The organism is Nostocoides veronense, assembly GCF_039531185.1.
Lineage (GTDB): Bacteria > Actinomycetota > Actinomycetes > Actinomycetales > Dermatophilaceae > Nostocoides_A > Nostocoides_A veronense.
Map to the genome: position 1 here is coordinate 1 of NZ_BAAAPO010000008.1, position 57671 is coordinate 57671.

The window sequence follows — 57671 nt, forward strand, 5'->3', positions numbered from 1 at the left end:
CCCCTGCTCGCCTCCTCAGCCCGAGACGACGATCAACCCCACGCCATCAGCCCATCGGTGGATCGAGGATTAGCCCGGACTATGTCGTGCGGGTCAATCGCCGTCTTCTTAGAGAAGTCGACGGTCCCATGCTGAAGCATGGCCTGCAAGAAATGGACGGCCGGACTCTGCACGTGCCGGTCAAAGGCAGCGACCAGCCCGACCGCGACCGACTCGATCAACGCTTCCAGGGCTTCCTCAGCGCCTGAGCGGGCCTGACTGCTACTCCGAGGCCGCGGCCGAGCGCGCACCTCTCCGCGGAGCGCTCATATCGCAGCGGAGCGCTGCTATACCTATGCTCCGCCACGAATTCAGCGCTCCACCGCTAACTCAGCGCTTCCTCGGTGCTCGACGAGCCGCTTCCCACCAACGGGCAACCGCACGAAAAGGGACCGGTCGTCGTCGACGACCGGCCCCATTCGTTGCCTACCTGATTCGGCTACTCAGCTGCAGCCGGAGGTGGAGCCACAGCCTTCGCAGACGTAGCAGGAGCCGGCGGGACGCATCTTGGTGCCGCAGGTCATGCACATCGGGGCGTCGGCGGCCTTGCTGTTGCCGAACTTCGCGAGCAGGTCGGCCGAGCTGTGGACGTCCGCGCTGACCTCGCGGGCCGAGGCGGCGCCGGCGCCGGAGTGGACCTGGGAGGCGTCGAGGCGGTGCACGCCCGCCTGCTCCGGGGTCTGCTTGGCCTCGGCGGTCTTCTTCGGGGCGGAGCTGCCGATGCCCTGGGCCATCGACTCCAACTCCTCCTCGAGTTCCTCGTTCGACTCCTCGGCCGGGGCATACGAGCCGGTCTCGAGCTGACGGGCGCGCTCGTCGGCGGTGTGGATGCCGTAGTAGGAGCGGGTCTCGAAGTCGAGGTGGTCGAGCGCGAGGCGGCGGAAGACGTAGTCCATGAGGGACTGCGCCATGCGCACATCCGGGTCGTCCGTCATACCGGCCGGCTCGAAGCGCATGTTCGTGAACTTCTCGACGAAGGTCTCCAGCGGCACGCCATACTGCAGCGCGACGGAGGTGACGATCGAGAAGGCGTCCATGACGCCCGCGAGCGTCGAGCCCTGCTTGCCGAACTTGAGGAAGACCTCGCCGAGGCGACCATCTTCATACGTCCCGGCCGTGAGGTAGCCCTCAGCGCCACCGACCGCGAACGACGTGGTCTGCGAGGTCCGGCGCTTCGGCAGGCGCTCGCGGGTGGGGCGGTAGACGACCTTCTCGACGACGGGGGCAGCAGCGGGCGCGGCCGCGGCGGCTTCCTTGTCCTTGGCGGTCGACCCGGCGTCGGACAGCGGCTGGCCGACCTTGCAGTTGTCGCGGTAGACGGCCAGCGCCTTCAGACCGAGCTTCCAGCCCTGGACATAGACGTCCTCGATCTCCTCGACCGTGGCGGTCTCGGGCAGGTTGACGGTCTTGGAGATGGCGCCGGACAGGAACGGCTGCGTGGCCGCCATCATCCGCACGTGCCCCATCGGGGAGATGGCGCGCTCGCCCATCGCGGTGTCGAAGACTTCGTAGTGATCGGTCTTCAGGCCGGGGGCGCCGACGACGTGCCCCTTGTCCGCGATGTACTCGACGATCGCCTCGATGGTCTCGCCGGTGTAGCCGAGCTTCTTCAGCGCGCGCGGGATGGTCAGGTTGACGATCTGCATCGAGCCACCGCCGACGAGCTTCTTGAACTTCACCAAGGAGAAGTCCGGCTCAATGCCCGTGGTGTCGCAATCCATCATGAAGCCGATGGTCCCGGTCGGGGCCAGCACCGAGGCCTGCGCGTTGCGGTAGCCATTCTTCTCGCCGAGCTTGATGACGTCATCCCACGCCTTCGTCGCGAGCTTGTGAATGTCGGCGTCCATCGTGTGGCGCGTGCGCACGACATCATTGGCCGCCTGGTGCTTGCGCATGACGCGCTTGTGCGCGTCCGCATTGCGGGCGTACCCGGCATACGGGCCAACGACGCCGGCGAGCTCCGCGGAGCGCTTGTATGCCGCCCCGGTCAGCAGCGAGGTGATGCTCGCCGCGAGCGCGCGGCCGCCCTCGCTGTCATACCCATGACCGGTCGCCATCAGGAGGGCGCCGAGGTTGGCGTAGCCGATGCCGAGCTGGCGGTAGTCGACGGTGGTCTTGCCGATGGACTCGGTCGGGAAGTCGGCGAAGCAGATGGAGATGTCCATCGCCGTGATGACCAGCTCGACGACCTTCTGGAAGGTCGCGGCATCGAAGGTGTCGTCGTCCTTGAGGAACTTCAGCAGGTTCAGCGACGCCAGGTTGCAGGAGGAGTTGTCGAGCGACATGTACTCGCTGCACGGGTTGGACGCGGTGATCCGGCCGGTCTCGGGGTTGGTGTGCCAGTCGTTGATCGTGTCGTCGTACTGGATGCCCGGGTCGGCGCACTCCCACGCAGCCTCGGAGATCTTGCGCATCAAGTCGCGCGCGTCGACCTCCTCGATGACCGAGCCATCCTTGCGCGAGGTCAGACCGAAGGAGGTGCCCTCCTCGACCGCGCGCATGAAGGTGTCGGTGACGCGGACCGAGTTGTTGGCGTTTTGGTACTGGACCGAGACGATGTCTCGCCCGCCGAGGTCCATGTCGAAGCCGGCATCGCGCAGCGCGCGGATCTTGTCCTCTTCGCGGGCCTTGGTCTCCACGAACTCATAGATGTCCGGGTGGTCGACATCGAGGACGACCATCTTGGCGGCGCGGCGGGTGGCGCCACCGGACTTGATGGTGCCAGCGGAGGCGTCGGCGCCACGCATGAAGGAGACCGGGCCGGAGGCGGTGCCCCCGGAGGAGAGCAGTTCCTTGCTAGAGCGGATGCGCGAGAGGTTCAGGCCAGCGCCGGAGCCGCCCTTGAAGATGAAGCCCTCTTCCTTGTACCAGTTGAGGATGCTGTCCATCGAGTCGTCGACGGAGAGGATGAAGCAGGCGCTGACCTGCTGCGGGCTCGGGGTGCCGACGTTGAACCACACCGGGGAGTTGAACGAGAAGACCTGGTGCAGCAGGGCGTGCGTGAGTTCGTGCTCGAAGATCTCGGCGTCTTCGTCGCTCGCGAAATATCCGTGCTCCTTGCCGGCCTTGGTGTAGGTCAGCACGACGCGGTCGATGAGCTGGCGCAGGCTGTGCTCGCGCGCCTCGGTGCCGACGGCGCCACGGAAGTACTTGGTCGTGACGATCGTCGAAGCGTTGACCGACCAGAACTCGGGGAACTCCACGCCCTTCTGGTCGAAGATGACCTCGCCGGTCTTCCAGTTGGTCTGGTTGATGTCGCGCTTCTCCCAGGTGACCGCGTCATAGGGGTGGACGCCGGCGGTGGTGTAGATGCGTTGCATCGTCAGGCCCTTGGCCTTTCCGGAACGGGCGGCACTGGGACGGGCGGTCTCCGTCATGGATCTCTCTCCTGGGTGGTGTGGTGATGCGTATGTCGTGTGGTCACCGGGCACCGGCCGCGCGTCGCGACCGGCGCCCGGGAGTCCTATGGGGCGCCGATCAGCGGATCGTCGACCGGGCTGCGTTCGGCCCGCAGCAGCGTGATCGCCGCCTCGAAGTCCTCCAAGGAGTCAAAAGCCTGGTAGACGCTCGCGAAGCGAAGGTAGGCGACCTCGTCGAGGTCGCGCAGCGGCCCGAGGATGGCCATCCCCACGTCGTGGGCATCGACCTCGGCATTGCCGGCGGAGCGCACGCTCTCTTCGACCCGTTGGGCCAGCAGCGCCAGGTCGTCTTCGGAGACCGGGCGGCCTTGGCAGGCCTTCCGGACGCCGGCGAGGACCTTGGCTCGGCTGAACGGTTCGGAGACGCCGGAACGCTTGACGACTGTCAGCCCGGCCGTCTCGATCGTGGTGAACCGGCGATTGCAGTCCGGGCACTGGCGGCGCCGACGGATCTGCGCCCCGTCGTCACTGGTGCGCGAATCCACCACGCGCGAGTCGGTGTGGCGGCAGAAAGGACAGTGCACGACCACTCCGATCTACGCGACTTTGGGGATGACACCGGGGACAAGATGGGGACAACCTGTGGGTAACAACGCTGCGGATGTGCACTAGATGTGGACGAACTACATGCGTGTAACCACTAGATGTAGGACTCTACGGAGAAAGTAGCCACTACGTCAACCCTTTGGGTCCACCGGCGTGGCGGCGTCCCACCAGCCATCAACGAGGTCTCAGCGCGCCGGAATGACGAGCCGCTGACCAGCAAGAAGGCGGTCGCTGGAGAGCCCATTGGCCACCTGGATCGCCGAGATGGCGTTGACGATCCCGCGCTCGGGCAGATAGGCCTGTGCCAGGCCGGAGAGGGTCTGCCCGGACTGGACGACGACGACCCGCTCCCCGCTTCCCGCGGGGGCCGCCGCACCGGGCCCCGCGGCATACGCAAGGGCCAGGCCCGCACAGAGCGCGACCGCAGCAAAGAGGGTGATCGACAGTCGACCGAGGCGGGTCAAGCGGAAACCAGTAGCCTCTGGACGCATCGGCCGTGACGGGGCCACCCGCGCTGGCGCAGCGGTCGGCACCAGGCGAAGGTGGCCACGGGAGCGCCCACCACGAGTTCCCACGAGGCGCCCTGCCTCGACACCATCCCAAGCGATTGCTGCGCTCATATCCCTATCTCCCTTCGGCGTGTCTATCGAATGTTCGTTCGATAGAACGGTTGTACGATGTCTAGCACGATCCGAGCCCGAGGAGCAAGACACGCTCGTACAGATGTTTGATCTGAACGCGTCGACCCCCTAGGCTCAAGGTCATGGCAGAAAGCCTGACAGGGGGCACTGACAGCCCCTCTGAGCAGGGAAAATGCGATCTACGAAAGGGACGGAAGGCAGCGATGAGCACAGAGGATGGCAGCGGCCAGGTCCATTCACTGCCCGAACGCGACGGCGGCGAGGCCCTGACGGTGCGGCAGCGACGCGTCCTTGAGGTGATCCGCAACAGCATCGACCGGCGCGGCTACCCCCCGAGCATCCGTGAGATCGGCGAAGCCGTCGGCCTGGTTTCTCCTAGTTCTGTTGCTCATCAGTTGCACGCCCTGGAACGCAAGGGCTACCTCCGGCGCGACCCGCACCGCCCGCGCGCGATTGAGGTCGTCTCGCCGGACGCCCCCAAAGCCCGGGGCTACCGGCCCGGGGACCACGTGGAGGAGCAATTCATCGACGAAACCGGTTCGGGCGACGCTCGGCCCGAGGCGTCATATGTCCCGGTGCTCGGCCGGATTGCGGCCGGCGTGCCGATCACCGCAGAGGAGGTCGTCGAGGACGTCTTCCCGTTGCCGCGGCAGATCGTCGGCGAGGGATCGCTCTTCCTGCTCAAGGTCGTCGGTGACTCGATGATCGACGCCGCGATCTGCGATGGGGACTGGGTCGTCGTGCGGCAGCAGCCCACCGCCGACAATGGCGATATCGTCGCCGCGCTCTTGGACAACGAGGCGACGGTGAAGACGTTCAAGCGCAAGGACGGCAAGGTGTGGCTGATGCCGCACAACACCGCCTTCTCCCCCATTGACGGTGACCACGCGACGATCCTGGGCAAGGTCACTGCCGTCCTGCGGCGCGTCTGATTCAGACACGCGGGCGCACCCCGCGGGGTGCGCCCGCGTGCCGTCGGTGCCTTAGGCCAGGGCCGTAACCTCGGACGCCACGGCGTGCAGCAGCGGCGAGATGTCGGCGTCGATCCGCAGGGTGGCGAGGTCATCGCCGCGGGTCGGTCCCTTGGTGACGATAGCGATTGGTTTGCCTTGTGCCGCAGCCCTTTTGACGAAACGCAAGCCGCTCATCACCATCAGCGAAGAACCAATCACGAGCAAGCCGGACGCCGCATCCGTCAACTCGAAGCAGTGCGCGACGCGCTCCGGCGGCACGCTGGCTCCGAAGAAGACGACATCGGGCTTGAGCCGGTCGCCGCGGCATACCAGACAGCGGGGACTGCGGAATCCCTCGATGAGTTCGGGGGCGAGCACGACATCGCCGTCCGGGCGGATCTGCGCCGAGACCCGCGATCCACCGCCGGGATCGCGGTCGATGCCGTCGGCCGCCTGCGGGTTGGCCTCGGCGAGCCAGGCCTGGATCTGCTCGCGCGGATAGCGGGCCGAGCAATCCAGACAGATGACGTCGGCCAGCCGGCCGTGCAGGTCCACGACATCGCGCGCGCCGGCCACCTGATGGAGCAGGTCGACATTCTGGGTGATGACCGTGCCGACCCGGCCGTCGGACTGCAGGGCGGCAACGGCCCGGTGCCCCGGATTGGGGCGAGCGGCGGCGAAACGTAACCACCCGGCATACGACCGGGCCCAATAGCGTTGCCGCGCAGCCGCACTGGAGACGAACTCCTGATGCGACATCGGGGTCACCCGGCGCGTTCCATCCGGGCCGCGGTAGTCCGGGATACCGGAATCAGTGCTGATGCCCGCGCCGGTCAAGACCAGCGGCGGCCCGGAGCCGAGGTATGCCGCGAGTTGCGCGACATGGGTGGGCGACGCGGACACCCCGTCAGTATGCCGTGCCTCACGTCGTCCTCGGGCTGGCCTATAACGCTGCGTTATGGTGGCCCGGTGATCGATGCTGCCGGGCTCCGCGTGATGCGGGCCATCGCCGACGAGGGCAGCTTCACCTCCGCTGCGGCGTCGCTGGGCTATTCGCAGCCCGCGATCTCGCAGATGGTTCGGCGCCTGGAACAGCGGGTTGGCACGCCCTTGGTCGATCGCGTTGGACGCACCGTCCGGCTGACCGAAGCCGGGCACGCCCTCGCCCGGCACGCCGGGACCGTGCTTGCGGCGCTGGACGCCGCCGAGGAGGAGGTAGCGGCGCTCGCGGGTCTGCGGGCCGGACGCGTGCGCCTGTCGGCTTTCCCGTCGGCCTCCGCGACCTTGGTGCCGAAGGCCTTGGCCCTGGTGCGGGATCGCTTTCCCGGGGTGTCAATGACCTTCACGGAGGCCGAGCCGCCCGAGTCGCTCGCGGCGCTGCGCGCCGGCGAGTGTGATCTGGCCGTGGCCTTCACCTATGCCGGCACCGATGTGGCCCGCGGCGAGGAAGATCTCGACATCTTCGTGACTCGGCATCTGCTCGACGACGAAGTGCTTGTCGCGCTGCCCACCGACCATGCGCTGGCCAGCTTGGACGAGCCGGTGCCCCTGCGCGCCCTGGCCGACGCCGCCTGGATCGCCGGCTGCCCGCGGTGCCGCGGGCATCTGCTCGATCTCGCCGGGCGGGCCGGGTTCACACCTGCGGTGAGCTTCGAGACCGAGGACTATGTCGCCGTTCAGGGCTTGGTGGCCGCGGGGTTGGGCGTTGCCCTGATTCCCGACTTGATCGCGCGCACCGCTTTCAATCCGGATGTCGTGATCCGTCCGGTTATCCCCGCGTCGCGGCGCGAGATTGTGGCGGTGACAACCGCCGACCTGCAGCATGTTCCGGCCGTAGCGGCCGCCCTTGAGGCCTTGACCGATGTCGCCGGTTCGCCGGATCTGCTGCCGACCTTCCCCGCCGTCGCCGCCGATCGTGTCGACTCCGAAGCAGTCCTCGACTATCACCTGTGAGTGGTGCGGGTGAGCACGTGCTCGCCCTCGACCCAGACGGCGATATCTCCCGAGAGATCGGTGCGCAGGACGGTGCTTCCCAGATTTGCCTCAAGCTCGAGTAGTCGCGGTGACGGGTGACCGTAATCGTTGTCGGCACCGACGCTGATCAGCGTCAGCGGCGCCGCCGCCATGGCAATGAGCGCCGGGTCGATATTGGCCGAGCCGTGGTGCGCCGCCTTGACGACATCAAAATGCGGGTGTGCTGCAGGGCTTTTCGCCAGCGAGGCTCGCAACGCGGCGCCGGCTTCCTTCTCGATATCGCCCGTGAGCAGGGCGTCGAGATCCCCGCTGTGGGCACTCACCACGATGCTTGCATTGTTCGGGATGGAGCCCGCGATGATCCGCCGAACCGGCGCGAGCACCCGCAGCCGTAGCGGTCCCATCGCGAACTCCTGCCCCAACACTGCTTCCCGGATGGGTATGCCGCGCGCGCCCGCGAGCCGGTGCACAGCGGCAACCCGATCGGCGGGTTCGGCGACCGGCGAGACAACGATGGCTGCGGTAGATCGACCCCGCAACGCCCCAGCGAGACCGTCGACATGGTCGGCGTGGAAGTGGGTCAGCACAACGAGATCGAGCACGCGCACGCCAAGGCGTCGCAGGCAGCGGTCGACCGCGCGCGGCTCAGGTCCGGCATCGACAAGCACCGCATGGCCGGGCGTGGTCGCCAGGACGAGCGCATCCCCTTGGCCGACATCGCAGGCCACCAGTTGCCACGGACCGGGCGGCCACGCCATGGAACCCACCGGGAGGGTCACTCCGAGCACGAGCGTCAAAGCCACCACTGCGGGCCCAGGGTGGGCGTGAGCTTCATACGCGATGCGCCGGCTGCCGAGCAGCCCCGCGATGGTGAGTGCAGCCAATAGCGCTGCGCCCCAGGCTCCTTCGGGCCATCCCACACTGGCCCACGGCACAGCGGCGGCGCGATGCGCGACCTCCGCAATGGCGAGGGCAGGGGCGCCCGGGAGCCACGCCAGCGGCCCGGTGGGCAGCCCGACGCTGGACAGCACCGCCAGCACCAGCCCTGCGATGGTCACGGGTGCGACCAGCGGTGCGGCCAGGATGTTCGCGGGCACCCCGACGACGCTGACTTTGCCTTGGAGGATGACCACGATCGGCGCCGTCGCCAACTGCGCCACCATCGGCACCACCAGAGCAGCAGCGACGACCGGCGAACGGCCGGGAAGCCGTTTCGCTAGGGCGGCGGCCCACGGCGCCGCGAAGAGCACAAGCCCGAGGGTGGCGAGCACCGAGAGCGCGAAGCCCGCATTGCGCGCCAGCCAGGGGTCGACCATCAGCAGCAGGGCGATCGCGGCGGCCAGGGCGGGCGCCCCGGCCGCCCGTGTGGACCGCAAGACGGCGAGGACGCCGATCGATCCCATCACCGCAGCGCGGATGACGCTGGGCTCGGGGCGCGTCACGATGACGAAGGCGATGACCACGGCGAGCAGGCACGCCGGCCGGCCGCGACGCGGCACGCCCACCAGGGCAAGCATTGGCAGCACCGCGACAAGCAGCAAACTCACGTTTGCGCCACTCACGGCTGAAAGATGAGCCAATCCGGCATCACGCATGTCGTCCGTGAGTTCGGGCGGTGAGCGCGAGGTGTCGCCGAAGACCATCGCCGGCACTAGTCCGGCGGCATCCGCAGGCAAGTCGGCGACTGCGTGCCCGAGCCGCTCCCGAACGTATGCGGACCACCCAACCACGCGCGGCGGCCCACCTCGCAGGCTCGGCGCCGCGAGCGGTTTCCCGACTGCCAGGATGGGCTCCGCGCGGTCCGCTGGGCGCAACCGCATCAGCACCGAGATCGGTTGCTGCCAGGTCAGGCCGGCGAACCGTTGATCGCCGACGACGAGGATCTGGGCAGCTTCGCGAGTTGTGACACCACGTGCCGTCATGGATTCAACTTTGAGCCGCAAGACATTTCGGCCGTTCCCGATGTCAATCGGCTCGCCAACAACCCGACCCTCGATGCGCCCGACCGCCTGAACACGCGCAAGATCGTCGACCTGGCCGGCCCGGCGCTGAGCGTCGGCGGCCCCGGCGGCGAGCAACGTCATACCCATGACGCAGAGGCACAAAGCCGCCCACAGAGCGGGGCGGTGTCCGCGCCGATGGCGTGGCCGACCCCACCAAGCCAATGCACTACCCAACGCGAGCAGACCGAGCGCGGCCACGCATCTCTCGCGTGCCCCGGTGCCCAGCGTCGCCGCGGCCAACGCCCAGGCCGACAGTGCGGGAGCCAGCAGTCGCAGATCCACCCGACGCTTGGGCGAGGTGCGCTTGGGCGCCGGACGGACTCGCCACACGTGCCCGTTGTCGTCGACGACGACGCGGCGATCGCGGGTCCGGGAGAGCACGTTCAGAGCACAACCAAGGGGGTGAGTTGGGCCAGGAGCTTCTCGCCGATGCCGCTGACTTCACCGAGTTGGTCGATGCTGGCGAACTTCCCATTCTGCGCTCGCCAGTCCAGAATCCGTTGCGCCAGAACAGGTCCGACGCCGGGCAAACTGTCGAGGGCGGACAGGTCGGCCGTGTTGAGCGACACTTTGGCGCTCGCGCCGGGCGACGATGCACCCCCTGTCGGGCCAACCGCGCCAGGCACGTCCTCACCCGGTTTCGGGACCCGCACCTGCTCACCGTCCACGACGGGTCTCGCGAGATTGACGGCGGCGAGATCGGCTTTCGACCCAGCCCCACCGGCCGCCTCGATGGCGTCGAGCACCCGGGCTCCGGCCGGAACGCGCACCACTCCCGGTGAGCGAACCTGGCCAACGACATGCACCAGGACCGTCGCCAACGAGCCGCTATCCGTTGCGGATGGCCGCGCAGATCCTCCCCCATCCCCCGTCGCAACAGCACCAGGAGCCCCCGTCGAGGACGTCGACGCCAGCGGCGCGATCGGCTGCGCCCCGGCCTCGGCCCGAGCTACCCGTAGCCCGAGGATCGCGCCCGCAATCAGCGAGGCAACGAGGAAGGCCAGGACCACCGGGTGGGGCACCGCCGTGAAGCGCTCGCGCAGCCCCAAGGGCATCGACACGACCGGCGGCCGCGAGTGCCGACCAGCTGGCACCCCCACGAGGTCGTCAGCCCCCGGATCGTCCTCGGGTAGCGCCTCGCGCAGGATCGCCCGCAGGCGCTGCGCCGGATCTTCGCGGTGGCCAAATGTCATGTCCCCCAACGTAAGAATGACATCGGCCAGCCACCAGGGGTCGCCAAAATCCGTGGATAACCCCGATCAGCCGCCCGAGCCTGTGGACAAACATGCCCACACTCAGTTGCCCAGCGAGCCACGCCGAGAGTCAGGACGAACAAGAGGCCGCCGTCGAGTCGGCGACTTAGCCGACGGCCAACCGGGGACGACCTACAACGGCACGACGTTGACCAGCTTCGGCGCGCGCACGATGACCGTCCGCACGCCACCGGCAATCGCCTCGGCGATCCGCGGCCGCGCGAGCGCCAGCTCGCGCAGCTCGTCTTCGGAGATCGACGGCGAGACCTCGATCCGGTCGCGCACTTTGCCCTTGATCTGCAGGACGCAGGTGACCGTCTCGTCGACGAGTAAGGCCGGGTCGGCCACCGGGAAGGTCTCTCGCACAAGGGATTCCGGGTGCCCCAGCCGCGCCCACAACTCCTCGGCGATATGCGGAGCCATCGGCGCCACCATCAGCACCAGCTTCTCAGCCGCCTCGCGCGGCACCGTCTCTAGCCGCGTCAACGCGTTGTTGAACTCCGTCAACCGCGCGATCGCGGTGTTGAAGGACAAGCCCGCATAGTCACCGCCCACCGCATCGATCGCCTTGTGCAGCGCTCGCTCCGTGGCCGCATCCATGGGCGCGTCAACCACGCGCAAAGCACCCGTCTCTTCGTCAATCACGTTGCGCCACACGCGTTGCAGGAAGCGCTGGCTGCCGACGATCGCCCGGGTCTCCCACGGCTTCGACTGATCCAGCGGCCCCATGCCCATCTCGTAGAGGCGGAAGGTGTCGGCGCCATACTGTGCATACATGTCATCGGGCGTGACGATGTTCTTCAGAGACTTGCCCATCTTGCCGTACTCCCGGAAGACGGGCTCGCCCTGCCACGACCAGGTCAGTTCGCCATCGGCGCCCGCGTGCTCCTGCACCTCAGCGGCCGGGACCGTCTGCCCGCGACCGTCGCGGAAGGCATAGGCCTGGATATAGCCCTGGTTGTAGAGCCGCCGGAAAGGCTCCTCCGACGAGACGTGGCCCAGGTCGAAGAGCACCTTGTGCCAGAAACGGGCATACAACAAGTGCAGCACCGCGTGCTCGACCCCACCGACATACAACCCGACCCCACCGACATCGCGCGAACCTGCCGGCGCACCGGCAACGGCGCTCTCGCGCGGCCCCATCCAGTAGTCCTCGTTCCCCGGCGCCACGAAAGCCTCTTCGTTGCGCGGATCGAGATAACGCAGCTCATACCAACAGGACCCGGCCCACTGCGGCATGACATTGAGCTCGCGACGATAGGTCTTCACACCGTCGCCGAGGTCGAGCTCAACGCTCGTCCACTCGGTCGCCCGCGCGAGCGGCGGCACCGGCTCGGAGATGTCGTCATCGGGATCCAGCGCCTGCGGCCGGTAGTCGTCGACCTCCGGCAACTGCACGGGCAGCATCGACTCCGGCAGCCCGATGGCGTGACCGGACTCGTCATACACGATTGGGAACGGCTCGCCCCAGTAGCGCTGGCGAGAGAAGAGCCAATCGCGCAGCTTGTAGGTCGTCGTGCCCTCGCCGATCCCCTTGGCCTCAAGCCAGGCGATCATCTCGGCTTTCGCCTCGGCAATTCCCTTGCCGTTCAAGGAGATTTCGTCGTTGGCGCTGTTGATCGCCGGGCCTTCGCCGGTGAAGGCGGTCGACTCGTCGTGGCCCTCGCCCGGCTGCACGGTCCGCACAATCGGCAGGTCATAGGTGATCGCGAAGTCCCAGTCGCGCTGGTCCTGCGCGGGCACGGCCATGATCGCGCCGGTGCCATAACCCATCAGCACGTAGTCCGCGACGAAGACCGGAATCCGCTCCCCATTGGTCGGGTTGATCGCGAAGCCGCCGGTGAAGACGCCGGTCTTGCCCTTGCCTTCCGCCTGCCGCTCCAGATCCGTCTTGCCCGCTGCCGCGGAGGCGTATGCCGTGACTGCCGCCCTCGGAGAGGCCGCACCTCCCGTCCAGGCCGGCTTCGTGCCCTCCGGCCAATCCCCCTCGGGGACAAGTGTTTCCAGCAACGGATGCTCGGGCGCCAGCACCATGAAGGTCGCACCGAAGAGCGTGTCTGGGCGGGTTGTGAAGACATCGATGCCCTCGTCGGAGCCCGCGATCGGGAAGCGAACCTGCGCCCCCCGGCTGCGACCGATCCAGTTGCGCTGCATCAGCTTGACCTTCTCCGGCCAGTCCAGCCGGTCCAGGTCGTCCAGCAGCCGGTCGGAATAGGTCGTGATCCGCATCATCCACTGGCGCATATTGCGGCGGAAGACCGGGAAGTTGCCGATATCGCTGCGGCCGTCGGCGGTGACCTCCTCATTGGCCAGCACCGTGCCCAGCCCGGGGCACCAGTTGACAGGGGCCTGCGAGACATACGCCAGTCGGTGATCGTCGATGACGGTCGCGCGCTCGGCGTCGCTCAACTCGGCCCAGTCCCGTCCGCCGGGCACCTCCCGCTCGCCCGCCGCGAAGGCCGAGATCAGCTCGGCGATCGGACGTGCCTTCCCGCGCCCGGCATCGGCGTCGGCGTCGAACCAGGAGTTGAAGATCTGCAAGAAGATCCACTGCGTCCAGCGATAGAACTCCGGGTCCGTCGTGGCGACCGAACGACGGTCGTCGTGGCCCAGGCCCAGGCGCCGCAACTGCCGGCGCATCGTGGCGATATTGTCCTCTGTCGTCTTGCGCGGGTGCTGGCCGGTCTGCACGGCATACTGCTCCGCCGGCAGGCCGAAGGCGTCATAACCCAGCGCGTGCAGGACGTTCTTGCCGAGCATCCGCTGGTAGCGGGCATAAACATCGGTGGCGATATAGCCCAGCGGGTGGCCGACGTGCAGGCCAGCGCCACTGGGATACGGGAACATGTCGAGCACGAAGAGCGGTCCGCCGCTCAGCTCGGCCACGGCCTGCGGGTCGGCGAGCGAACCGGTCGGGTTGGGGGCGTGATAGGTGCCCTCCTCCTCCCAGCGGTCCTGCCAGGCGACCTCGATCTCCTGGGCCAGCTCGGGCGTATAGCGGTGCGGCGTCTCGCTCATCGACTCTCTCGTCATCATTCGGTGGTGCTGCTCAGGCATCAAAAAACCCCTCCGGACACGAAGGGGTATGCCGCGGTGACGTCCTCTCGGTCGCGTCAGCGCGGCTGACTAAGCAGCAACGACCCTGCCATGCCCTCAAGGCTACCTCAGGCTGGCAGGGTCGCTGGGGCCGCTCAGGCCCAGGAGGGCGGGGGTGGCGGCGGGGCCGTTCCACCGCCGCCACCGAGGTCGGTGATCTGCTCCTGCACATCGACGATGGTGGAGTCCGCGAGCACGTCGCCATTGGGCGTCTCGTCGAAGGTGGGGTCGGGGTATGCCGTGCCCTCGGCCCCCGGTCCGTTCGCCTCATCCGCCGCGGCAGCTCCTGTCTCTCCGGCCTCCGCAGCAGGCGACGGCACGGGCGGGGGCGGCGGGGCGGCATACCCACCCATTGGCGCATCTCCCACCGGCGCGGGCATCGGAGCTGCGGGAGGCGGGGCGGCGACAGGTGGCGGCGGCGCAGCAGAGGCCGCAGCGGCGGCCGCGGCAACGGCACCGGGCGGGGGCGGCGGCGCGCCCGGTGCGCCATAGCCGGGAGGGGCCGCCGGGGAAAGCGAGAGGTTCAGTCCGCCACTGGATTCCAGCGAGCGCAATTGCTCCATCACCCGCTGGTAGTCCTCGGCCGAGCCGGGGCGCCCCATCGCGTTGAGATAGGTGAGCACCCCGAGATCACGCAGCAGGCGATCGGCGGGACCACCCGGCATACCCCCGCCCCCCATCGGCCCGCCCCCCATGGGGCTGCCGCCCATCATCCCCGAGTTGGCCATCGCCGCATCGGCCTTCTGCTGCAGGTCCATTGCCGCGGCTTTCGCCTTGTCCAGGAACCCCATCGCACACTCCTTCGTCGGACACCTTGATTTGTGGAAACGATATGCCGCAGCCCGCCTCGGCGCTACGGTTTGAGCGAGGCCGTCCACCGGCGGCCACGAACCCGATGGGGAGATGAGATGACCATTCACGGGTCGCTTTTTCAGGACTTCCGCGAGAAGGAAACGCAAGATCCGTTCTCATTGCAGAACAAGAAGATGCTCCGGGTCGACATGCGCTACGGAGAGGTGATGGCCAAGGCCGGCTCGATGGTGGCCTATCAGGGCGATGTCCGCTTCACCAAGCAGAGCTCCGGCCTCGGTCGGATGTTCAAGTCCGCGGTCTCCGGCGAGGGCGTCTCGATGATGACCTGCTCGGGCCAGGGCGATCTCTTCCTCGCCGATGACAATCGCGAAGTGCAGATCATGTACCTCCAAGAGGACGCGATCTCCGTCAATGGCAACAACGTGCTGGCCTTCAGCAACTCCATCCAGTGGGACATTCACCGCATCCAGGCGCGCGGCGCGGCGATGACCGGAGGCCTCTACAACGTCTCGCTGCGCGGCACGGGCTATGTCGCGATCACCACCAAGGGTGACCCGGTTGCCCTTGACGTCGCCTCCTCCCCCACCTTCGGCGACGCGCAGGCGGTCGTCATGTGGACCAATGGCGTGCGGATGGATGTGCGCGTCGACACCGGCGGGATCGGCTCGATGATCCGCGGCGGCACCGGCGAACTGCTGCAAATGGCCTTCTCCGGGCAGGGCTATGTCCTGGTCCAGCCGAGTGAGTCCGTCACCGACGGGGGCCACCAGCAGCAGAGCGGCGGCTCAGGCAGCATGCTTGGCGGCCTGCTCAACTGACCTCCCATTTCTCTCCGGATGCCACTTTGTTGAGGTTCGGGTGACTTTCTAGGCACTCCGAACCTCAACCTTTCGGCATCCGGAGAGAAATGAGTGACGCGGGCCCCTGCCGTATGCCCGATGCGCCGGGATCAGCCGACGCGGCCGTCGCCCTCGGGCCAGCCCAGGCCTTCGCGGTCGGTGGCGTCCGCCGCGGAGGCCGGCGCCTCGGCCCGGGAATCGTCAACAGATCCGGCCGGGTCGGTCGCGTCCTGCCGGGCGTCGGCCGGCGGGAACTCCGGAGCGAAGGCCGTGCCCGGCATGCCGGCGTTGGCCGCGTCGTCGAAGGCCGAGTCGGCGGGCGAGGAGCGGCCCGGACCGCGCTCGGCGACCTTGTCCACGGCATTGCCCACGGCGACTGAGAACTTCTGCATCTTGTCGTGGTACTTCCCGTCAGTGCGGGCGTCCACGGCCTCGGTAGCCTTGGCCACCCAGTCGTCGACCTTGCCGCGGTTGTCGGCGGCGAGGGCACTAGCTTGCGCCTTGGCGTCCTCGAGAGTCTTCTTCGCCAGCCGGTTCAGGTCCTCGACCCGGCGGTCGAGATCGAGATCGTCGATGGTCTTCTTGAGGGATTCGTTGATGGACATGGGTCCCCTCCTGCTCGGGATCGCTGGGCGACATCTGGCACCGCCCGTTCCGCTCGGACTCAACGCCGAGCCGCGCGGCGCTGTTCCCTCGACTCTACGGACCCTGGATGCCCGCGAGGGCCGTTACGGCTCCTCATCCCAACGGCAGATCAGGTTGGCGACGAGCGCGGTCCACCCGGTCTGGTGCGAGGCGCCGAGACCTGCGCCGGTGTCGCCGTGGAAGTACTCGCTGAAGGTCGGATGTGCCTGCCACAAGGGTCCGGTCGGGATGTCGCGTGGGTCGCTCGGTCGACGACCATCGGGGCCCAGGCGGAAGAGGCCGATGAGCCGGTCCTCGATGGCCTCCGCGACCGCGGCGACGCCGATATAGCTCCCCGAGCCGTGCGGAAACTCGACCTGGACGTCGGCCGCCATCCCGGCGGCATAGGTGCGCAGGGCGTCGGTGAGCAGGACGTTGACGGGGAACCAGATCGGGCCGCGCCAGTTGGAGTTGCCGCCGAACATCGGCGAGTCGGAGTCGCCCGGGTTGTAATGAACCGGCAGGTCCGCGCCGTCGAGCTGAATGACGATGCCATCGCGGTAGGCCGCGGACATCGACCGGATCCCGCCATCGGCCAGGAACTCTCCCGGGTCCACGAGCCGCCGCAGCACCCGCACGAAGCGGTCCTCCGTCAGCACCGAGAGGGTGTCGAGCGAGCCGTCGGTCGGGTGAATGAGCGCATCGAGCAGCTCCGGCCGACGGGCCTGCAGCCAGGCCCGGTGCCGGGTGAAGTCGGGCAGCGCCCGGTCCACCCAGGACGGCATGGTCGCCACGGCGATCAGCGGCAGCAGGCCCACCATCGAGCGCAGTCGCACCGGCTGCGCGTGACCATCCGCCTCGATGATCACGTCATAGAAGAAGCCGTCCACCTCATCCCACAAGGCGATGTTGTCGCTGCCGAAGGCCTCCATCGCCTCGGCGATCGCGAGGAAGTGTTCGAAGAACTTCGTCGCGACCTCGTCCCACGCCGGGTCCTCGCGCGCCAACTCCCAGGCCATCCGCAACATCGCCAGGCATTGGAAGGCCATCCAACTCGTCGCATCCGACTGCTCCAAACGCTGCCCCTCCGGCAAGGGCGCGCTGCGATCGAAGGGCCCGACATTGTCCATGCCCAAGAAGCCGCCCTCGAAGAGATTCGACCCGTCAGCGTCCTTGCGGTTGACCCACCACCCGAAGGCGAAAAGCAGCTTGGTGACAACTCGGACCAGAAAGGCCCGGTCGCGGCGACCGTCGATGCAATAAACCTGCCAGGCGGCCCACGCGTGCACCGGCGGATTGACATCGGAGAAGTTCCACTCGTAGGCCGGGAGCTGGCCGTTGGGGTGCATGGCCCACTCCCTGCACATGAGCATCAGCTGCTCCTTGGCGAAGTCCGGGTCGATGTGCGCGAGCGCGACGCAGTGGAAGGCGAGATCCCAGGCGGCGAACCACGGGTACTCCCATTCATCCGGCATCGAGATGACATCGGCGAGCGACAGGTGCCGCCATCGGGTATTGCGTCCGGCGGGCTCAGGGGCCAGCCGGGCCCGCGGAGGCGCCGGTTGCGCCGGGTCACCCTCGAGCCACTGGCGCACGTCATACCGATAAATCTGTTTGCCCCACAGTAGGCCGGCGAAGGCCCGGCGCGCGATGCTCGCGTCCTCCTCCCCCGTGCTCGGAGGTATGACGCCCGCATAGAACTCGTCCGCCTCGCCGGCTCGCGCGGCGAGCGTCTGGTCAAAGCCCGCGAACGGATCGCGGCCCTCGCGGTCGCCGTCGCGCGTGAGGCGCAGGCGCACCGTGACGCTCGCCCCCGGGTCGATGGCCTCCCACTGCCACCAGAAGGCGGCCTTGGTCCCCCAGGCCCGCCGCAACATCGAGGCGTCGCCACGCACCACGGCGGCGTCGATCGCGTCCTTGGGGTGTTTGCTGCCACCGGCCACCCCGAAGGCTGCCTCCTGGTTGGTCTCGTTGTCGCAGAACAGAACTCGTGGCTCACCATCGGCGACCAAAAGATATCGACCGAGGTATCCGTGCTCGGACAAGATGGCCGCTTGATCGGCCGCGCCGCGTGCCGCACTCAACCGAGGAACCCGAGTGTCCCGGCCCCACGACCAGGTGTTGCGGAACCACAGCGTCGGCAGCAGATGCAGGGGCGCGGCCTCTGGGCCGTGGTTCGTGGCGGTGATCGTCACGAGAATGTCCTCGGGTCCCGCCTTCGCGTGCGTGACCTCGATGTCGAAGAAGCGGTCCTCGTCCAAGATGCCGGTGTCCGTCAGCTCCCACTCCGGCTCGGTGCGAGACCGGCCGCTATTCTCCGCGACCAGATGGTCATAGGGATAGGCGCGCTGCGGATAGCGGTACACCATCCGGGCATAGGAATGGGTCGGCGTGGCATCCAGGTGCCACCAATACTCCTTGACGTCCTCGCCATGATTGCCCTGCGGGTTGGTCAGCCCGAAGTAGCGCTCCTTCAGCCGGTCGTCGTGACCATTCCAGAGGGCCAGACCGAGGTTGAGGAAGCCATAGCGATCACACAGACCCGCGATCCCGTCCTCGCCCCAGCGGTAGGCACGCACGTGCGCCTGATCGAAGGGGAAGGACGCCCACGCATCGCCGTCTGCGGAGTAGTCCTCCCGCACCGTGCCCCACTGCCGGCCCGCGACATACGGCCCCCACAACCGCCATGGGGCATCCGGCCCCGAGGACTCGGCGAGCCGGGCCTGCTCGACCGTGGCTGGCGCGGCCGGTTCGGGACCGGCGGAGTCGGGTGTCGTGGTCATGGACGACAGCCTGCCGCAGGCGGCTGACAACCCCACCTCCTGAGGCCGGCAATGCTGTGCATTCCGTGTGAGTTCCCAGATCGAGCAGGCCCTTGTCGGATGCGGCGTTTAGCATCACGGGATGCAATGGCGACTGGGTCGGGCCGAGAGCGGCGCCCCGCTGCCCGGCTCACCGGGGCCGGCTGCGGCGCCCACGCCTGCCCCGCCCTCAGCACCCGATGCCAAACCGTCACGCACCCGCGCCGCACGTCCCGCATGGTTCTGGCTCGCCCTCGCGCTGGTGGCGCTGATCGCCACGGCCGCCTTATGGCGCACGCTGCACCTGCCTGAGCCCTATACCGACACGCAGGCCCGCGCTGCCGCGAGCCCCTTGATCGAGGAAGCACAAAAGGACCAGGCGCAGCAGCCGGCGGCGGGGGCCGCGGCATACTCCCGAATCGCGCCCTCCTTGGTGGTGATCCGCACCCAAGGCGGCGGCGATCGCGGGCTGGGCACCGGCTTCATCGCGCGCGCCGACGGGACGATTCTGACCGCCAATCACGTCATCGACGGCGGCGGTTCGATCCAGGTGACTTTCGCCGATGGCACCAAGAGTTCGGCCAAAATCGCTAGTCAGGAGCCCGAGCGCGACCTCGCGACGCTCACCCCCGCCCGCCTGCCGCAGGTGGTCGTGCCCGCCACCCTTGGTGCCGCCGGGCCCATCGGGTCGTCGGTGCACGCGGCGGGCAACCCGCTCGGCCTGACCTTCTCGTTCTCCTCCGGCGTCATTTCCGCGACGGGCAGGTCGATCGATGCCGGCAATGTCACCTTGAAAGACCTCATTCAATTCGATGCGGCCGTCAACCCCGGCAACTCCGGCGGCCCGTTGCTCGATGACCAGGGCCGGGTCGTCGGCGTCGTGACGGCCCTGGCCAATCCCTCCAATCAGCCCTTCTTTGTCGGCATCGGATTCGCCGTGCCGATCGAGCAGGCCGGCGGCGCCATCGGCGCCCCGCCGATGTAACCCCAGGAAATCGGAGCCCTCGTGGACAACGACCCGCTGACCGCCCGCCCCTTGGAGCAGACGCTCTATGAGGTGAAGAAGACCATCGTCGGCCAGGACGAACTTCTGCAGAAGATGATCATCGCCCTGCTGGCGCGCGGTCACCTGCTGGTCGAGGGCGTGCCCGGATTGGCCAAGACCCTGGCGATCAAGGCGCTCGCCGAGACGATCGGTGGGGCCTTTCAACGCATTCAGTTCACTCCTGACTTGGTGCCCGCGGATGTCGTTGGCACCCGGATCTATAACCAGCAGAGCGGGGAGTTCCAGGTCAACCTCGGGCCCGTCTTCGCCAATCTGGTGCTCGCGGACGAGATCAACCGCGCGCCGGCCAAGGTGCAAAGCGCCTTGCTTGAGGTCATGCAGGAACGACAGGTCACCATTGGGCGCGAGACTTTCGCCTCGCCCAAACCCTTCCTCGTCATGGCCACGCAGAATCCCATCGAGTCCGAGGGCACCTATCCGCTGCCTGAGGCGCAGGTCGACCGCTTCATGATGAAGGTCAAGGTCGGATATCCCTCTGCCGCAGAGGAGTTCGTCGTCGTCGAGCGGATGCTCGGGCTCGGAGAGAAGCCGCAGCGCGTCATGGATCCCGAGCAACTCGCCAGCCTGCAGCAGGCCGCCGATGCCGTCTACGTCGACCCGGGGATCATCCAGTATGCCGTCCGGCTCGCCACCGCGACCCGCAACCCGGCGCTCGCCGGGCTGCCCGACTTGGGTCGCTTCGTGACCTTCGGCGCCAGCCCGCGAGCGTCGATCAATATGGTGCTCGCCGCCCGGGCGCTCGCCTTCCTGCGCGGTCGCGGCTATGCCCTGCCCGAGGACTGCCGGGACCTGGCCCTCGATGTGCTGCGCCACCGACTGGTGCTGTCCTATGAAGCGCTCGCCGACAATGTGGACCCGGATGACATCGTGCGCGCGATCATCAATGCCGTTCCGCTGCCGGACATTTCGCCGCAGGTGCCCGAGCGTGAGCAGGTGCAATGGCATCCGTCCACGACCTGACCCCGGCCGCCCTCCTGCGGCGGATCGAATGGACCGTGCTGCGGCGTCTCGATGGCGCCCTGCAGGGCGACTTCGTCACGCTCTTTCGCGGGGAGGGGATCGACTTCCAGGAATTGCGTGAGTACGTCCCGGGCGACGATCTGCGCCGGATCGACTGGAATGTCACGGCCCGGATGTCGACGCCCTATGTCCGCGACTATGCCGAGGACCGGGACCTGACCGCGTGGTTGCTGCTGGACCGGTCCGCATCGATGGCCTTCGGGCCGTCCCAACGCGGCAAAGACGATGTCCTCGTGGAGTTGGTGGCCTGCTTCGCGCACATTTTTGGCCGAGGCGGCAACAAGGTCGGTGCGATCGTCTTTGACGACGGCCCGACCGCCACGATCCCGCCGCGGGCCGGCCGGGTGCAATCGCTGCGCCTGATCCATGAGGTCTTGTCGCGCCGACCGCACTCGACATCGACCACCGATCTCGCGGGGTTGGTGCGTGCCGGGGTGGGTGTCATTCGGCAGCGCTCGCTCGTCATCGTCATCTCGGACTTCATCAGCGGCCCCGGGTGGGAGCGCCCGCTGCGGCAACTGGCCGAACGGCACGACGTCGTTTGCATCCAGATCGCTGACCCACTGGAATCAGAGCTTCCCGATGTCGGCGTGATCTCGTTGCAGGACAACGAAACCGGAGAGCAGATCCTGGTCGACACCTCCGACGCTGTCTTCCGCGCTCGGCTGCGCGAGCTGGCCGGCGAACAACAGCGGGCACTGACCGCCGGGGTCCGATCGGCCGGGATCACGCTGCATACGATCACCACGGACGAGGACCTCGGCCGCGGATTCCTCGCCATGGCGAGCCGGCGAAAGCTGGCCCGGCGATGACGTTCGGCATCCCGTGGGCCCTGCTCGCTTTGCTCGTGCTGCCCGTCCTGGTGTGGGTCTATCGCAGTGCCTGGCGACGGGCCCGCGCCGGGCGAGAATCCCTGGCGCGCACCGGCCTTCGCCCCGCTGGTGACGCGGCCAGTGGGCGTGGGCAGCATGGCGCCCCCGCCCTGCTGCTTGCCTCCCTGGCGCTGCTCATCGTGGCCTCCGCCGCGCCCGCATCGACCCTGACGATCACCAAGCCCGAGGGGACGGTGATGCTGGCCTTCGATGTCTCCAACAGCATGCTCGCCGAGGACGTCAAACCCCATCGGCTGACAGCCGCGAAGGCTGCCGCTAAGGCCTTCATCGCCAAGCAACCCGCGTCCGTGCGCATCGGACTTGTGGCCTTCTCCGACACCGGCATCGTCACGCAGCCCCCGAGTGACGATCCGGTGATGGTGAGTCAAGCGGTCGACCGGATGACAGCTCGCGGCGGAACGTCGCTGGGGTCCGGCATTTTCGCTGCGCTGCAGGCTATTTCGGGAGGCAAGCTGCAAGCCGACCCGGAGACGCTGGCCAAGGATCCGGACAGCATTGATATCGGCTATTACGGTTCGGGGCGGATTGTCTTGTTGTCCGATGGCCAGGATTCTTCCCGCGTCGATCCGCTGGCCATGGCCCGGCTGGCGTCGGTTGCGGGAGTCCGGATCGACACGGTCGGCCTCGGAACCGCGCAGGGCGCCAGCGTCACGATCAACGGGGTCACGCAACAGACCCAACTGGACTCCAGGCGCCTCACCGATATCGCCGACGCCACCAATGGCGCCTACCACGAGGCGAGCGATGCCGCAGGCTTGACGGCCATCTACCAAAACATCAAGCTCACCGACACCTCGCGGCGCGAACTGACGGGCCTCGCGCCATACTTCATGATCGCCGGGCTGCTCCTGGCGGCTGCGGCCGCGGGAGTCTCGCTCGCGCGCACGGGCCGGGTGATCTCCGCATGAGGTTCGCGTGGCCGGCCGCGCTCTTGGCGCTGGCGATCATCCCGCTGCTCATCGCGGCATACCTGTGGGCGCAGCGGCGCCGGCGCCCGCGGGCGATCCAGCACTCGAATGTTGCGCTCGTCCGAGCTGCCCTTGGTTCGCGCAAGCGGTCGTGGACCCGGCACCTGCCGCTGGTTGCGATCCTGCTCGGGCTGGCCAGCCTGGCCGTCGGGGCCGCACGTCCGACCTCACAGATGCAGGTGCCGAAGAACCGCACATCGATCATCGTTGCCCTGGACGTCTCGCGCTCGATGTGCTCGATTGATGTCGACCCCAACCGGCTCACCGCCGCGAAAAAGGCGCTGCAGGAATTCGTCGACGCCCAGGACCCGCAGACGCGGATCGGCCTGATCGCCTTCGCCGGCTATGCCGAGATGGTCGCCCCGCCGAGCACCGACCGCGACCAGCTTCGCGCCACGCTCGATGCGCTCCCCACGGGGCGAGGCACGGCCATCGGCGCTGCCATCCTGCGCTCCGTTGATGCCATCGCCAGCATCAACCCTCAGGTAGCGCCCATCGGGCCCGACGAGGTGCCGAATCCGCCCCAGGAACAGCAGTTCCCGCTCCCCGCGCCGAATCTCGACAAGATCTCGCCGCCGACCGCGGATCCAGTCGCTGATGTTGTCGTGCTTCTGACCGACGGTGCCAACACCCGAGGCGTGCTGCCGATGGATGCGGCGGCGGCCGCCGCTAAGCGCGGCATCCGCGTCTTCCCGATCGGCTTCGGCACGACGAATCCGACGCGGATGGCCTGCACCGCCGACCAACTCGGCTCGGACGCCTACGCCGAGGGCGGGCCGTATGGCAGCGGCAATATGGCCCAATTCCTCCTCGTCGACGAGCCCACGCTGGAAGGCGTGGCCAAGGCGACCGGCGCGAGCTACTCTCCCGCCCGCTCCGGCGCGGAGCTAGCCCAGGCTCTCGGGGATGTGCCGAAAGAGACGATCCTGACGACCCAGAAGCTCGAGCTCTCCCCCGCCTTCGCCGCCCTTGGCGCGATGCTGCTCCTGCTCGGCGTCGTCATCGCCAGTCGGCAGCGCGTGTTCCCCTGAGTGTGCCTTCGCGATGGGGTCGGTCCCGAGCGGTTAACGTCGGCCGGTGACGCCCCGAGACCTGATCGTGCGCCCGCTGCGCTTGTGGTGGCGCCTGACCGTCATCGAGGCCATGGGTTTCGTCGCCCTGGGCCGCGGGCTGGCCCGCCGCCCCCATATCCCGCCGGGCGCCCGTCCGCTGCGGTATGCCCGGGGCCGGTGGGCTGCGCCGGCGCTGTTCGGGTTCGCTGCTCTCGCCGAACTGATCGCCATCGACCTGCTGGTCCCGTGGGAGCGCTTCGAGTCGTATGCCGGCACCCGGTGGATCGTCTTCCTCCTGGGCGTCTATGGCGTCCTGTGGGTGGTGTTCTATGTCGTGGCGCAACATATGTATCCGCACTTGCTGCACGCCGACGAGTTGGAGCTGCGAAATGGCCACTTCGCCGTCGCGCGCGTGCCTCGGGATGCCGTGATCGGTGCTCGACCGCGGCCGATGCGCGAGGACGAGTCCGACCGTGTGGTGCTGTCCGATCCGCTCGCCCCGGCGAACCTGGATCTCGACTTCGACCGTCAGATCGCCATTCGCGGCATGCTCGGCGGGGTGAAAAGGCGGACGTCCAAGTTGGCGATCATCGTTGACGATCCTCGCGAGGCGGCCGACCTGCTGGCCACCTGGGCCGACCCTGGCAGGTCGCGGGCCGGCTAACTTCCGAACGGTCAGGCGCGGGCGGCGGCCGTCACAAAAGGCGCGAGGTCGGCGGCGAGGTCCGGGCTGACGAGAGCCACGACATAGGTCCCCTCGGCGCGGTGCTCGGTCTCGCCGATCTCGCCCGTCTCGTGGATGCGGGACATCAGGTCGCCCCGGGCGTAGGGGACGGTGGCCTCAACGCGCACCGAGGGGCGCGGCAGTTCCTCGGCAATCAATTCGATCAGCTCGGCGATCCCGGCCCCGGTGTGCGCGGAGACGGCGATGGAGTGCTTCTCGTGGCGCAGAATCCGGTCCACCACATCGGGGACCGCGATATCGGCCTTGTTGATGATGACGACTTCCTTGACGTCCGCAGCATCGACATCGGCGAGCACGGCCCGGACGGCGCTGATCTGGCCCTCCGGATCGGGATGCGAACCGTCCACGACGTGCAGCAGCAGGTCGGCGTCCGCGACCTCTTCGAGCGTCGAGCGGAAGGCGTCGATCAATTCGTGCGGCAACTGCCGCACGAAGCCGACCGTGTCGGTCAGGGTGAATTCGCGGCCATCCGGCGTCTGCGCGCGGCGCACGGTGGTGTCCAGCGTGGCGAAGAGTTGGTTCTCGACGAGCACACCGGCGCCGGTGAGCCGGTTGAGCAGCGAGGACTTGCCGGCATTGGTGTAGCCAGCGATCGCGACGCTCGGGGTGCCATTGGCTTTGCGGCTGTGGCGCTTGGTGTCGCGGTGGGTCTTCATCTCGCGAATCTCGCGGCGTAGCTTGGCGATTCGCGTGTTGATGCGCCGACGGTCCAGCTCGATCTTTGTCTCACCAGGACCGCGCGACCCGATGCCCTCACCGCCTGCGACCCGGCCACCCGCCTGCCGGGACATCGACTCACCCCACCCACGCAGCCGCGGAAGAAGGTATTGCAGCTGGGCGAGTTCGACCTGCGCCTTGCCCTCACGGGACTTGGCGTGTTGAGCGAAAATATCGAGGATCAGCGCGGTCCGGTCGATGACCTTGACTTTGACGATGTCTTCCAACGCGCGTCGCTGCGACGGGGCGAGCTCGGAATCGCAGACCACCGTGTCGGCGCCTTCGGCGATAACGACATCGCGCAATTCCTGTGCCTTGCCCGAGCCAAGCCAGGTGCCCGGGTCGGGCCGCTGACGCCGCTGAAGCAGCCCGGCAAGCACCGTGGAGCCGGCGGTCTCGGCGAGGGCTGAGAGTTCGCGCAGGGAGTTTTCGGCGTCCTCGGCGGTGCCCTCGGTCCACACCCCGGCCAGCACGACGCGCTCGAGGCGCAACTGGCGGTACTCGACCTCGGTGACATCCTCAAGTTCCGTGGACAGGCCGGCGATGCGTTGCAGCGCCGCCCGCTCCTCGCGGTCGAACTGCTCGCCGTCGCGGTCGTCGTGGTCGTAGGTCGTCCCCGCCAGGGCGCTCGCGCGGCGGGTCAGGACGTCTTGCTCGTATGCGTCATCACTCATGCTGACCCCAGCGTCTCATGCGTCGGTGGGGGCAAGCCACGCTATTTCTCGGGCACCTGGCCATCCGCGGTGCGCCGCGGAATGTTCAGCCGGGCATCGCGGGCCGAGGTGCGCTCGGCGTTCGCTTCCTGGTCGTCCGCCATCTGCTGGCTCTCCCGCTCGGCCTGCACGCGCTGGGTATAGAGCTGCACCTCTTGCGCGATTCGGGCCTCGTCCCAACCCAGCACCGGGGCGACGAGTTCGGCCACGGCCGCCGCCGAATCGACTCCACGGGAGGGGGTTTCGATAGAGATTCGCGTTCGGCGTGCGAGCAGGTCGTCCAGGTGCAGCGCGCCCTCGTGGGTGGCGGCATACAGCAGCTCTACCCGGAGGTACTCCTCCGCACCGGGCAGCGGTTCGTAGAGGCTCGGGTCGCCGTCGGCGAGCTCGAAGATTTCGTTGACGAGCGAGCCGTAACGACCGAGGAGGTGATCGAGGCGCCATACGGGCAGATCGACCTTGCGGGAGAGACGGTCGAGCTGGTTCATCAGGGCGGGGTAGCCATCAGCGCCGAGCAGCGGGATGTGCTCGGTGACACTATCGGCGACGCCCGGGCCAATGTCTTCGCGGGCGGCGTCGATGGCGTCGGCGGCCATCACGCGATAGGTCGTGTACTTGCCCCCGGCGATCGAGATCAGCCCCGGCTGCGGGCGGGCAACGGCATGCTCACGGGAGAGTTGCGAGGTCTGCTCGTCCTCGCCGGAGAGCAGGGGGCGCAGGCCGGCATACACACCCTGAATATCGGCATGGGTGATGGGTGCGGTGAGCACCGAGTTGACTTGCGAGAGAAGGTAATCGATGTCGGCCTTGCTCGCGGCGGGGTGCGCGAGGTCGAGGTTCCAGTCGGTGTCGGTCGTGCCGATGATCCAGTGCGTGCCCCACGGGATGACGAAGAGAACCGAGGATTCCGTGCGCAGGATCAGCCCGACCTCGGAGTTGATCCGATCGCGGGCGACGACGATGTGGATGCCCTTCGACGCCCGCACATTGAAGCGGCCGCGCCCGCCGGCGAGGGTCTGGATCTCGTCGGTCCACACGCCCGTGCAGTTGACGACGACCGATGCCGAGACGGTGGCTCTGGTGCCGGTCTCGATGTCCTCGACGACGGCACCGGTGATGCGCTCCCCGGCCCGGGTCAACTCGACCACGCGGGCTGAGTTGAGGACGGTCGCGCCATAGGCCGCAGCGGTGCGGGCGAGCGTGAAGGTGTGGCGCGCGTCGTCCATCTGCGCGTCGTAATAGAGCAATGCGCCCGTCAGGGAATCCTTGCGCAGCGCGGGCACCAGCCGGCGAGCGCCATTGCGACTGAGTTGCTTGTGCCCGGGCACCGACCGAGCGCCGCCCATGTTGTCGTAGAGCGTCAGCCCGGCCGTGACATAGGGCCGCTCCCACGCGCGGTGCGTCAGGGGATAGAGGAAGGAGACCGGCTTGACCAGATGCGGCGCGAGTCGGGTCAGGGCCAACTCCCGCTCCTTCAGCGCCTCGCGGACCAGGCCGAAATCGAGCTTCTCGAGATAGCGCAAGCCGCCATGCATCAACTTGCTGGATCGGGAGGAGGTTCCGGAGGCGAAATCGCGCTGCTCGACAAGGGCGACGGACAGGCCGCGGGTCGCGGCATCCAGCGCGGCACCGGCACCGGTCACCCCGCCGCCGATGACGAGCACGTCGAAATCGCGCTGCCCGAGCCGGTTCCAGGCCTTGGCGCGGTATGCGGGGTCGATGCGCGGTGGGGTCGCCATACCGGCATTGTGCCAAGACGGCTAGGTTGACTCCCGAATCGCACCCCGTGATGAAGGCGACGAAGGAGCATCACCCGTGAGCGAGCCGACATACGTCCTGGCCGTGGACCAGGGCACCACGAGCACCCGAGCCATCCTGTTCGACCACTCCGGCTCGGTGGTCGCGGTGGACCAGCGCGAGCACGAGCAGATCTTCCCCCGCGCGGGCTGGGTCGAGCACGACGGTCACGAGGTGTGGGAGAACACCCGGATGGTCATCGGCGGCGCCCTCGGCAAGGCCAATGTCAACCGGTCAGCGGTGGCCGCTGTCGGCATCACCAACCAGCGCGAGACGACGATCGTCTGGGACCGCACCACGGGTCAGCCGATCGCGAATGCCATTGTCTGGCAAGACACCCGGACGGGGCGGCTGGTGGAGGAGCTGGCCGGTGACGAAGGCCCACGCCGGTATGCCGATCGCACCGGCCTGCCGCTGGCGACCTATTTCGCCGGCCCCAAGGTCCGCTGGCTTCTCGACAATGTCGAGGGTGCCCGGGAGCGGGCCATGGCGGGCGACTTGCTCTTCGGGACGATGGATTCGTGGGTGCTGTGGAATCTCACCGGCGGCGCGGATGGCGGCTTGCACATCACCGATGTGACGAATGCCAGTCGCACGCTGCTGATGGATCTGCAGACGCTGCAATGGGATTCGGACCTGTGCGAGGCGATCGGCGTGCCGATGTCGATGCTCCCGCAGATCCGCTCCTCCTCGGAGGTCTATGGCGTCTGCCACCCCGGCATCCTGGACGGCGTGCCGGTCGCCGGGATCCTCGGCGACCAGCAAGCAGCGACCTTCGGGCAAGGCTGCCTCGAGCGCGGAATGGCCAAGAACACCTATGGCACCGGCAACTTCATGCTGCTCAACACCGGGACCGAGATCGTCCCGTCCGAGAATGGCCTGCTGACGACGGTCTGCTACCGCCTCGGTGACGAGCCGGCCGTCTATGCCCTGGAAGGGTCGATCGCCGTCACCGGATCGCTGATCCAGTGGTTGCGCGACAACCTCGACATCATTTCGGCCGCCCCGGAGGTCGAGAGGCTGGCCCGGTCAGTGGACGACAACGGCGGTGCGTATGTCGTGCCTGCCTTCTCCGGTCTGTTTGCGCCGTATTGGCGCCCGGATGCGCGCGGGGCCATCGTCGGGTTGACGCGCTTCGTCAACCGCGGCCACATCGCGCGGGCCGCGTTGGAGTCCACGGCATACCAAACCCACGATGTGCTGGAAGCGATGAATGCCGACTCCGGTGTCGCCCTGACCGAATTGAAGGTCGACGGCGGCATGACCGCAAATGACACCCTCATGCAATTCCAGGCCGACATCCTCGGGGTCGATGTGATCCGGCCGGTGGTGGCCGAGACGACGGCCTTGGGGGCTGCGTATGCCGCTGGCTTGGCCGTGGGGTATTGGTCCAGCACCGACGACATTCGGGCGAACTGGCAGGAGGGCAAGCGGTGGTCGCCGGTTATGGACGGGGGGGATCGCGACCGGCTGTTGCGTGGCTGGGACAAGGCCGTGCAGCGCACCCTCGACTGGGTCGATGAGGACGTCGAACAGGACTGATCGAGCACGATGAGCGAGCACTACTTCACCGCCCAGCCGGCGAGCGAGGCGGACCTTCGGGAGCGCACGGTGACGCTGGCGGGTCGCGAGTTGCCGGTCACCGTCGCCTCCGGCATCTTCTCGCCCGAAGCGATCGACCGCGGGACGGCAGTGCTCTTGCGCGAGGCGCCGGAGCCGCCGGCGGAAGGCACCTTCCTCGATCTCGGCTGCGGTTGGGGGCCGATCGCTCTCACCCTAGCTCTGCACTCCCCCGCAGCCACGGTGTATGCCGTGGACGTCAACGAACGCGCGCTGGATCTGTTGCGGCGCAACGCTTCTCGGCACTCATTGACGGGGGTTCGACCGACGGGACCGGACGGCATACCCGAGGATGTGCGCTTCGATCTGATCTGGTCCAATCCGCCGATCCGCATCGGCAAGGCTGCGCTGCACGAGGTGCTGACGCGGTGGCTGCCGCGGCTCGCGGCGGGCGGATCGGCATACCTCGTGGTCGGGAAGCAACTCGGGGCGGACTCGCTGCAGCGCTGGATCGCCCAGCAATGGCCGGACTTCGTGGTCGAGAGGTATGCCAGCGACAAAGGCTTCCGGGTGCTGCGGGTGCTCGCGCCCTGACTCACGCAGGCCGCCACCGAGCGGACGGATAAATCCGCCTCGGTCAGGGCAAGTCGACGGTGCCGTCGGCGACGAGCACGGCCGGGCCGGTGAGTTCGACGTGACCGTCCTGACGGATCGCCACGCGCAGCCGGCCACCGGGCACATCGACGGTCCACGGACGGTCACCATCGAGGTCGCCCGCCCACAGGTGCGTGGCGACGGCGGCGGCGGCAATGCCGGTGCCGCACGATTCGGTCTCCCCCACGCCGCGCTCGTGGACGCGCATGGCGATATGGCCGGGGCCGAGGATGTGGACGAATTCGACATTGGTGCCCGCTGCCGGGGCGGGGTTGACGGTCGGCTGCTCGGTGAGGTCGAGCGCGGCCAGGTCGACGGCGGGTGGCACGGCGACGACGGTGTGGGGATTGCCCATGTTGATGCGCAGGGCCGAGAAGGGTTCGTGGCCGGGCACATGGACCAGCGCGTCAATGCCGTCGGCGCCCTCGGCCTCGTCTTCATAGCGCCACGGCCCCATATCGACAACGACATCATCGCCCTCGAAGCGGACCTGCTTGACGCCAGCTCGCGTGGCAACGCCGAAACCCGTTGCGGGAGCGAGGCCCTCGCGTCGAAGCCAGGTCGCAAACACCCGGACGCCATTGCCGCACATCTCGGCGATGCTGCCATCGGCATTGCGGTAATCCATGAACCAGGGCGCCGCCTCGGCGTGGTGTCGAACCGTCTCATCGGTCGCGGTCGCAGTGGGTGCGATCCGGATGACACCATCGCCACCGATCCCGGAGCGGCGATCCGCCAAGGCGGCGGTCGCGGAGGCCGTTAGGGCGAACTCGCCTTCGCGGTCGTCGAGCAGGACGAAATCGTTGCGGGTGCCGTGCCCTTTGGTGAATCGGACGGTGCGCGTCATGGCTCCATTGTCCGGCACCTTAGGAGTGCCTCGCGCGCTGGACCTGGTCGAGCGCCTGCTGTAGAAGGTCCGGTGCGCCGGCGTCGAGCCAGTGAATCCGCGGATCGGGCCGGAACCAGCTTTCCTGCCGCCGGACCAAACGCCGGGTCGCCTGGGCGGTCGCGTCGATCGCGTCATCCTGCGTCAGTTCGCCGTCCCATTGCGCAAGCGCCTGCTGATAGCCAATGGCGGTGCGGGCCGTGCGACCCTCGCGCAGTCCTCGACGGATCAGGTCGCCGACTTCGGCGAGGAGGCCGTCAGTCCACATCCGCTGCGTGCGTATGCCGATCCGCTCATCGAGCGCCTCCCGCGCCATGCGCAGACCAATCGTGATGGTGGGCACCCGATAGGAGCGCTGCGGCAGGGCGGCGAGAAATGGCTGGCCCGTGAGTTCGTTCACCTCTAATGCCCGGACCACGCGACGGGCATTGGTCGGCAGGATATGTTGTGCCGCAACGGGATCTAGGCGAGCCAACTCCTGGTGAGCGGCCTGCGGGCCGTGCGTGTCCGCATACTCCTGCCACCGGGCACGGACCACAGGATCGGTCGGGGGGATGTCGAGCGCGTCGAGGGCGGCGCGGACATACAACCCGCTCCCCCCGACGAGAATGGGCACCCGGCCGGTCGCGGCGATCGCCTCCAGATCAGCCCGAGCCGCGCGCTGGTAGGCCGCGAGGCTCGCCTCCTCGCGCACGTCCAGGACGTCGAGTTGGTGATGGGGTATGCCGCGCCGCTCCTCCAGAGGCAGCTTCGCCGTGCCGATGTCCATCCCGCGATAGAGCTGCATCGCGTCGGCATTGACGATCTCGCCATCGAGCCGCTCCGCGAGGTCCAGCGCAACGGCCGACTTGCCCGTGGCGGTCGCGCCGACGATGGCGATGACCGGCGCCGCAGGCTGGGCCATCAGTGACCGAAGGGGTCCGGATCGACGCCGGGCATCCACGTCAGGCCCGCGACGCCCCAGCCTTCGCCGCGAATTGCCTTGCGCGCCTTCTTCTTCCAGCGTTCGTCGAGGCGATCGACATAGAGGAAGCCGTTGAGATGGTCGTACTCGTGCTGCATACACCGGGCAAACCAGCCGGTCGTCGAGAAGGCCAGCTCGCGGCCCTCGCGGTCGAATCCGGTGACCTCGGCGCGCTCCCCACGACGCAGGGGGTAGTGCAGCCCCGGCACGGAAAGGCAGCCTTCGGACTCGTCATCCTTGTCCGGCTTGCCCTCCGGGGGTTTCGTGGCACGGACAAAGGGGTTGACGATGACCCCGGTCTCGGGGACGCCATCCTCATTGGCCATCTGCCACGTGAACACGCGCAGCCCGACTCCGACTTGGGGCGCCGCGAGGCCCACACCATTGGCCGCGAGCTGGGTCTCGAACATGTCGTCGATGAGTTGCTGCAGGTCAGGACCAAAGTCGGTGACAACCTCGGCTCGACGGTGCAGGACCGGCTCACCGGTGATCGTTATGGGGCGCGCGGGCATACCTCCATTGTCGGCCATGCGCTGGTCCGCGAGTCACAGGCAACTCCCAGTTAAAGCACTGACCAAAAGGGTGGTCTCGTGCTTAGAGTGGGGGCGAACGCGGATGCCGGCCGGCACTCGTGAGCCGAGCGAAAGGAGTCGAGACATATGGGATTTCTTGACGACGCAAAGGGCAAGCTTGAGGACCTCGTCGGAAACAACCCCGACAAGGTCGAAGAGCTGAGCGACCAGGGCATCGAGAAGGCGTCGGACCTCGCGGACAACGCGACCGGCGGCAAGTTCTCGGACCACATCGACTCCGCTGGCCAGAAGGCCGATGAGGCCATCGGGCAGTAGTTGCCCCGCACGCCGTGAGCGGGCACCCGGATCACCGGGTGCCCGCTCGTTGCGTTCACCCCTAGGGGTGAATTTGCCGAGATCTTTGGGTCGTGGCCCAAGTCCCCGATCGCTAGACGAGGGTCAGGAAGTCGGCGGGTGCTAAAACTTCGGAACCGGCGCGGCGAGGCACCGGAAGCCACCGAGGACAGGGAGCGCACCGTGGGATTCATCGATGACATGAAGGACAAAGCCGACGACGCGTGGGACGCGACCAAAGACAAGGCCGACGACGCCGGCGACGCGGCGGGTGACGCCTGGGACGCGACCAAGGACAAGGCCGAGGACGCTGCTGATTCGGTCGGCGACGCCTGGGACAGCACCAAGGACAATGCGGCAGATGCCGCGGACTCCGTCGGTGACGGCGCGGACAACACCGGCGACTCCGCAAGCGACGCCTGGGATTCGGCCAAGGACTCCGCGGGCGACGCGTGGGATGCCACCAAGGACGCCGCCGGCGACGCCAAGGACGCGGCCTCGGACGCGTGGGATGACGCAAAAGATGGCGTCGACTCGCCCGACAACAACCGCGGCCTCGACGCCGACGGCAATCCGGTGGGCGAGGACCCGCGCTTCGCCTGATCCTTTCCGTCGGGCCTGACCACCCGACTCGACACCGCCGCCGGGCGCGCACGCGCTCTGGCGGCGGTTCGGCTTTAACCGGCCTGACCAGGACGTATGCCGTACGGCTGGGTTGCACGTGGCCAGCCGGGGTGGCCTAGCTGCAGGAGGGAGCGGCGATGCGGGGCGGGGCGCCGAGGGACGGCATACCCAAGGAGACGGCGGGCTTGACGCGCGGGGCGCCCGCAGGGGCGCCCTCGTTGAGGGCGGCCCAGGCGTCGCCGCCGGGGCTGCGGCGCACGGCATACGCCCCGCCCTGGATGCCCGAGTCGGCGATCAGGTGGTGGGGAGCGCCATAGGTGACGCCGACGGTGACGAGGTCGCCGGGGCGAGCGCGATCCGCGCCCTCGGGCACAGAGAAGTGCACGAGCCGGTTGTCGCGGGCGCGGCCCGACATCCGCGCGGTCGCCTCGTCCTTGCGGCCCTCACCAGGGGCAACGAGGACCTCGACTTCACGGCCCTCCTGCGTGCGGTTCTCGGCCCAGGAGATGTCCTCCTGCAGCGCGATGAGCCGGTCAAAGCGTTCCTGCACAACGGCTTTCGGGAGTTGGTCGGGCATCGTGGCGGCGGGCGTGCCGGGGCGGATGGAGTACTGGAAGGTGAAGGCCGAGGAGAACCGGGAGGCCGCGACAACCCTCAGCGTCTCGTCGAAGTCGGCATCGGTCTCGCCGGGAAAGCCGACGATGATGTCGGTCGTGATCGCCGCGTGCGGGATCTGCGCGCGGACCTTGTCGAGGATGCCGAGGAACTTCTCCGAGCGGTAGCTGCGGCGCATCGCCTTCAGGACCCGGTCTGATCCGGACTGCAGCGGCATGTGCAGTTGCGGCATGACATTGGGGGTCGAGGCCATCGCGTCGATGACGTCATCCGTGAACGCCGCCGGGTGCGGGCTGGTGAAGCGCACCCGCTCGAGCCCCTCGATGTCGCCGCAGGCGCGCAGCAGCTTGGCGAAGGCGCCCTTGTCGCCGAACTCCACCCCATAGGTGTTGACATTCTGGCCGAGCAGCGTTACCTCGATAACTCCCTGGGAGACAAGGGCTTCGATCTCAGCGAGGATCTCGCCGGGGCGGCGGTCCTGCTCCTTGCCGCGCAGGCTGGGGACGATGCAGAAAGTGCACGTGTTGTTGCAGCCGACCGAGATCGAGACCCACCCGGCATACGCGCTGTCGCGGCGCGTGGGGAGGGTGGAAGGGAAGACCTCCAGGGATTCGAGGATTTCGACCTCGGCGCGCTTGTTGTGGCGGGCGCGGTCGAGCAACGCCGGGAGCGAGCCGATGTTGTGGGTGCCGAAGACGACATCGACCCACGGGGCGCGCTCGACGATGGCGCCGCGGTCCTTTTGCGCCAGGCAGCCGCCGACCGCGATCTGCAGGTCGGGCTTCTTGAGCTTGGCCTGGCGCAGGGTGCCGAGATTGCCGTAGAGCTTGTTGTCGGCGTTCTCGCGCACCGCGCAGGTGTTGAAGACCACGACATCGGCCACCTCGGGCCGCTCGCCCGCCGGGAGGCTGGCGATGTCGACATAGCCCGCCGTCTCGAGCAGGCCGGAGAGCCGCTCGGAGTCGTGGACGTTCATCTGGCAGCCGTGAGTGCGGACGTCGTAGTACTTCTCATTCATCGCCCGTCAAGGGTACGTGCTGCGCCCGTCAACCCCCTCCCCCGCTCGCGCGTGCAGGAGGTATGACGCCGCACCAGCTCGTTCGCCGCTCACCGCGCCCACGCTTCCGGGCGCGGTGGAGCCGTTCACCGCCTTCCTCCTCAACCCCAGCGTGGCCGCGGCTGCCGCGGTGCCCTTTGCGGACACGGTGCGCCTGGGGCTTGGCCCGACGCTCTATCAACGAGTCCCCAGAGGCGATCTGGCGAATCAGGACCGATGGCGGGTGACGCCCCCGGACAACCTCTTTCGGGCCAGCGTCGGACCGTTCTCGGCGTTGGCGACCGCGCGCGCCTTCCTAGACCGGCCGGGCGCCCCGACGGATCCACGGGAGGCGTTCGCGGTGGCGGGCGGTCCGCATACGGACTGCTTCGGGAACGCCAGCCCGGCGCCGGAATCGCTGGCGAGCGCGGACCGGATCAGCCTCACCCCCGCGGAGGGCACGATCGACAGCTGTATCCAGTGGTTCAGCGTCGACGCCTTCCTGGTCGACGGGGCGATCGTTGCGGTGACCCTCGACATCGGGGAGCCGTAGGTCGTCGCGCGACAATGGGCGGGTGAGCACGATTGATCTCAATGCCGACATCGGGGAGGGTTTCGGGCGGTGGTCGCTGACGGACGACGCCGGCTTGCTCGATGTCGTCACCAGCGCGAATGTCGCGTGCGGCTTCCACGCGGGCGATCCCGCGACGATGCAGCGCGTCTGCCGGTTAGCGGCGGAGCGGGGCGTGGCGATCGGGGCGCAGGTTTCCTATCGGGACCTGGCGGGTTTCGGGCGGCGCTTCATCGAGGTCGAGTCGGCCGAACTGACCGCTGACGTGATCTATCAGATCGGGGCGTTGGAGGCCTTTGCCCGGGCGGCGGGCACGCGGGTGTCCTATGTGAAGCCGCACGGCGCGCTCTACAACGCGGTCGTGCACCACGAGGCGCAGGCGGCGGCCTTGGTGGCCGCCGTCTTGTCGTATGACGGGCAGCTCGACGTCCTCGGCCTGCCCGGTTCCCGCTGGCTCGCCCTCGCCGGGGAGGTCGGATTGCGCACTGTCGCAGAGGGTTTCGTGGACCGCGGCTACACCGCTCAGGGCACTTTGGTGCCGCGCTCGGAGGTGGGCGCCTTTGTCGAGGAGTCGGCGATGCCCGCCCGGGCGGTGCGTATGGCGCGTGAGTACCTCGTCGATGCCGTCGACGGATCGTCGATCCCGGCAGCGGTCGAGAGCCTGTGCGTGCACGGCGACTCCCCCGGTGCGCTCGCTAACGCCCGTGCGGTGCGCGCGGCATTGGAGGGCGCCGGGGTGCGGCTGGCTGCTTTCGTGGCGGAGTGAGTGCCGGTGCAGCTGTTGCCGTGTGGCTCCGAAGCGCTTCTGGCGCAATTCGATTCGCTGGATGCGGCGCTGGACTTCGATGCGGCGGTCGGCGCCGCCGCGATCCACGGGGTCGTCGAGACGGTGCCCGCGGCGCGGACCGTATTGGTCATTTTCGACCCATTAGTGACCGGCCCTGATCTGCTCGCCGGGCACTTACGGCGCGTGGCTTCCCGGCCTGCGTCCCCGCGGCCCGCGGAGGCGAGCGCGGACATCGAGATTCCCGTCGTCTATGACGGGCCGGACCTGGATGACGTCGCCCGGCACCTGGGGATTGCACCCGCGGAGGTGGTGGGACGGCATACGGCATGCCCCTGGCGGGTCGGGTTTGCGGGGTTCGCCCCCGGCTTCGCCTACCTCCTCGGCGACGGCTCGCTGGAAGTGCCGCGCCGGGCCGAGCCTCGGGTGCGCGTCCCGGCGGGGTCCGTGGCATTGGCCGGGGAGTTCGGCGGCATCTATCCGCGCGACTCCCCCGGCGGCTGGCAGCTCATCGGCCGAACGGACGCGGTCCTGTGGGACGCCGCACGACCCGAGCCAGCTTTGCTCGTGCCTGGGCGGCACGTGCGGTTCGTGGCGGTGGCGCCGTGAGTTTCGTGATCGAGGCGTCTGGGTTGTTGGCGTCGGTGCAAGACCTCGGGCGGCCGGGGTACGCGCGGCTCGGCGTCAGTCGGGGTGGTGCCGCGGATCGCGGCGCGCTGCGCCTGGCGAACCGGCTCGTCGGCAATCCCGAGGACGCCGCCGGGATCGAGGTCACCGCCGGCGGCTTCCAGGCGTATGCCGAGCGCGACCTCCTGCTCGCCGTCACCGGCGCGGTGGGTCCTGTCCGGATCGGCGGGCGCGCGGTGGGGACGAACGCGCCGGAGACGTGGCGGCACGGTGAGTCACTAGAGATTGGCGCGCCCACGGCGGGCCTGCGTTCCTATCTCGGCGTCGCAGGCGGCGTCGCGACGACGGTGGTGCTGGGGTCACGGTCATACAGCCGGCTCGGGGACCTCGGCGCGCCCCTGAGTGCCGGCGAGCGGGTTCCGGTGGGGCGAGCCCCCGGCAAACATCCCGTGGTGGAGCATGCCGCGGTGCCGCCGCCCGCGACCGGCGAGCTGACCCTCGCGGCCACCCTGGGGCCGCGCGCGGGCTGGTTCGACGAGGCGGCCCGCGCGACGCTGCTGGCCGAGTCCTTCACGGTCACCGGGGAACTGGACCGCACGGGCGTACGCCTGGACGGGCCGGCCATCCACAGGATGACGGACGCGGAGTTGCCGAGCGAAGGGATGATGCGTGGCGCCGTGCAGATCCCCGCTGGTGGGCGACCGATCATCTTTCTCAGTGATCACCCGGCGACGGGTGGCTACCCCGTGCCGCTGGTGCTGACGCCTGCTGCTGCGGACGCGGCAGCCCAACTCGTGCCGGGAATGTCGGTGCGGTTCGCCCTGTGCGGCTAAGGGATTGGGTTGGATAGGCGCATGACTGAACCCATGCCTCGCGAGCCGGTCACCCGGGGTCACGCCACGTTCCAGAGCGCCTACCCGCCGAGCGAGGAGACCTTCGCTGGCGACATCATGCTGCGGCTGGCGGGCGGGGTGTGGGAGGACACCGACGAGATCCGCGACCACTTCGTGGAGACGGCGGAGGATATTGACGACTACTACCCGGACGGGCCGGCAAGTGCCGACGACGTGCCAGGGATCTTCGATCGGGTGCTCGCGGAATACCGCCGCGTGGTGACCGATGTGTCCTATGACGCGGCCTTCCTGACCGCGCTGCCGGAGCTGCTGCTGAGCCGCGGCATCGTCATGTCGTGGGGCGACGGCTTCGACACCGGCGAGGCGGTGGAGTATGCCGCGGAGCTCGCCGAGGTTGCCCGGGACGAGGGCTATTCGGTGCGCGGCTACGCCTATGTGCACACCCAGGACATCGACCGGTTGGTGATGACCGGGCACCTGTTCGTCGGCTTCGGTGTTTTCGGCGACCGTGATGATGCGGCTGCTCGCGCGATCGGGCAGGAGATCGTCGACATCCTGCGCGCCGCCGACCTGCCGGTCGAGTGGACCGGCAGCACCGACGCCCGCATCGAGTCTCAGCCGCTGCTCTACGAATTCCCCATCGACGACTGAGTCGGGTTGCGGCGGTGCACTTTTCCGCCCATTGCCGGAACGTGGACATACGCAACGGATCATTACCGTTGCGTATGTCCATGTTGTCTCCCATGAGCGTGGCTGCCATTGGCGGACGGCGGGGTTGTCGGTGGCGCGGCATACGGTCTTGGGTATGACGAAACTCGCCACCTCCGCCACCGAGGCTGACCGCGGCACGCCTGAGCGCGACGCGCACGCGCGCCTGCTGTCCAGCGCCACCGCCGCGCTGCGCCGGCTCGTCGGGCGGGAGGATGCGCAATTCCGAGATGGGCAGTTCGACGCGATCGAGGCGTTGGTGGCTGGCCGGGCGCGGGTGCTGGTGATCCAGCGCACCGGATGGGGGAAGTCGGCGGTCTATTTCGTCGCCACCGCGCTGCGCCGGGCTGAGGGCGCCGGCCCGACGGTCATCATCTCTCCCCTGCTCGCGCTCATGCGCGACCAGATCGGTGCCGCCGAGCGCGCGGGGATTCGAGCGGTGACGATGAACTCCGCCAATGCGACCGACTGGGACGACGTGCGTGCTGCTCTCGCGGCGGACGAGGTCGACGTGCTTCTCGTCTCGCCGGAACGTCTCAACAACCCGCGCTTCCGCGAGGAGCAATTGCCCGATCTCGCGCGCCGGTGCGGGCTGCTCGTGGTCGACGAAGCGCACTGCATCAGCGACTGGGGTCACGACTTCCGGCCCGACTATCGCCGCATCCGTGATCTGCTCGACGGCCTGCCGCCGGACACGCCCGTGCTGGCGACCACGGCCACCGCCAATGCCCGAGTGGTCAGTGACGTCGAGGGGCAACTGGCCACTGGCGGGGGTTCTGTGACGACGATCCGCGGCGGGCTCGCTCGGGATTCGTTGCGACTGGGCGTGCTGCGCTCGATGAGTCCAGAGCAACGCTTGGGCTGGCTGATCGCGCATCTCGGCGATCTTCCAGGCAGCGGGATCGTCTATGTGCTGACCGTCAGCGGTGCGGAGGACATCGCCTCGGCGCTGCGGGCGGCGGGGCACGAGGTGGCGGCATACACCGGGCGGACCGATCCCGCCGATCGCGAGCGACTCGAAAACTCGTTGCGGCACAACCACATCAAGGCGCTCGTGGCGACTTCTGCACTCGGTATGGGCTTCGACAAGCCCGACCTCGGGTTCGTCGTGCACGTGGGAGCACCCTCGTCGCCCGTCGCCTACTACCAGCAGGTCGGTCGCGCCGGGCGTGCCACCGAGCGCGCCGACGTCCTCCTGCTGCCCGGTCCGGAGGATCAGGACATCTGGCGCTACTTCGCCTCGGTGTCTATGCCGCGCGAGGAGCAGGCGAGTGCGGTGCTCACGGCGCTCGCGGAGTCCGGTCGGCCGCTATCCACCGCAGCCATCGAGACCATCGTCGATATTCGACGGACGCGGCTGGAACTGCTGATGAAGGTGCTCGACGTCGATGGCGCTGTCAACCGCGTCTCGGGTGGCTGGATGTCGACGGGGCACGCGTGGACGTATGACGCTGAGCGCTACGCCTGGGTGGCTCAGCAGCGGCAGGCTGAGCAGGACCAAATGCTCGCGTATGAACGTGGCGGTGAGTGCCGAATGGCTTTCCTGCAGGCGGCCTTGGACGACGAGACCGCCGCGCCGTGCGGGAGGTGCGACAACTGCGCTGGTGTCTGGTTCCCGACCGACGTGCCCGATCGCGTGATCGGCGCCGCCCGGGATCAGTTGACGCGGGTCGGCGTGCCCATCGAGCCGCGGGCGATGTGGCCGACGGGCATGGACCGTCTCGGGGTGACCTTGAAAGGCAAGATCGCGCCCGAATTGCAGGCCGCCGAAGGCCGTGCCTTGGCCAGACTGTCGGACCTCGGCTGGGGTCAGCGGCTGCGACCTCTCCTCGCGGCGGACGAGCCCGTGCCAGCCGAGTTGTTCCGAGCCGTCGTGCAGGTGCTCAAGGAATGGGGGTGGCAGGAGCGGCCGGTGGCGGTGGTCTCGATCCCCTCACGTGCTCGTCCGCACCTGGTGCGGTCACTCGCGGCCGGGATCGCCGAGGTCGGTCGCCTGCGCGACCTCGGTGACCTCGATCTGGTCGATGGCGGCCCGGTCGGTGAGGCGGGAGGCAACTCCGCCTTCCGGCTGGCCGGTGTATGGCAGCGGCTCGCCGTGGGTGCATCGCTCGCCGATGCTTTGGCTGGCATCCCGGGACCGGTGCTGCTGGTGGACGACTACGTCAACTCGCGCTGGACGATGACCGAGGCGGCGCGGGTGCTCCGTGAAGCCGGCGCTCCCGCTGTCCTGCCTCTGGTTCTCGCCATCGACGGCTGAGTCCCGCGCCTTGGTTCGAGGAGCCAGGCGCCCATCCTCCAGCACCGCGGGCTCAGGGAAGCCCTCGGCGCCGCAGTGCTCACCGGTCAAGCGTCCGTCGCGGCGGCGACCCTGGCACACGCCGAGATGCGGCGCCTCGCCCCGGACCTGCAACCCGACACCCTCGACACCGTGTGGGACGTGTACGCCGACTACGCGTGCGGCGGTGACGTTCGGGACATCCGGGCAATCCGGCCCGAACTGTATGCCCGGTTCGGGCGCCCCGACCGACTCGACGACCGCGACCAGCGAGCCCGCGCCCACCGCGCATTCAGCACCGGCACCCCCGACCCCGTCGACGGGCTCACCGAATACCGGCTACGACTCGACCCCGCCGGCGCCGCCATCGTCGAAGCCGCCCTCGACCCGCTAACCAAACCCGTACCCGGCCCCGACGGGGAAGCAGACACCCGCGCCTATGTGACACGCCGCGCCGACGCGCTCCTGGACCTTGTCAGCCGTGCCGTCCGGGCCGGCGACACCGTCCCCGCCCAGCCCGGCACCCAACTATCGCTTGTCGTGAAACTCGCCGACCTCCAAACCAGTTCAGCCGGCGGCCAGCCTTCCGGGTGCGGTCAGGCGATCGGTGGCGTCGACGCCGGCCGCTACCTCGCGCTTGCCACCACCCGCACCCTGTCCTGCGGCGCGGACATCGCCCCGATCGTGGTCGATGAGGCCGGGAACCCCGTCCTGATCGGAAGAACCAAACGCCTGTTCACCAGAGCCCAGATCCGGGCGTTACACACCCGCGACGGCGGATGCAGCTACCCAAGATGCTCCAAACCCGCCGGCTGGACCGACGCCCACCACCTCATCCACTGGATCGACGGCGGCCCCACCGAGATCAGCAATGCCGCCCTGCTCTGTAGCTACCACCACCACATCGTCCACACCCGACGCCTCACCGGCCACCTCACCACCACCCCACCACCAGACAGCGAAAAAGATTGCGTGGGAACGGAAAACGGCGTCGACGCTGATGGTGATGTCGGCGCGGTCCACCCGGTACGCGTCCGTGTCGAGTGGGACCTCACCCCCGGCAGCTACGACCGCGCCCTCGGGCAGCCAACGCGTTAAGTCAACCCGTGGCTGCCGCGTGTCCAAGTGACGGGCGGAGCGCACTGGGTGAAGCCCAGAGGGGCAGTCGAGGAGCGGAGTCGAGCGAGGCACGAGCGAGCGCAGCGACGAATCTCCTGCCCCGAGGGCTTCACCCACGAAGCAGAGCCCGCGCTCAGCCGTATCCATGGTCGACCCGAGTCGAGCGGAGCGCCCTGGGCGAACCCCAGAGGGGCAGTCGAGGAGCGGAGCCCAGCGAGGCACCAGCGAGCGCAGCGACGAATCTCCTGCCCCGAGGGCTTCACCCAGGAAGCGCAGCCCCCGACCTACCGTGCGCCGTGCCGTTCGGTTCTCGCCCGATCACGGCGCGAATGACCTCAGCCGGCGCTGGCCTCCGGTACTGACGCCGGGACCACAACCCGCGTCGGCGGGTGGACCCGCACGGTCAGGATGGGCAGGAAGAACTGCACGATCGGGCCGATGCCCACGGCATACAGCACCGTCCCCACACCGACCGTCCCACCAAGCAGCCAGCCGAGCACCAGGACCGTCACCTCAATGGTGGTGCGTACCAAGCGAATAGAGCGTCCGGTGCGCCGCGCCAGACCGGTCATCAGCCCGTCTCGCGGGCCGGGCCCGAACTGGCTGCCGATATACAACGCGCCGGCCAGGCCGTTGGCGACGATGCCGCCGATCAGCAGACTCCATCGACCGGCCAGATTCTCCGGAGCGCTGAGGAAGCGCAAGGTCACGTCCGTCGCGATCCCGATGAGCACGGAGTTCAGCAAGGTGCCCAGACCGGGCCACTGGCGCAGCGGGATCCAGAACAGCAGCACGACGAAACTCGTCACGATGACGACGGTGCCGAAGCTGACGCCCCAGTGCGTTTGCACGCCCTGATGGAAGACATCCCACGGGTCGAGGCCCAGCCCGCTGCGCAGCAGCATGGCCATCGAGACGCCATACAGCACGAGCCCCGCGATCAGCTGAGTGAACCGATGCGCGAACCGTCCGGCGCGCACCTGTTCCAGCGGGGTCATCGGCAGCAGGTCCACACGACGCGAGAGGCCGCGACGGGCCAGGTGGAGGGGCGACATATGAGAAGGATGCCGCACAAGTGGACTGTCTTTCTATAGCCACTTATGTCATGGTGGCCTCATGACGCCCGCGATCTCCGCAACGCGCCTCACCCGGCTACTCGGGCCGGACGCGCTGGCCCGGCCCGCATACCGCTCCTTAGCCGGCGCGATCATGGCCCTGCTCGCCGACGGCCGCATCGCCTCCGGGACCCGCCTGCCGAGCGAGCGGGAGCTCACGGCAGCCCTCGGCTGCTCGCGAACCACGGTCACGGGTGCGTATGCCGTGCTGGCCGACCGCGGCTACCTCACCTCCCGTCGCGGGTCTGGGTCGATCGCCGTCGTGCCAGGAAAGGCCGTCGCGGCCAGCCGGGTGCTCTCGCCGGCCGTCGATCTCGACCCCGATGCCATCGACCTGACGTGCGCCGCGACGCGGGCGCCGGCGGGCGTGCTCGATGCCTTCACCGAGGCGATTGCCGAGTTGCCGAGCTATCTCGCGGACAACGGCTACGCCCCCGTGGGCCTCCTGGAACTCCGCACCGCCATCGCCGATCGATATGCCGAGCGCGGACTCCCCACAACCCCCGACCAGATCCTCGTCACCTCGGGAGCCGTTGCCGGGCTCGCGATTGTCGCGCGCGCGCTACTGTCGCCCAGGGACCGGGTGATCGTCGAGAGTCCGACTTATCCGAACGCCCTGGAAGCGTTGGGGCACAGCGCGATTCGCACGGTGGCTGTTCCCGTCGACAGCGATGGGCACGACCTCGACGAGACCTCGCGAGTGATCGCCGGGGCGGGTGCTCGGGCGGCATACCTCATCCCCGACTTCCACAATCCCACCGGCGCGCTCCTCGACGACGCGGGTCGAGAGCGCCTCGCGGCGAGCCTCAGCGGCGCCCGGACGCGGCCGATCATCGACGAAACGATCGCCGAGGTCGACCTCGGCACCGGCGCGGCGCCGAAACCTTTCGGCCACTTCTCCCCCGAAGCGATTTCACTGGGGAGCGCCGCGAAATCCTTCTGGGGTGGCCTGCGGATTGGCTGGCTGCGCGTACCAGCCGCGCTCGCACCGCCCCTGCTCGACGCCCGCGCGACCTTGGACCTTGGGGCACCGATCCTGGAGCAGCTGGTTCTCACCTCGCTGCTGCGCACGCACGGAGGTATGCCGTCCGACCGGCGAGCCGACCTGCGCGCGGCCCGCGATGCGACGGCTGGTGCGGTGCGTGAGCGACTGCCGGACGCGAGTTTTGTCCTCCCGCGCGGTGGTTTGAGTCTGTGGGTGGACCTCGGGTCGGTGAACGCGGGCGCGGTCACCCTGGCGGCTGCCGAGCGGGGTCTCCTGATCGCCGCCGGACCACGGTTCGCACCCGCCGGAGGATTCGAGCATCACGTGCGGGTTCCCTATGTCACCGATCCGGCGCGGATGACCGATGCGGTGGATCGACTGGCGGAGGCCGTGGCGCAGGTGCGGGAGCGGGGGGTCGCCGCCATGACCACGGCCCCGGCCCGCGGCTTCGTCGCCTAAGCCAACTCACACCAGGCACGACGTGGCAGGGTTGAGCAATGGGTGACTTCCAGGTCGAACGCTTGCAGCACGTGCAATTGGCCATCCCCGCTGGCGGGGAGGACGCAAGTCGTGCTTTCTGGGTCGGCTCCCTTGGCTTCGACGAGGTCCCGAAACCGCCACTGCTCGCGGTGCGCGGAGGCTGTTGGTTCCGGCGCGGCGACCTCGAGATGCACATGGGTGTTGAGGATCCGTTCACGCCCGCGCGCAAGGCGCACCCCGCGCTCCTCGTCACGGGGCTAGACGCCCTCGCCGAGACGCTGTCAGCCACGGGTGCGGACGTGCGCTGGAGCGACGAAGTGCCGGGCACCCGGCGCTTCCACACCGACGACCCCTTCGGCAACCGACTGGAGTTCATCGCCGCCGACGAATGAACCGTCCTCGCGCTGAACGAAGCTCAGCCGGAAAGTGGACTATCCGGGCGCAGCATGGCCGGCTGGAGATGCGTGGCGGACCCGCGCCGGTACAACAGCGCCGGCCGCCCGAGACGCCCTTCGCCCTCGTCGACCTGCTCCGTCGCCACGACAAATCCTGACGTCGACAGCACCTTGCGGCGGAAGTTGCCGAGGTCGGGCGCGGCACCCCAGACCGCGGCATACACCCTGCGCAGATCGGCCAGCGTGAACGGCTCGTCGACGAATTGTGTTGCGAGCGTGGTGTATTCGATCTTGGACCGCACCCGCTCCAGTGCGTCGCGCAGGATCTCGGCGTGATCGAAGGCAAGTTCGACGCCTGCCTCCTGGCCACCATCGAGCCCGAGGTCTTCCACCGGCCACCAGCGGGCAGCGGATGCGTCCGATCCGGCCGTCGGGCCGCGCCGGGACAGCCCGGGCGCGAACGCGAGGTGCGCGATCGAGACCACCCGCATCCGCGGATCACGATCGGGCGCAGAATAGGTCGCAAGTTGCTCCAAGTGGCCAGAGAAGCGTTCCAGCCCGGTCTCCTCCGCGAGCTCCCTCCAGGCGGCGGTCGCAGCATCCTCGTCGGGTTCGACAAAGCCACCTGGCAGGGCCCAGCGGCCGGCATACGGATCGTCGCCGCGCCGGATCAGCAGCACGGACAGCGCTCCATCGTGGATCGTGAAAACCGTCAGGTCGACCGTGACCGCGAAGGGCGGGTGGGCACTCACGTCGTAACCGGCCGGCGCGGTCATCGCACGACCTCCACGCCCGCGTCGATCAGTTCATCGACGGCCGCGCGAGTGGATTCCGGCGCAACGCCAGCGGTGAGCGGCAAGAGCACCCGGGTGCACAAACCGGAGCGGGCCGCATCGAGGGCGGTCGCGCGGACGCAATAGTCGGTGGCGATGCCGACGACATCGACGGCCTCGACATCGGCCGCACGCAGGAGCGTGGTCAACGACTGACCGCTGTCTACCGCCACGCCCTGGAACATTGAATAGGCTGGCTCGTCCATCCCCTTGCGCACCTGGTGCGTCAGCCGCTGGGACAGCTCGGGGTGGGCGTACTCTGCGCCCGGCGTCCCTGCGACGCAGTGCACCGGCCAGGTCCCGGCGAAGTCCGGCGCCCCGGTCAGGGCGAAATGTCCGCCATTGTCGGAGTCCGGGGTATGCCAGTCCCGGGAGCCGACGATCAGGGCATAGTCGGCCCTCGATCGGTCGATGAAGTCGACGATGTCCGCAGCCACCGCCGTGCCGCCGGCGACGGCCAAGGAACCGCCCTCAACGAAGTCGTTCTGGACATCGACCACGAGCAAAGCAGTTGCGGTCATCGGTGATCCTCCTCGGTTGCGGTGGTGAAGGGTGCGCCGTCGGCGACATCGCGCGCCTCGGCGGGTAGGGCGTCGATCGCTCGGCGGGCGTGCGCGCGGATGTCATCCAGCGTGGGGTCGTGCACGACCTGTCCAGCGCGAATAACCGGGACCTGGACCGCGGTGGCGTCGCTCGGGACCTTCCCGGTCAGGGTGAAGAACTCGTCGCCGTCGCGGCGGTATGCCGTTTTGCGCCCACCCGCGGAGCCCTTGCCGGACGCCTTCTTGGCCACCGGGCGGACGGGCGCGTCGGCGCCGGGCCGGTCGGCGACGGCCACGAGCTTGTAGACCATCCCCGCCGTCGGGTGGCCCGAACCGGTCACGACGCGCGTGCCGACGCCATAACCGTCGATGGGCGCGGCGCCGAGGGCGGTGATGACGTATTCGTCGAGGTCGCTGGTCACGACGATGCGTGTGTTCGTGGCACCGAGCTCGTCCAAAAGCGTTCGGGCGCGGCGCGATTCGATATCGAGGTCGCCGGAGTCGATGCGGATGGCCCCCAAGTCGGGCCCAGCGACCTCGACCGCCGTGCGGATGCCGTGCTCGATGTCGTAGGTGTCGACGAGCAGCGTCGTTCCCGGCCCGAGGGCCGCGACCTGGCTGGCGAAGGCGGCCCGCTCACTCTCGTGGGCGAGGATGAAGGCGTGGGCCACCGTGCCGACCGTGGGGATCTCGTGGATGTGCCCGCCCGCGAGATTGCTCGTGCTGGCGAAGCCGGCGAGGTATGCCGCCCGCGTCGCCGCGATCGCCGCCTGCTCGTGCGTGCGCCGCGTCCCCATCTCGATGATTGGGCGACCGCTTGCGGCGGTGACCATGCGTGCCGCGGCGCTGGCCACCGCGGTGTCATGGTTGAGCACGGACAGGACGAGGGTTTCCAAGAGCAGACACTCTCCGAGCGGCCCTTCCGCCGTGAGGACCGGGCTTCCGGGGACGTAGATCTCCCCCTCGGGGTATGCCGTGATGTCGCCGGAGAAGGAGAAGTTCGCCAGTCGATCAGCGGCCTTCGGCGTGATGGCGCCCGTGTCGAGCAAGTAGCGCAGCTCGGCGTCGTCGAAGCCGAAGCCGACGATCTGCGGGATGAGCCGACCAAGCCCGGCGAGCATGCCATAGCGCCGGCCGGTCGGAAGGCGCCGGGCAAAGGCCTCGAAAACCGAGTGATTGTCGACGCTGCCGTCCTCGACGAAGGAGGAATACATCGTCAGCTCGTAGCGGTCCGTGAGCATCCCGGGACTGGCGGCATATCGAGCCGGGCGGCGCCCGCCCTCCCCCGCGGGCATCGCCCGTTCCGTTGTCACCATGCCGTCACTCCCTTCGTGGAGATTGCGTCATTGTGACTATATGCCCACCGAACGACCCAGGCGGGCCTAACAGGTCAGCTCATCGCGAGCGGTGTCCCGGCCGGCGCCCCGGTCGATCCGCACCAGCGCCCCTCAGTCCCGCCGGTGCTCCGACGCAAGATCAAGCTCCTCGAAGACCACTCGCCCGGCAATGGAGGAGGGATAGCCCTTGCGCGCGAGCAATCCCGCGAGCCGCCGAACTTGCACCTGGCGATCGAGTCCGTGCAAGCGGGGAATGCGCGCCCGGACCAGCTCTCGGGCCTGCTCCTCTTCGGCGGCATCCGAGAGTCCGTCCAAGACCTCCGCCGCCGTCTCGTCGTCCACCCCCTTGGTGCGCAGCTCGCGACGCAGCGCCGACTTCGCCAACGCCCGCGTCTGCTGTTTGGAACGCACGAACATCTGCGCATAGGCCGTGTCGTCGACCAAACCCACCTCGGTGAGTCGATCGAGGACCTCCCGCGCGACCTGCGGGTCGCACTCGCGTTTGGCGAGCGCTTGCTCCAGTTGGGCTCGCGTCTTGGGTGAGTTCGTCAACTGCCGCAACACGATCGCCTTCGCCACCGCATGGGGGTCGCGCGCCGGGCGCGAGTCGCCGGCACCCCGGTCGTCGTCGCCCCCAGGCTGGCGGCGCCCCCGACCGGCACGCTCCTGGCCGGCACGCTGCCGGCCCCCGCGAGCGTCGGGGTGGTCGTCGCCGGATGCAGTGGCATCCCACGGGGCATCCGGCGACGACCGGGGCGGGTGGTGTGGTGGTGGCCCGCCGGTCTCCATCCGGCCGATCGCGGCGCGTAGTGCGTCGAGATCGGCCGGCGAGCTATCGGTCACCGGCTCAGAATTCGACCGGGACGTCGGCGACCGGTGCCGGGGCATCGACCCGCGGCCCGATGCCGAGCTTCTCCTTGATCCGCTTCTCCAACTCGTTGGTCAGGTCGGGATTGTCCTTGAGGAAGTTGCGGGCGTTTTCCTTGCCCTGGCCGAGCTGGTCGCCGTCGTAGGTGTACCAAGCGCCGGACTTGCGCACGAAGCCTTGGTCGACACCCATATCGATCAGGCCACCCTCCCGGGAGATGCCCAAGCCATAGAGGATGTCGAACTCCGCCTGCTTGAAGGGCGGCGAGACCTTGTTCTTGACCACCTTGACGCGGGTGCGGTTGCCGACCGGCTCGTTGCCGTCCTTGAGCGTCTCGATACGGCGCACGTCGAGCCGGACCGAGGCATAGAACTTCAGCGCCTTGCCACCGGTGGTGGTTTCGGGCGAGCCGAACATCACGCCGATCTTCTCGCGCAACTGGTTGATGAAGATCGCGGTCGTGCCGGTGCTATTGAGGGCGCCGGTGATCTTGCGCAGCGCCTGGCTCATCAGACGCGCCTGCAGACCGACATGGCTGTCACCCATCTCCCCCTCGATCTCGGCCCGCGGCACCAGCGCTGCGACCGAGTCGATGACGATGATGTCCAAGGCGCCGGAGCGGATCAGCATGTCCGCGATCTCGAGCGCCTGCTCCCCCGTGTCGGGCTGGCTGACAAGCAGCGCATCGGTGTCGACGCCGAGCTTCTTGGCATATTCCGGGTCGAGCGCGTGCTCGGCGTCGATGAAAGCGGCGATGCCGCCATTGCGCTGTGCATTAGCCACCGCGTGCAGGGCCACCGTCGTCTTGCCGCTGGACTCCGGGCCATAGATCTCGACGACCCGACCGCGAGGCAGCCCGCCAATCCCCAGAGCCACATCGAGCGCGATCGAGCCGGTCGGAATGACCTCGATCGGTGCGCGCACCTCGTCACCGAGACGCATCACCGCACCCTTGCCGAAGCTCTTCTCGATCTGCCCCATGACGGTGTCGAGTGAGCGACTCTTGTTGTCCATTGCCTTGTCGATGTCCGATTTGCCGGCCATGCCACACCTTCCTTTGTTCGTGGTCTGGGCGCGCCTGCCTTCGACCCCACCGCGGTTTTCCGCGCTGTGATCAGACGCTAGACAAGAGCACCGACAACCCGGCAGACCCACTCGAAAAGCTGTGGATAACGCGAAGTCGAGCTCCTGACTGTGGATGAGCGTAGCCGAACATCTGTTCGACGCAATCAGACACGCCGACGACCTCACACATCTGTCCGCGTCAGCGACTATGGAGACGATGGCCAACACCCTCCCCTTCGAGCGCGCAGTCACCGAGCACGGACCGCGCGTGCTGCGGGTATGCCGCGGCATCCTCGGCACCGGTGCCGACGCTGACGACGCCTGGTCCGAGACCTTCCTCGCGGCCCTGCGCGCCTGGCCGGATCTCGACCCGGAGACCCACCATGAGGCCTGGCTGGTGCGCGTCGCCAGCCGCAAGTGCATCGACATCTTGCGCGGGCGGGCGCGCCGCGCCATACCCATTGACGTTCTCCCAGAACGAGATTCGCCCCCCACCCCGAACGAGAGCATCTGGGCGCACGTCGCGCGCCTGCCGGAGAAGCAACGCCTCGCCATCGCTCATCACTACTACGGCGGGCTCCCGCATACCGAAACCGCCGAACTCATCGGCTCCACCCCCGCCGCCGTGCGGCGCGCGGCCAGCGATGGCCTCGCCGCGCTGCGCCGCTCGCTGAATCCCGAGGATTTCGTATGACGACCGACCCCCGCACCCCGCCCGTCGACCCTGAGGACCTGGCCGCCCTGCATACCCGGCTCGCGCGCGCCGCGGACGCCAATGGCCTGCTCGAGATCGCCTATCGCGAGATCGACTCCCCCGTCGGCCCGCTCCTACTCGCCGCGACCCCTCGCGGCGTGGTTCGCGTGGCGTTCGCGATCGAGGGTTTCGACGCGGTCCTCACCGATCTCGCCACCCGCCTGAGCCCTCGAGTGCTCCTGGCGCCGAACCGGCTGGAGGCGACGGCATACGAGCTGGACGGCTATTTCCGCGGCCGGCGCACGGCCTTTGACCTCCCGCTCGACCACGCGCTGAGCAGCGGCTTCCGGGCAAGGGTGCAAGGCCACCTGACCGCGATCCCGTATGGCGAGACCGCTACCTACGCCCAGGTCGCTGCCGCGCTCGATAACCCCAAAGCCATCCGAGCAGTGGGCAGCGCGTGCGCCACGAACCCGCTGCCGATCCTGCAGCCCTGCCACCGGGTGCTGCGCTCGGATGGGAGTCTGGGCGGCTACCTCGGGGGCCTGCCCGCCAAGGAAATCCTGCTCGCCCTCGAAGGCCGCTGACCGCGCGCCGGCTGACCGCGAGCAGCTCAGCGGGAGCGGCTCAGCGGCCGCGGGCGGCGAGCACCGGCCGGCCCACCACGTGACCGGCGGCCAGGACCAAGGCGGCGCGGTGCGTCATACGCGCTGCCCCGGCGAACCGCGGCAAGCCCGCGCCCACCACCCGCGCACCAACGCCAACGAGCGGCAGGAGCACCGCTGCCCGCGACCCCACATCATTGGCACCCACCCGGTCATTGATCCGGTGAATCACCCCCGCGAGCGCCACCGCAGCCAGGGCCTCAGCAGGCCACGAGGCCGTGGTCGCTGACTGCCGCGGATTCTGGGAGTGGGGCGCCATATCAGTACCCTAAAGAGTCCCCCGCCTTGGGCCCCCTCGAACGAGAGCACTCCGCATACCCATGTCCACCGCCCTTGCCGCCTCCCCGGCACCGGCGCCTGCGGGCGCTCAACCCAAGGGCTTCCGCCCCGACGTCGAGGGCCTGCGGGCCATCGCCGTCCTGACGGTTATGTGGTACCACGCACGGCTGCCCGGGCTGTCCGGGGGCTTCGCCGGCGTCGACATCTTCTTCGTGATCTCCGGCTTCCTCATCACCGGCCAGTTGGTGCGCGAGGTTGAACGCGAGGGCCGGGTCTCGCTTCCGCGCTTCTATGCCCGACGCGCCAAGCGGCTCTTCCCGGCCGCGGCGACCGTCCTGGTCACGACCGCGATCCTGACCTCCACGCTGCTGAGCCGGGTCGATCGCGAGGATTTCGGCGGCGACATCATGGCGGCGGCGGCCTATGTCGTGAACTGGCGCCTCGCCTCCCGCTCGGTCGACTATCTCGCCGAAGATGTCGGTGCCTCGCCGGTGCAGCATTTCTGGAGCCTGGCCGTCGAGGAGCAGTTCTATATCGTCTGGCCGCTGCTGATCGTGCTCTTGGCCTTCGTCATTCGCCGCGGCCATATCGCCACCCGCCCCGGCCTGGCGCTGGGCCTCGCGGCCATCACGATTCCCTCGCTCGCCTGGTCCATTCATCTCACGGCGACCGCGCCGGCGCGCGCCTATTTCGTCACGACCACCCGCTTGTGGGAGCTCGGCGTGGGGGCCCTGGTCGCGGTGGGGGTGCCGGTATGGCAGCGGCTCCGGCCGGCATACGGCAGCGCCCTGGCCTGGGGCGGGCTGGCCCTGCTGACGGTGGGCTTGTTCCTCCAGTCCACCTCGACGCCGTGGCCCGGCAGCGCGGCGCTGGTGCCGACCGTGGGTGCTGGGCTGGTCATTCTCGGTGGCTTCACGGCGGGTCCCGAGGGTCCGGCGCGCTTCCTCGGCACCCGGTGGCCGGTCGCGATCGGTGCGCTGTCCTACTCCCTGTACTTGTGGCACTGGCCGCTAGTGGTCATCGCCGACCACCTCACCGACCGCTCCCGTCTCTGGGCAGCCGTCGCGGTGGCCTTCTCGGCGATCCCCGCCTGGGCGACGCACAAGTACATCGAGAATCCGGTTCGCTATCACCCCCGCGTGTCGGCATCCGCCAAGGTCGCTTTGCTCGTGGGGCTGGCCTGCTCGCTGCTCGGGGTGGCTGCCGGTGCCGCGACGTATGCCGCCGCGCGCGTGGGCGGGGTGAAAGTCGCTGCGTCCGGCGCGGATGTCCAGGGCGCGAAGGACCTGCTTGAGCGGGCGAAGAACCCGTCCACGCTGAACGATCCGGCGCTGGGCATCACGCCCGATCCGCTGAAAGCCGTCGACGATGTCCCCAAGGCGCACCTGGACGAATGTCAGGCCACGATCGATGCGGTCGAGGTCAAGACCTGTGAGTACGGCGACCTGACCTCCCCAACGCGGGTGGCGGTGGTCGGGGACTCCAAGATGCTGCAGTGGATGCCGGCTCTGGAGCCGATCGCGACGCGCAACAGGTGGCACCTGGTGCTCTACATCAAGTCCACGTGCGCGTATGCGGACGTGGTCTTCGATCAGGATGGCAAGGACTACACGTCCTGCCGGCTGTGGGGCGAGGAGGTGCACAAGCGGCTCGTCGCCGACCCGCCGGCCCTCATGATTACCTCGAGTCTGCGTCCCTGGGCCTGGGTGAACGGTCAGCGCAATGAGGCGGAGTTGGCGGCTGGGTATGTCCGCTGGTGGAAGGACCTGCAGGCTCCCGTCATCGCCATCGCCGACAATCCGTACCCCGGCAAGGAGGTGTATTCCTGCGTCGCCGAGCACCCGAAGACCTATATGGACGCGTGCTCGGTGCCCTCGGGTCCGGGCCGGGGGACACCGTCGATGGCGGCTGCCGTGGAGCAGGTCAAGACGGCGCGTTTGGTATCGATGAATGACCTGGTGTGTCCGGGCGATCGATGCTGGCCGGTGATCGGGAATGTCCTGGTCTATCGGTCCGGTTCGCACATCACGGCGACCTATGTCGCCTCGCTGACCGACATGCTGGAAGCCCGCTTGCTGCGCGCGGCCGAGGAGTTGGGCATCACCGACTGAGCGTCGGTTGGGCTGGCCTCTCATCGCGCGGGGTGAGGGCACGGCATACAACTCCCCCATTCGGTCGTGACTCGCACCTTTCGTCGTGACTCCTACCGCCGGATGGAGGAGTCACGTCCAAACCGACGAGTCACGACCGAATAGGGGAGTCAGGCTGGGGCTGGCATATGCCGTGTCGAAGCTCCCCGAGGGGGTTGTCGGTCGGGCGTGCGAGAGTTGGCAATCTGATGACAGGTGATGTGCTCGAGCGCTTCTCCCCCGCCACGCAAGCGTGGTTCCGGGGCAGCTTTCCGGCGCCCACGGCGGCGCAGCAGGGCGCCTGGGAAGCCATCAGCGGCGGGCAGGACGCGCTGGTCGTGGCCCCCACCGGATCAGGCAAAACGCTGTCCGCCTTCTTGTGGGGCATCGACCGGCTGGTGCGCGAGCCGATTCCCGAGGACCCGCTGCACCGCTGCCGCGTTCTCTATATCTCGCCCATGAAGGCGCTCGCGGTCGATGTGGAGCGCAACCTGCGGGCGCCACTCGTGGGGATTGGACATGCGGCGGCCCGGCTCGGCCTGCCCGCGCCGGATGTCTCGGTGGCGGTGCGTTCGGGCGACACTCCTGCCGCGGAGCGCCGGGCGTTCGGCAAGCGGCCGAGCGACATCCTCATCACGACGCCGGAGTCGCTTTTCCTGCTCCTGACCTCCAGCGCGCGCGAGGCCCTGGCCGGCGTCGAAACGGTCATCCTCGATGAGGTGCACGCGGTGGCCGCCACCAAGCGCGGCGCACACCTGGCCGTCAGTCTCGAACGTCTCGACGCCCTGCTCCCCAAGCCGGCCCAGCGCATCGGCCTCTCGGCGACCGTGCGGCCCATCGAAGAGGTCGCGCGCTTCCTGTCCGGTGGGCGCCCCGTGCAGATCGTCGCCCCGCCGTCCACCAAGGAATGGGACCTGCAGGTCGTCGTGCCAGTGGCCGATATGTCGACGCTCGGCGAGCCGTCGGGCGATCTCGCCGGGGCGGCCAGCGGCCCGGAGCGGCGGACGTCCATCTGGCCGCACGTCGAGGAGCGGATCGTCGATCTCGTCGATGGCGAGCGCTCGACACTGGTTTTCGCCAATTCCCGCCGCCTCGCCGAGCGGCTCACCGCCCGGCTCAACGAGATCTGGGACGAACGCCTCACAGCCGCGGAGCAGGATGCCTCGGTGCTCGACCCGGCGGCGGTTGTTGGGGAGTCCGCGGTCGAGAGTATGCGGAGCCGACCGCCCCGCACCCCCGCCCAGGTTATGGCCCAGGCGGGTGGGTCGGCTGGTGCCCCACCGATTCTCGCCCGGGCTCACCACGGTTCGGTGAGCAAAGAGCAACGCCTCGACATCGAAGAGGCCCTCAAAGCCGGGCGGCTGCCCGCTGTCGTCGCCACCAGTTCCCTCGAGCTCGGCATCGACATGGGCGCCGTCGATGCCGTCGTTCAGGTCGAGTCGCCGCCCAGCGTGGCCGCCGGGCTGCAACGCGTCGGGCGCGCCGGCCACCAGGTGGGAGCGGTCTCCCGCGGCTACTTCTTCCCCAAATATCGCGGCGATCTCGTCCAGACCGCTGTCGTCGTCGAGCGGATGCGCGCCGGGGCGATCGAGGCGCTCACGGTCCCCGCCAACCCGCTCGATGTGCTCGCCCAGCAGATCGTCGCGATGACGGCAATGGACACCTGGAGTGTCGCCGACCTGCACGCCCTGCTGCGCCGCGCCGCGCCCTATGCCGGCCTGTCCCGCACCGTGCTGGAGGCGGTGCTGGACATGCTGGCCGGACGCTATCCCAGCGAGGAGTTCGCGGAGTTGCGACCGCGCGTTGTGTGGGATCGCCTGGCGGACACCGTGATTGCGCGCAAGGGCGGCCAGCATCTCGCGGTCACGAGCGGCGGGACGATCCCCGACCGAGGCCTCTTCGGGGTCTTCCTCGCGACCGACGGGCCAGGCCGGCGCGTCGGTGAACTCGACGAAGAGATGGTCTACGAATCCCGTGTCGGCGATGTCTTCACCCTCGGCACCTCCAGTTGGCGAATCGAGGAAATCACCCGCGACCAGGTGCTCGTCACCCCGGCGCCCGGAGAGCCGGGCCGGCTGCCCTTCTGGAAAGGCGAAACGCAGGGGCGCCCGGTCGAGCTGGGAACCGCCCTCGGGGCTTTCGTTCGAGAGGTCGCCGGACTCAGCGCTGCCAAGGCGACCGCACGGGTGCGCGCCGCGGGACTGGACCCATGGGCGGCGGACAACCTCACGGCATACCTGCGAGAGCAGCAGGAGGCGACCGGTGTCGTGCCCAGCGACACGACGATCGTCGCCGAGCGCTTCCGCGACGAGATCGGGGACTGGCGGGTCGCCATCCACTCCCCCTTCGGCATGCCGGTGCACGCGCCCTGGGCCTTGTGCATCGGTGCGCGCATGCGCGAGCGCTATGGCGTTGAGGTGCAAGCGATGGCCGCCGATGACGGGATCGTGCTGCGGCTGCCGGATATCGAATTCGATGATGGCGCCGACGCGGGTGCCGAGCTGAGCGAGCTGCTCTTTCTCGATCCCGAAGAGATCGAGCCGATGGTGACGGCGCAGCTTCCCGGCTCGGCCTTGTTCGCCTCGCGTTTCCGGGAATGCGCGGCGCGGGCCTTGTTGCTGCCGCGGCGTCGGCCCGATCAGCGTCAGCCGCTGTGGCAGCAGCGGCAACGCGCCGCCCAATTGCTCACGGTCGCCGCGAATTATCCGGACTTTCCGATCGTCTTGGAGACGGTGCGCGAGTGCTTGCAGGATGTTTATGACGTGCCCGGACTTGTCGAGCTGATGCGATCCATCGGCGCCCGGCGGGTGCGCACGGTCGATGTGGCGAGCACATCGCCGTCGCCGTTCGCGCGCTCGTTGATGTTCGGATATGTCGCGCAGTACCTCTATGAAGGCGACTCCCCCCTCGCCGAACGTCGCGCCGCCGCACTGGCGCTCGATCCGCAATTGCTCGCCGAATTGCTCGGCCGCGGTGAGGGTCTGGCGCTTCGTGAACTGCTCGATCCCGCGGCGATCACCCGCACCGCCGCTGAGCTGCAGCGCCTGACGCCCGAGCGGGCGGCCCGCAATCCCGACGAACTGACCGACCTCTTGCGCGTCCTCGGGCCGCTCAGCGAGGACGATCTGCGGGCGCGCGTCACACCCGAGCTCGCCGTCGATCTGGCGGGGGCCTTGGCGAGCCTGTCGGAGCAGCGTCGGGTGATCGCCGTGCGAGTCGCCGGGGAGCAGCGGTGTGCCGTCGCCGAGGACGCCGGGCGGCTGCGCGATGCCCTCGGCACCGCCTTGCCCGTCGGCCTGCCGATGGCCTTCCTCGACTCGGTCGTCGATCCGCTCGGGGAGTTGGTTGCGCGATATGCCCGCACCCACACCCCTTTCCTGCTCACCGATCTCGCCGCTGCCTTTGGGATCGGCACCGCGGTGGCGCACGATGCCCTGCGTCGGCTCGCGGGGTCTGGGCGGATTGCCGAAGGTGAGTTCCTGCCGACCGGGGCCGGGACGGAGTTCTGTGATGCGGAGGTCTTGCGGCTGCTGCGCCGCCGCTCGCTCGCCAGCCTGCGCGCCGAGGTCGAGGCCGTCGAGGTTCGGCAGTATGCCCGCTTCCTCCCCGGCTGGCAGGGTGTCGGTGGCCGGGTGCGCGGCACCGAAGGGGTGCTGCGCGTCGTCGAGCAACTGAGTGGCTCGTTGCTGCCCGCGAGTGCCATCGAGTCGTTGGTGCTGCCCGCCCGAGTGTCCGGCTATCAGCCCGCCATGCTGGATGAGTTGATGTCGGCCGGTGAGGTGCTCTGGCAGGGGCACGGGTCGCTGCCCGGTGACGACGGCTGGGTGTCGCTGCACCTCGCCGAGAGCGCGGCGGCGACCTTGCACCCACCGCGGGTGGGCCCTCCCGCGGACGCTGGCCGGTCCCCGGCCGAGGGATCGGTCGCGGAGATCGAGGGATCAGTCGCGGAGATGGGGGCAACCGCTGCACTGCGAGCGGCCTTCAGTGCTGGCGGCGCGTACTTCTTCTCGGGGCTGGTCGCCGCCGCCCAGCTCAGTTCCGACCGCGAGGCGACGACCGCGCTGTGGGAGCTGGTGTGGGCTGGCGAGGTCACTGGCGACACCTTCGCGCCGGTTCGGGCGCTCTTGGCCGGCGGGCGGGGCGCGCACAAGCAAAAGCCGCGTCCGGCG

The 57671-nt window shown here is 68.6% G+C and carries 49 protein-coding genes and 1 pseudogene (1 of these 50 running past the window's edge); 27 read left to right on the plus strand and 23 right to left on the minus strand.

Annotation, left to right across the window (positions count from 1 at the left end; all coding sequences use genetic code 11):
• A pseudogene (locus tag ABD225_RS02500) lies at positions 1-248 on the plus strand (hypothetical protein); the annotation flags it as partial.
• Between the two features lie 234 nt (positions 249-482).
• Here the strand turns inward: ABD225_RS02500 and ABD225_RS02505 are convergent.
• From ABD225_RS02505 to ABD225_RS02515, 3 genes are all read right to left on the minus strand, one after another.
• The gene (locus ABD225_RS02505; RefSeq protein WP_344080786.1) at positions 483-3416 is read right to left on the minus strand and encodes a vitamin B12-dependent ribonucleotide reductase; all 2934 of its coding nucleotides are present in this window, start codon (positions 3414-3416) and stop codon (positions 483-485) included.
• An 86-nt stretch (positions 3417-3502) separates the two neighbouring features.
• The gene (gene nrdR / locus ABD225_RS02510; RefSeq protein WP_344080789.1) at positions 3503-3982 is read right to left on the minus strand and encodes a transcriptional regulator NrdR; all 480 of its coding nucleotides are present in this window, start codon (positions 3980-3982) and stop codon (positions 3503-3505) included.
• A 207-nt stretch (positions 3983-4189) separates the two neighbouring features.
• Entirely contained in the window at positions 4190-4468 is a 279-nt protein-coding gene (locus ABD225_RS02515; RefSeq protein ID WP_344080792.1) for a LysM peptidoglycan-binding domain-containing protein, read from the minus strand.
• Positions 4469-4848: 380 nt separating this feature from the next.
• Here ABD225_RS02515 and lexA point away from each other — a divergent pair, with 380 nt between their 5' ends.
• Positions 4849-5577 (plus strand): transcriptional repressor LexA, encoded by a 729-nt coding sequence (gene lexA / locus ABD225_RS02520; RefSeq protein WP_344080795.1) that lies wholly within the window; start codon positions 4849-4851, stop codon positions 5575-5577.
• A 51-nt stretch (positions 5578-5628) separates the two neighbouring features.
• Here lexA and ABD225_RS02525 read toward each other — a convergent pair whose 3' ends face one another.
• Entirely contained in the window at positions 5629-6501 is an 873-nt protein-coding gene (locus ABD225_RS02525) for an NAD-dependent protein deacetylase (RefSeq protein ID WP_344080797.1), read from the minus strand.
• 66 nt (positions 6502-6567) lie between these two features.
• On the opposite strand from ABD225_RS02525, the gene ABD225_RS02530 reads away from it, so the two are divergent.
• Positions 6568-7551, plus strand: coding sequence for a LysR family transcriptional regulator (locus ABD225_RS02530; RefSeq protein ID WP_344080800.1), 984 nt, complete (start codon positions 6568-6570; stop codon positions 7549-7551).
• Here ABD225_RS02530 and ABD225_RS02535 read toward each other — a convergent pair.
• The 4 genes from ABD225_RS02535 to ABD225_RS02550 all read right to left on the minus strand — a co-directional run bounded on the left by ABD225_RS02535 (position 7542) and on the right by ABD225_RS02550 (position 14715).
• Positions 7542-9956: a ComEC/Rec2 family competence protein gene (locus ABD225_RS02535; protein ID WP_344080803.1), complete on the minus strand. Its 2415-nt coding sequence runs from the start codon at positions 9954-9956 to the stop codon at positions 7542-7544. The genes ABD225_RS02530 and ABD225_RS02535 overlap by 10 nt on opposite strands.
• Before the next feature lie 2 nt (positions 9957-9958).
• Positions 9959-10768 carry a helix-hairpin-helix domain-containing protein gene (locus tag ABD225_RS02540; RefSeq protein WP_344080806.1) on the minus strand — a complete coding sequence of 270 codons (810 nt, stop codon included), beginning with the start codon at positions 10766-10768 and terminating at the stop codon, positions 9959-9961.
• A 192-nt stretch (positions 10769-10960) separates the two neighbouring features.
• The gene (gene leuS, locus ABD225_RS02545) at positions 10961-13846 is read right to left on the minus strand and encodes a leucine--tRNA ligase (protein ID WP_344080809.1); all 2886 of its coding nucleotides are present in this window, start codon (positions 13844-13846) and stop codon (positions 10961-10963) included.
• Positions 13847-14019: 173 nt separating this feature from the next.
• Positions 14020-14715, minus strand: coding sequence for a hypothetical protein (locus ABD225_RS02550; protein WP_344080812.1), 696 nt, complete (start codon positions 14713-14715; stop codon positions 14020-14022).
• 117 nt (positions 14716-14832) lie between these two features.
• On the opposite strand from ABD225_RS02550, the gene ABD225_RS02555 reads away from it, so the two are divergent.
• A complete protein-coding gene (locus tag ABD225_RS02555; protein ID WP_344080815.1) occupies positions 14833-15555 on the plus strand; it encodes an AIM24 family protein in 723 nt (240 codons plus the stop codon).
• A gap of 131 nt (positions 15556-15686) precedes the next feature.
• Here the strand turns inward: ABD225_RS02555 and ABD225_RS02560 are convergent, their stop codons facing one another.
• Together ABD225_RS02560 and ABD225_RS02565 are read right to left on the minus strand one after the other, a co-directional pair.
• Positions 15687-16181, minus strand: a complete 495-nt coding sequence (locus ABD225_RS02560; RefSeq protein ID WP_344080818.1) for an Rv0909 family putative TA system antitoxin — start codon at positions 16179-16181, stop codon at positions 15687-15689.
• Between the two features lie 123 nt (positions 16182-16304).
• Complete coding sequence (locus ABD225_RS02565; RefSeq protein ID WP_344080821.1) at positions 16305-18983, minus strand: MGH1-like glycoside hydrolase domain-containing protein; 2679 nt, start codon at positions 18981-18983, stop codon at positions 16305-16307.
• 121 nt (positions 18984-19104) lie between these two features.
• Here ABD225_RS02565 and ABD225_RS02570 point away from each other — a divergent pair, with 121 nt between their 5' ends.
• The 6 genes from ABD225_RS02570 to ABD225_RS02595 are packed head-to-tail and all read left to right on the plus strand — an operon-like array spanning position 19105 to position 24664.
• The gene (locus tag ABD225_RS02570) at positions 19105-19986 is read left to right on the plus strand and encodes a S1C family serine protease (RefSeq protein ID WP_344080824.1); all 882 of its coding nucleotides are present in this window, start codon (positions 19105-19107) and stop codon (positions 19984-19986) included.
• Positions 19987-20007: 21 nt separating this feature from the next.
• Positions 20008-21027, plus strand: a complete 1020-nt coding sequence (locus tag ABD225_RS02575; RefSeq protein ID WP_425564313.1) for an AAA family ATPase — start codon at positions 20008-20010, stop codon at positions 21025-21027.
• A complete protein-coding gene (locus tag ABD225_RS02580) occupies positions 21006-21899 on the plus strand; it encodes a DUF58 domain-containing protein (RefSeq protein WP_344080827.1) in 894 nt (297 codons plus the stop codon). The genes ABD225_RS02575 and ABD225_RS02580 overlap by 22 nt, the downstream gene beginning before the upstream one ends.
• Complete coding sequence (locus ABD225_RS02585; RefSeq protein ID WP_344080830.1) at positions 21896-22888, plus strand: VWA domain-containing protein; 993 nt, start codon at positions 21896-21898, stop codon at positions 22886-22888. Before ABD225_RS02580 ends, ABD225_RS02585 begins: the two co-directional genes overlap by 4 nt.
• A complete protein-coding gene (locus ABD225_RS02590; protein WP_344080833.1) occupies positions 22885-23979 on the plus strand; it encodes a VWA domain-containing protein in 1095 nt (364 codons plus the stop codon). Before ABD225_RS02585 ends, ABD225_RS02590 begins: the two co-directional genes overlap by 4 nt.
• A gap of 46 nt (positions 23980-24025) precedes the next feature.
• Positions 24026-24664: a hypothetical protein gene (locus ABD225_RS02595; RefSeq protein WP_344080835.1), complete on the plus strand. Its 639-nt coding sequence runs from the start codon at positions 24026-24028 to the stop codon at positions 24662-24664.
• An 11-nt stretch (positions 24665-24675) separates the two neighbouring features.
• Here ABD225_RS02595 and hflX read toward each other — a convergent pair whose 3' ends face one another.
• A complete protein-coding gene (gene hflX, locus ABD225_RS02600) occupies positions 24676-26136 on the minus strand; it encodes a GTPase HflX (protein ID WP_344080837.1) in 1461 nt (486 codons plus the stop codon).
• Between the two features lie 41 nt (positions 26137-26177).
• A complete protein-coding gene (locus tag ABD225_RS02605; RefSeq protein WP_344080840.1) occupies positions 26178-27914 on the minus strand; it encodes a glycerol-3-phosphate dehydrogenase/oxidase in 1737 nt (578 codons plus the stop codon).
• 76 nt (positions 27915-27990) lie between these two features.
• Here ABD225_RS02605 and glpK point away from each other — a divergent pair, with 76 nt between their 5' ends.
• Together glpK and ABD225_RS02615 are read left to right on the plus strand one after the other, a co-directional pair.
• Complete coding sequence (gene glpK, locus ABD225_RS02610; protein ID WP_344080843.1) at positions 27991-29514, plus strand: glycerol kinase GlpK; 1524 nt, start codon at positions 27991-27993, stop codon at positions 29512-29514.
• Between the two features lie 9 nt (positions 29515-29523).
• A complete protein-coding gene (locus ABD225_RS02615) occupies positions 29524-30126 on the plus strand; it encodes a class I SAM-dependent methyltransferase (protein WP_344080846.1) in 603 nt (200 codons plus the stop codon).
• Between the two features lie 43 nt (positions 30127-30169).
• On the opposite strand, the gene dapF is transcribed toward ABD225_RS02615, so the two are convergent.
• Genes dapF through def form a run of 3 tightly spaced genes read right to left on the minus strand, consistent with a single transcriptional unit; the run spans position 30170 to position 32548 of the window.
• Positions 30170-31033 (minus strand): diaminopimelate epimerase, encoded by an 864-nt coding sequence (gene dapF, locus ABD225_RS02620; RefSeq protein WP_344080849.1) that lies wholly within the window; start codon positions 31031-31033, stop codon positions 30170-30172.
• A 19-nt stretch (positions 31034-31052) separates the two neighbouring features.
• Positions 31053-31976: a tRNA (adenosine(37)-N6)-dimethylallyltransferase MiaA gene (gene miaA / locus ABD225_RS02625; RefSeq protein ID WP_344080852.1), complete on the minus strand. Its 924-nt coding sequence runs from the start codon at positions 31974-31976 to the stop codon at positions 31053-31055.
• Complete coding sequence (def, locus tag ABD225_RS02630; protein ID WP_344080854.1) at positions 31976-32548, minus strand: peptide deformylase; 573 nt, start codon at positions 32546-32548, stop codon at positions 31976-31978. The genes miaA and def overlap by 1 nt, the downstream gene beginning before the upstream one ends.
• A gap of 147 nt (positions 32549-32695) precedes the next feature.
• Here def and ABD225_RS02635 point away from each other — a divergent pair, with 147 nt between their 5' ends.
• Both ABD225_RS02635 and ABD225_RS02640 read left to right on the plus strand, forming a co-directional pair.
• Positions 32696-32884: an antitoxin gene (locus ABD225_RS02635; RefSeq protein ID WP_344080857.1), complete on the plus strand. Its 189-nt coding sequence runs from the start codon at positions 32696-32698 to the stop codon at positions 32882-32884.
• Between the two features lie 201 nt (positions 32885-33085).
• Positions 33086-33505, plus strand: a complete 420-nt coding sequence (locus tag ABD225_RS02640) for a hypothetical protein (protein ID WP_344080860.1) — start codon at positions 33086-33088, stop codon at positions 33503-33505.
• 136 nt (positions 33506-33641) lie between these two features.
• Here ABD225_RS02640 and miaB read toward each other — a convergent pair whose 3' ends face one another.
• The gene (gene miaB, locus ABD225_RS02645) at positions 33642-35159 is read right to left on the minus strand and encodes a tRNA (N6-isopentenyl adenosine(37)-C2)-methylthiotransferase MiaB (protein ID WP_344080862.1); all 1518 of its coding nucleotides are present in this window, start codon (positions 35157-35159) and stop codon (positions 33642-33644) included.
• Between the two features lie 115 nt (positions 35160-35274).
• Here miaB and ABD225_RS02650 point away from each other — a divergent pair, with 115 nt between their 5' ends.
• The 7 genes from ABD225_RS02650 (at position 35275) to ABD225_RS02680 (ending at position 42094) form a co-directional block, all read left to right on the plus strand.
• The gene (locus ABD225_RS02650) at positions 35275-35730 is read left to right on the plus strand and encodes a hypothetical protein (protein WP_344080864.1); all 456 of its coding nucleotides are present in this window, start codon (positions 35275-35277) and stop codon (positions 35728-35730) included.
• A 22-nt stretch (positions 35731-35752) separates the two neighbouring features.
• On the plus strand, positions 35753-36514 hold the full coding sequence (locus ABD225_RS02655) for a LamB/YcsF family protein (protein ID WP_344080867.1): 762 nt from the start codon (positions 35753-35755) through the stop codon (positions 36512-36514).
• A gap of 6 nt (positions 36515-36520) precedes the next feature.
• The gene (locus ABD225_RS02660) at positions 36521-37141 is read left to right on the plus strand and encodes a 5-oxoprolinase subunit B family protein (RefSeq protein WP_344080870.1); all 621 of its coding nucleotides are present in this window, start codon (positions 36521-36523) and stop codon (positions 37139-37141) included.
• Positions 37138-37992, plus strand: a complete 855-nt coding sequence (locus ABD225_RS02665) for a 5-oxoprolinase subunit C family protein (protein ID WP_344080873.1) — start codon at positions 37138-37140, stop codon at positions 37990-37992. Before ABD225_RS02660 ends, ABD225_RS02665 begins: the two co-directional genes overlap by 4 nt.
• 21 nt (positions 37993-38013) lie before the next feature.
• Entirely contained in the window at positions 38014-38664 is a 651-nt protein-coding gene (locus ABD225_RS02670) for a DUF6891 domain-containing protein (protein WP_344080876.1), read from the plus strand.
• Between the two features lie 154 nt (positions 38665-38818).
• Positions 38819-40978 (plus strand): RecQ family ATP-dependent DNA helicase, encoded by a 2160-nt coding sequence (locus ABD225_RS02675; protein ID WP_344080879.1) that lies wholly within the window; start codon positions 38819-38821, stop codon positions 40976-40978.
• Positions 40979-41053: 75 nt separating this feature from the next.
• Positions 41054-42094, plus strand: a complete 1041-nt coding sequence (locus ABD225_RS02680) for an HNH endonuclease signature motif containing protein (protein ID WP_344080882.1) — start codon at positions 41054-41056, stop codon at positions 42092-42094.
• A gap of 356 nt (positions 42095-42450) precedes the next feature.
• Here the strand turns inward: ABD225_RS02680 and yczE are convergent, their stop codons facing one another.
• Positions 42451-43170, minus strand: coding sequence for a membrane protein YczE (yczE, locus tag ABD225_RS02685; protein WP_344080885.1), 720 nt, complete (start codon positions 43168-43170; stop codon positions 42451-42453).
• Between the two features lie 61 nt (positions 43171-43231).
• Here yczE and yczR point away from each other — a divergent pair, with 61 nt between their 5' ends.
• Together yczR and ABD225_RS02695 are read left to right on the plus strand one after the other, a co-directional pair.
• Positions 43232-44674 carry a MocR-like transcription factor YczR gene (gene yczR / locus ABD225_RS02690; protein ID WP_344080888.1) on the plus strand — a complete coding sequence of 481 codons (1443 nt, stop codon included), beginning with the start codon at positions 43232-43234 and terminating at the stop codon, positions 44672-44674.
• Positions 44675-44712: 38 nt separating this feature from the next.
• On the plus strand, positions 44713-45087 hold the full coding sequence (locus ABD225_RS02695) for a VOC family protein (protein WP_344080891.1): 375 nt from the start codon (positions 44713-44715) through the stop codon (positions 45085-45087).
• A gap of 23 nt (positions 45088-45110) precedes the next feature.
• Here the strand turns inward: ABD225_RS02695 and ABD225_RS02700 are convergent, their stop codons facing one another.
• From ABD225_RS02700 to recA, 5 genes are all read right to left on the minus strand, one after another.
• Positions 45111-45866 (minus strand): NUDIX hydrolase, encoded by a 756-nt coding sequence (locus ABD225_RS02700; RefSeq protein ID WP_344080894.1) that lies wholly within the window; start codon positions 45864-45866, stop codon positions 45111-45113.
• Positions 45863-46444 carry an isochorismatase family protein gene (locus tag ABD225_RS02705; protein WP_344080897.1) on the minus strand — a complete coding sequence of 194 codons (582 nt, stop codon included), beginning with the start codon at positions 46442-46444 and terminating at the stop codon, positions 45863-45865. Before ABD225_RS02705 ends, ABD225_RS02700 begins: the two co-directional genes overlap by 4 nt.
• Positions 46441-47781: a nicotinate phosphoribosyltransferase gene (locus ABD225_RS02710; protein ID WP_344080900.1), complete on the minus strand. Its 1341-nt coding sequence runs from the start codon at positions 47779-47781 to the stop codon at positions 46441-46443. Before ABD225_RS02710 ends, ABD225_RS02705 begins: the two co-directional genes overlap by 4 nt.
• Positions 47782-47913: 132 nt before the next feature.
• Positions 47914-48645, minus strand: a complete 732-nt coding sequence (locus ABD225_RS02715; protein ID WP_344080902.1) for a regulatory protein RecX — start codon at positions 48643-48645, stop codon at positions 47914-47916.
• A gap of 4 nt (positions 48646-48649) precedes the next feature.
• Positions 48650-49684, minus strand: coding sequence for a recombinase RecA (gene recA, locus ABD225_RS02720; RefSeq protein WP_344080959.1), 1035 nt, complete (start codon positions 49682-49684; stop codon positions 48650-48652).
• A gap of 268 nt (positions 49685-49952) precedes the next feature.
• Between recA and ABD225_RS02725 the strand changes: the two genes are divergently transcribed.
• Entirely contained in the window at positions 49953-50429 is a 477-nt protein-coding gene (locus ABD225_RS02725) for an RNA polymerase sigma factor (RefSeq protein ID WP_344080905.1), read from the plus strand.
• Positions 50426-51016 (plus strand): methylated-DNA--[protein]-cysteine S-methyltransferase, encoded by a 591-nt coding sequence (locus tag ABD225_RS02730; RefSeq protein WP_344080908.1) that lies wholly within the window; start codon positions 50426-50428, stop codon positions 51014-51016. Before ABD225_RS02725 ends, ABD225_RS02730 begins: the two co-directional genes overlap by 4 nt.
• 40 nt (positions 51017-51056) lie before the next feature.
• On the opposite strand, the gene ABD225_RS02735 is transcribed toward ABD225_RS02730, so the two are convergent.
• Positions 51057-51353 (minus strand): hypothetical protein, encoded by a 297-nt coding sequence (locus ABD225_RS02735; protein ID WP_344080911.1) that lies wholly within the window; start codon positions 51351-51353, stop codon positions 51057-51059.
• A 61-nt stretch (positions 51354-51414) separates the two neighbouring features.
• Between ABD225_RS02735 and ABD225_RS02740 the strand changes: the two genes are divergently transcribed.
• Together ABD225_RS02740 and ABD225_RS02745 are read left to right on the plus strand one after the other, a co-directional pair.
• Positions 51415-53484, plus strand: coding sequence for an acyltransferase family protein (locus ABD225_RS02740; protein ID WP_344080914.1), 2070 nt, complete (start codon positions 51415-51417; stop codon positions 53482-53484).
• A gap of 227 nt (positions 53485-53711) precedes the next feature.
• Positions 53712-57671 carry the 5' portion of an ATP-dependent helicase gene (locus tag ABD225_RS02745; protein ID WP_344080917.1) on the plus strand. Its footprint extends 756 nt past the window's final position, so 3960 of the gene's 4716 nt are visible here — the first part of the coding sequence; the start codon lies at positions 53712-53714; its stop codon lies off the right edge, out of view.

Excerpts from the sequence above, each read along its gene's own strand:
- ABD225_RS02505 (WP_344080786.1), bottom strand. The coding sequence starts at position 3,416 with ATGACGGAGACCGCCCGTCCCAGTGCCGCCCGTTCCGGAAAGGCCAAG.
- lexA (WP_344080795.1), top strand. The coding sequence starts at position 4,849 with ATGAGCACAGAGGATGGCAGCGGCCAGGTCCATTCACTGCCCGAACGC.
- ABD225_RS02540 (WP_344080806.1), bottom strand. The coding sequence starts at position 10,768 with ATGACATTTGGCCACCGCGAAGATCCGGCGCAGCGCCTGCGGGCGATC.
- leuS (WP_344080809.1), bottom strand. The coding sequence starts at position 13,846 with ATGAGCGAGACGCCGCACCGCTATACGCCCGAGCTGGCCCAGGAGATC.
- ABD225_RS02550 (WP_344080812.1), bottom strand. The coding sequence starts at position 14,715 with ATGGGGTTCCTGGACAAGGCGAAAGCCGCGGCAATGGACCTGCAGCAG.
- ABD225_RS02555 (WP_344080815.1), top strand. The coding sequence starts at position 14,833 with ATGACCATTCACGGGTCGCTTTTTCAGGACTTCCGCGAGAAGGAAACG.
- ABD225_RS02560 (WP_344080818.1), bottom strand. The coding sequence starts at position 16,181 with ATGTCCATCAACGAATCCCTCAAGAAGACCATCGACGATCTCGATCTC.
- ABD225_RS02565 (WP_344080821.1), bottom strand. The coding sequence starts at position 18,983 with ATGACCACGACACCCGACTCCGCCGGTCCCGAACCGGCCGCGCCAGCC.
- ABD225_RS02570 (WP_344080824.1), top strand. The coding sequence starts at position 19,105 with ATGCAATGGCGACTGGGTCGGGCCGAGAGCGGCGCCCCGCTGCCCGGC.
- ABD225_RS02580 (WP_344080827.1), top strand. The coding sequence starts at position 21,006 with ATGGCATCCGTCCACGACCTGACCCCGGCCGCCCTCCTGCGGCGGATC.
- ABD225_RS02585 (WP_344080830.1), top strand. The coding sequence starts at position 21,896 with ATGACGTTCGGCATCCCGTGGGCCCTGCTCGCTTTGCTCGTGCTGCCC.
- ABD225_RS02590 (WP_344080833.1), top strand. The coding sequence starts at position 22,885 with ATGAGGTTCGCGTGGCCGGCCGCGCTCTTGGCGCTGGCGATCATCCCG.
- hflX (WP_344080837.1), bottom strand. The coding sequence starts at position 26,136 with ATGAGTGATGACGCATACGAGCAAGACGTCCTGACCCGCCGCGCGAGC.
- ABD225_RS02605 (WP_344080840.1), bottom strand. The coding sequence starts at position 27,914 with ATGGCGACCCCACCGCGCATCGACCCCGCATACCGCGCCAAGGCCTGG.
- ABD225_RS02615 (WP_344080846.1), top strand. The coding sequence starts at position 29,524 with ATGAGCGAGCACTACTTCACCGCCCAGCCGGCGAGCGAGGCGGACCTT.
- dapF (WP_344080849.1), bottom strand. The coding sequence starts at position 31,033 with ATGACGCGCACCGTCCGATTCACCAAAGGGCACGGCACCCGCAACGAT.
- miaA (WP_344080852.1), bottom strand. The coding sequence starts at position 31,976 with ATGGCCCAGCCTGCGGCGCCGGTCATCGCCATCGTCGGCGCGACCGCC.
- def (WP_344080854.1), bottom strand. The coding sequence starts at position 32,548 with ATGCCCGCGCGCCCCATAACGATCACCGGTGAGCCGGTCCTGCACCGT.
- ABD225_RS02635 (WP_344080857.1), top strand. The coding sequence starts at position 32,696 with ATGGGATTTCTTGACGACGCAAAGGGCAAGCTTGAGGACCTCGTCGGA.
- miaB (WP_344080862.1), bottom strand. The coding sequence starts at position 35,159 with ATGAATGAGAAGTACTACGACGTCCGCACTCACGGCTGCCAGATGAAC.
- ABD225_RS02670 (WP_344080876.1), top strand. The coding sequence starts at position 38,014 with ATGACTGAACCCATGCCTCGCGAGCCGGTCACCCGGGGTCACGCCACG.
- ABD225_RS02675 (WP_344080879.1), top strand. The coding sequence starts at position 38,819 with ATGACGAAACTCGCCACCTCCGCCACCGAGGCTGACCGCGGCACGCCT.
- yczE (WP_344080885.1), bottom strand. The coding sequence starts at position 43,170 with ATGTCGCCCCTCCACCTGGCCCGTCGCGGCCTCTCGCGTCGTGTGGAC.
- yczR (WP_344080888.1), top strand. The coding sequence starts at position 43,232 with ATGACGCCCGCGATCTCCGCAACGCGCCTCACCCGGCTACTCGGGCCG.
- ABD225_RS02695 (WP_344080891.1), top strand. The coding sequence starts at position 44,713 with ATGGGTGACTTCCAGGTCGAACGCTTGCAGCACGTGCAATTGGCCATC.
- ABD225_RS02700 (WP_344080894.1), bottom strand. The coding sequence starts at position 45,866 with ATGACCGCGCCGGCCGGTTACGACGTGAGTGCCCACCCGCCCTTCGCG.
- ABD225_RS02705 (WP_344080897.1), bottom strand. The coding sequence starts at position 46,444 with ATGACCGCAACTGCTTTGCTCGTGGTCGATGTCCAGAACGACTTCGTT.
- ABD225_RS02710 (WP_344080900.1), bottom strand. The coding sequence starts at position 47,781 with ATGGTGACAACGGAACGGGCGATGCCCGCGGGGGAGGGCGGGCGCCGC.
- recA (WP_344080959.1), bottom strand. The coding sequence starts at position 49,684 with ATGGACAACAAGAGTCGCTCACTCGACACCGTCATGGGGCAGATCGAG.
- ABD225_RS02725 (WP_344080905.1), top strand. The coding sequence starts at position 49,953 with ATGGCCAACACCCTCCCCTTCGAGCGCGCAGTCACCGAGCACGGACCG.
- ABD225_RS02730 (WP_344080908.1), top strand. The coding sequence starts at position 50,426 with ATGACGACCGACCCCCGCACCCCGCCCGTCGACCCTGAGGACCTGGCC.
- ABD225_RS02735 (WP_344080911.1), bottom strand. The coding sequence starts at position 51,353 with ATGGCGCCCCACTCCCAGAATCCGCGGCAGTCAGCGACCACGGCCTCG.
- ABD225_RS02740 (WP_344080914.1), top strand. The coding sequence starts at position 51,415 with ATGTCCACCGCCCTTGCCGCCTCCCCGGCACCGGCGCCTGCGGGCGCT.